The organism is Lentzea sp. NPDC055074, from assembly GCF_053608005.1.
This window is the reverse complement of sequence record NZ_JBSGUQ010000006.1, coordinates 1-55,304: the sequence shown is the minus strand read 5'-3', so window position 1 is coordinate 55,304 and position 55,304 is coordinate 1. Positions and strand designations below refer to the sequence as shown.

58 protein-coding genes and 2 tRNA genes (1 of these 60 running past the window's edge) are annotated in these 55,304 nt (G+C 68.9%); 22 read left to right on the top strand and 38 right to left on the bottom strand.

All coding sequences use genetic code 11. From position 1 onward, the window contains the following. On the top strand, window positions 1-1,357 hold the 3' portion of the coding sequence (locus tag ACWF7A_RS16040; RefSeq protein WP_452251208.1) for a dolichyl-phosphate-mannose--protein mannosyltransferase. Its footprint begins 182 nt before the window's first position; 1,357 of the gene's 1,539 nt are visible here — the last part of the coding sequence; its start codon lies beyond the left edge, outside the window; its stop codon occupies window positions 1,355-1,357. Here ACWF7A_RS16040 and ACWF7A_RS16035 read toward each other — a convergent pair. Further along, complete coding sequence (locus tag ACWF7A_RS16035) at window positions 1,344-1,994, bottom strand: hypothetical protein (protein WP_452251207.1); 651 nt, start codon at window positions 1,992-1,994, stop codon at window positions 1,344-1,346. The genes ACWF7A_RS16040 and ACWF7A_RS16035 overlap by 14 nt on opposite strands. Continuing rightward, the gene (locus tag ACWF7A_RS16030; protein ID WP_452251206.1) at window positions 1,984-2,505 is read right to left on the bottom strand and encodes an RNA polymerase sigma factor; all 522 of its coding nucleotides are present in this window, start codon (window positions 2,503-2,505) and stop codon (window positions 1,984-1,986) included. The genes ACWF7A_RS16035 and ACWF7A_RS16030 overlap by 11 nt, the downstream gene beginning before the upstream one ends. Before the next feature lie 64 nt (window positions 2,506-2,569). Between ACWF7A_RS16030 and ACWF7A_RS16025 the strand changes: the two genes are divergently transcribed. Continuing rightward, window positions 2,570-3,166, top strand: coding sequence for a hypothetical protein (locus ACWF7A_RS16025; RefSeq protein ID WP_452251205.1), 597 nt, complete (start codon window positions 2,570-2,572; stop codon window positions 3,164-3,166). Between the two features lie 142 nt (window positions 3,167-3,308). Here the strand turns inward: ACWF7A_RS16025 and ACWF7A_RS16020 are convergent, their stop codons facing one another. The 9 genes from ACWF7A_RS16020 to ACWF7A_RS15980 all read right to left on the bottom strand — a co-directional run bounded on the left by ACWF7A_RS16020 (window position 3,309) and on the right by ACWF7A_RS15980 (window position 12,235). Then, window positions 3,309-4,631, bottom strand: a complete 1,323-nt coding sequence (locus tag ACWF7A_RS16020; protein WP_452251204.1) for a hypothetical protein — start codon at window positions 4,629-4,631, stop codon at window positions 3,309-3,311. 203 nt (window positions 4,632-4,834) lie between these two features. Next, window positions 4,835-6,829, bottom strand: coding sequence for a protein kinase domain-containing protein (locus ACWF7A_RS16015; protein ID WP_452251203.1), 1,995 nt, complete (start codon window positions 6,827-6,829; stop codon window positions 4,835-4,837). 255 nt (window positions 6,830-7,084) lie between these two features. Next, on the bottom strand, window positions 7,085-7,639 hold the full coding sequence (locus ACWF7A_RS16010; RefSeq protein ID WP_452251202.1) for a hypothetical protein: 555 nt from the start codon (window positions 7,637-7,639) through the stop codon (window positions 7,085-7,087). Between the two features lie 82 nt (window positions 7,640-7,721). Beyond that, window positions 7,722-8,099 carry a cupin domain-containing protein gene (locus tag ACWF7A_RS16005; protein WP_452251201.1) on the bottom strand — a complete coding sequence of 126 codons (378 nt, stop codon included), beginning with the start codon at window positions 8,097-8,099 and terminating at the stop codon, window positions 7,722-7,724. Window positions 8,100-8,432: 333 nt separating this feature from the next. Next, window positions 8,433-8,505, bottom strand: a tRNA-Ala gene (locus tag ACWF7A_RS16000). A 69-nt stretch (window positions 8,506-8,574) separates the two neighbouring features. Further along, complete coding sequence (gene sepX / locus ACWF7A_RS15995; protein ID WP_452251200.1) at window positions 8,575-9,303, bottom strand: divisome protein SepX/GlpR; 729 nt, start codon at window positions 9,301-9,303, stop codon at window positions 8,575-8,577. Window positions 9,304-9,459: 156 nt separating this feature from the next. Further along, window positions 9,460-10,113, bottom strand: coding sequence for a GNAT family N-acetyltransferase (locus ACWF7A_RS15990; protein ID WP_452251199.1), 654 nt, complete (start codon window positions 10,111-10,113; stop codon window positions 9,460-9,462). Beyond that, window positions 10,110-11,333: a molybdotransferase-like divisome protein Glp gene (gene glp / locus ACWF7A_RS15985; protein ID WP_452251198.1), complete on the bottom strand. Its 1,224-nt coding sequence runs from the start codon at window positions 11,331-11,333 to the stop codon at window positions 10,110-10,112. Before glp ends, ACWF7A_RS15990 begins: the two co-directional genes overlap by 4 nt. A 17-nt stretch (window positions 11,334-11,350) precedes the next feature. Continuing rightward, complete coding sequence (locus ACWF7A_RS15980) at window positions 11,351-12,235, bottom strand: UTP--glucose-1-phosphate uridylyltransferase (RefSeq protein WP_452251197.1); 885 nt, start codon at window positions 12,233-12,235, stop codon at window positions 11,351-11,353. A gap of 38 nt (window positions 12,236-12,273) precedes the next feature. Here ACWF7A_RS15980 and ACWF7A_RS15975 point away from each other — a divergent pair, with 38 nt between their 5' ends. The 4 genes from ACWF7A_RS15975 (at window position 12,274) to mscL (ending at window position 14,333) form a co-directional block, all read left to right on the top strand. Then, the gene (locus tag ACWF7A_RS15975; RefSeq protein ID WP_452251196.1) at window positions 12,274-12,840 is read left to right on the top strand and encodes a 5-formyltetrahydrofolate cyclo-ligase; all 567 of its coding nucleotides are present in this window, start codon (window positions 12,274-12,276) and stop codon (window positions 12,838-12,840) included. Window positions 12,841-12,934: 94 nt separating this feature from the next. Next, complete coding sequence (locus tag ACWF7A_RS15970; protein ID WP_452251195.1) at window positions 12,935-13,264, top strand: FmdB family zinc ribbon protein; 330 nt, start codon at window positions 12,935-12,937, stop codon at window positions 13,262-13,264. Between the two features lie 71 nt (window positions 13,265-13,335). Further along, window positions 13,336-13,890: an SAF domain-containing protein gene (locus ACWF7A_RS15965; RefSeq protein WP_452251194.1), complete on the top strand. Its 555-nt coding sequence runs from the start codon at window positions 13,336-13,338 to the stop codon at window positions 13,888-13,890. Further along, a complete protein-coding gene (gene mscL / locus ACWF7A_RS15960) occupies window positions 13,890-14,333 on the top strand; it encodes a large-conductance mechanosensitive channel protein MscL (protein WP_452251193.1) in 444 nt (147 codons plus the stop codon). Before ACWF7A_RS15965 ends, mscL begins: the two co-directional genes overlap by 1 nt. Window positions 14,334-14,673: 340 nt before the next feature. Here mscL and ACWF7A_RS15955 read toward each other — a convergent pair whose 3' ends face one another. The 8 genes from ACWF7A_RS15955 to ACWF7A_RS15920 all read right to left on the bottom strand — a co-directional run bounded on the left by ACWF7A_RS15955 (window position 14,674) and on the right by ACWF7A_RS15920 (window position 22,564). Then, window positions 14,674-14,856, bottom strand: a complete 183-nt coding sequence (locus ACWF7A_RS15955; protein WP_452251192.1) for a hypothetical protein — start codon at window positions 14,854-14,856, stop codon at window positions 14,674-14,676. Next, window positions 14,843-15,343, bottom strand: a complete 501-nt coding sequence (locus ACWF7A_RS15950) for a MogA/MoaB family molybdenum cofactor biosynthesis protein (RefSeq protein WP_089909148.1) — start codon at window positions 15,341-15,343, stop codon at window positions 14,843-14,845. The genes ACWF7A_RS15955 and ACWF7A_RS15950 overlap by 14 nt, the downstream gene beginning before the upstream one ends. Before the next feature lie 5 nt (window positions 15,344-15,348). Next, window positions 15,349-16,209, bottom strand: coding sequence for a sensor histidine kinase (locus ACWF7A_RS15945; RefSeq protein WP_452251535.1), 861 nt, complete (start codon window positions 16,207-16,209; stop codon window positions 15,349-15,351). A 23-nt stretch (window positions 16,210-16,232) separates the two neighbouring features. After that, a complete protein-coding gene (locus tag ACWF7A_RS15940) occupies window positions 16,233-16,919 on the bottom strand; it encodes a response regulator transcription factor (RefSeq protein ID WP_452251191.1) in 687 nt (228 codons plus the stop codon). A 170-nt stretch (window positions 16,920-17,089) separates the two neighbouring features. Further along, window positions 17,090-18,646 (bottom strand): trypsin-like peptidase domain-containing protein, encoded by a 1,557-nt coding sequence (locus ACWF7A_RS15935; protein ID WP_452251190.1) that lies wholly within the window; start codon window positions 18,644-18,646, stop codon window positions 17,090-17,092. A 51-nt stretch (window positions 18,647-18,697) separates the two neighbouring features. Then, window positions 18,698-19,786, bottom strand: coding sequence for a galactose-1-phosphate uridylyltransferase (gene galT / locus ACWF7A_RS15930; protein WP_452251189.1), 1,089 nt, complete (start codon window positions 19,784-19,786; stop codon window positions 18,698-18,700). Beyond that, window positions 19,783-20,580, bottom strand: coding sequence for a DeoR/GlpR family DNA-binding transcription regulator (locus ACWF7A_RS15925; RefSeq protein ID WP_065914902.1), 798 nt, complete (start codon window positions 20,578-20,580; stop codon window positions 19,783-19,785). The genes galT and ACWF7A_RS15925 overlap by 4 nt, the downstream gene beginning before the upstream one ends. A gap of 1 nt (window position 20,581) precedes the next feature. Further along, window positions 20,582-22,564, bottom strand: coding sequence for a beta-galactosidase (locus tag ACWF7A_RS15920; protein ID WP_452251188.1), 1,983 nt, complete (start codon window positions 22,562-22,564; stop codon window positions 20,582-20,584). Between the two features lie 240 nt (window positions 22,565-22,804). Here ACWF7A_RS15920 and ACWF7A_RS15915 point away from each other — a divergent pair, with 240 nt between their 5' ends. From ACWF7A_RS15915 to ACWF7A_RS15905, 3 genes are read left to right on the top strand one after another with little or no spacing between them, the layout of a single operon-like run. Further along, window positions 22,805-24,112, top strand: a complete 1,308-nt coding sequence (locus tag ACWF7A_RS15915; RefSeq protein ID WP_452251187.1) for an ABC transporter substrate-binding protein — start codon at window positions 22,805-22,807, stop codon at window positions 24,110-24,112. Continuing rightward, window positions 24,109-25,062, top strand: coding sequence for a carbohydrate ABC transporter permease (locus ACWF7A_RS15910; protein WP_452251186.1), 954 nt, complete (start codon window positions 24,109-24,111; stop codon window positions 25,060-25,062). The genes ACWF7A_RS15915 and ACWF7A_RS15910 overlap by 4 nt, the downstream gene beginning before the upstream one ends. Beyond that, complete coding sequence (locus tag ACWF7A_RS15905; protein WP_452251185.1) at window positions 25,059-25,961, top strand: carbohydrate ABC transporter permease; 903 nt, start codon at window positions 25,059-25,061, stop codon at window positions 25,959-25,961. Before ACWF7A_RS15910 ends, ACWF7A_RS15905 begins: the two co-directional genes overlap by 4 nt. Before the next feature lie 62 nt (window positions 25,962-26,023). Here ACWF7A_RS15905 and lepB read toward each other — a convergent pair whose 3' ends face one another. From lepB to ACWF7A_RS15865, 8 genes are all read right to left on the bottom strand, one after another. Beyond that, entirely contained in the window at window positions 26,024-26,884 is an 861-nt protein-coding gene (gene lepB / locus ACWF7A_RS15900; RefSeq protein WP_452251184.1) for a signal peptidase I, read from the bottom strand. Window positions 26,885-26,894: 10 nt separating this feature from the next. After that, entirely contained in the window at window positions 26,895-28,280 is a 1,386-nt protein-coding gene (locus tag ACWF7A_RS15895; RefSeq protein ID WP_452251534.1) for a sensor histidine kinase, read from the bottom strand. Then, a complete protein-coding gene (locus tag ACWF7A_RS15890; protein ID WP_439663108.1) occupies window positions 28,280-28,975 on the bottom strand; it encodes a response regulator in 696 nt (231 codons plus the stop codon). Before ACWF7A_RS15890 ends, ACWF7A_RS15895 begins: the two co-directional genes overlap by 1 nt. Before the next feature lie 69 nt (window positions 28,976-29,044). Beyond that, on the bottom strand, window positions 29,045-29,656 hold the full coding sequence (locus ACWF7A_RS15885; RefSeq protein ID WP_452251183.1) for a trimeric intracellular cation channel family protein: 612 nt from the start codon (window positions 29,654-29,656) through the stop codon (window positions 29,045-29,047). A 9-nt stretch (window positions 29,657-29,665) separates the two neighbouring features. Then, window positions 29,666-30,649 (bottom strand): nucleotidyltransferase domain-containing protein, encoded by a 984-nt coding sequence (locus ACWF7A_RS15880; RefSeq protein ID WP_452251182.1) that lies wholly within the window; start codon window positions 30,647-30,649, stop codon window positions 29,666-29,668. A 52-nt stretch (window positions 30,650-30,701) separates the two neighbouring features. Next, window positions 30,702-31,859, bottom strand: a complete 1,158-nt coding sequence (locus ACWF7A_RS15875; protein WP_452251533.1) for a GNAT family N-acetyltransferase — start codon at window positions 31,857-31,859, stop codon at window positions 30,702-30,704. Between the two features lie 10 nt (window positions 31,860-31,869). After that, a complete protein-coding gene (locus ACWF7A_RS15870) occupies window positions 31,870-32,685 on the bottom strand; it encodes a 3-hydroxyacyl-CoA dehydrogenase family protein (RefSeq protein WP_452251181.1) in 816 nt (271 codons plus the stop codon). Continuing rightward, window positions 32,682-33,002, bottom strand: a complete 321-nt coding sequence (locus ACWF7A_RS15865) for an EthD family reductase (protein ID WP_452251180.1) — start codon at window positions 33,000-33,002, stop codon at window positions 32,682-32,684. Before ACWF7A_RS15865 ends, ACWF7A_RS15870 begins: the two co-directional genes overlap by 4 nt. A gap of 74 nt (window positions 33,003-33,076) precedes the next feature. On the opposite strand from ACWF7A_RS15865, the gene ACWF7A_RS15860 reads away from it, so the two are divergent. Beyond that, window positions 33,077-33,724, top strand: coding sequence for a histidine phosphatase family protein (locus ACWF7A_RS15860; RefSeq protein ID WP_452251179.1), 648 nt, complete (start codon window positions 33,077-33,079; stop codon window positions 33,722-33,724). On the opposite strand, the gene rpmF is transcribed toward ACWF7A_RS15860, so the two are convergent. Genes rpmF through ACWF7A_RS15845 form a run of 3 tightly spaced genes read right to left on the bottom strand, consistent with a single transcriptional unit; the run spans window position 33,721 to window position 35,014 of the window. Then, window positions 33,721-33,882: a 50S ribosomal protein L32 gene (gene rpmF / locus ACWF7A_RS15855; protein WP_071812574.1), complete on the bottom strand. Its 162-nt coding sequence runs from the start codon at window positions 33,880-33,882 to the stop codon at window positions 33,721-33,723. The two genes, ACWF7A_RS15860 and rpmF, sit on opposite strands and share 4 nt — an antisense overlap. Next, complete coding sequence (locus ACWF7A_RS15850; RefSeq protein ID WP_452251178.1) at window positions 33,882-34,133, bottom strand: type B 50S ribosomal protein L31; 252 nt, start codon at window positions 34,131-34,133, stop codon at window positions 33,882-33,884. Before ACWF7A_RS15850 ends, rpmF begins: the two co-directional genes overlap by 1 nt. After that, window positions 34,130-35,014 (bottom strand): GTP-binding protein, encoded by an 885-nt coding sequence (locus tag ACWF7A_RS15845; RefSeq protein WP_452251177.1) that lies wholly within the window; start codon window positions 35,012-35,014, stop codon window positions 34,130-34,132. Before ACWF7A_RS15845 ends, ACWF7A_RS15850 begins: the two co-directional genes overlap by 4 nt. 53 nt (window positions 35,015-35,067) lie before the next feature. Here ACWF7A_RS15845 and rpmB point away from each other — a divergent pair, with 53 nt between their 5' ends. From rpmB to rpsR, 4 genes are read left to right on the top strand one after another with little or no spacing between them, the layout of a single operon-like run. Continuing rightward, entirely contained in the window at window positions 35,068-35,298 is a 231-nt protein-coding gene (gene rpmB / locus ACWF7A_RS15840; protein WP_452251176.1) for a 50S ribosomal protein L28, read from the top strand. Further along, a complete protein-coding gene (gene rpmG / locus ACWF7A_RS15835) occupies window positions 35,298-35,465 on the top strand; it encodes a 50S ribosomal protein L33 (protein WP_355562243.1) in 168 nt (55 codons plus the stop codon). Before rpmB ends, rpmG begins: the two co-directional genes overlap by 1 nt. Further along, window positions 35,465-35,758: a 30S ribosomal protein S14 gene (rpsN, locus tag ACWF7A_RS15830; protein WP_452251175.1), complete on the top strand. Its 294-nt coding sequence runs from the start codon at window positions 35,465-35,467 to the stop codon at window positions 35,756-35,758. Before rpmG ends, rpsN begins: the two co-directional genes overlap by 1 nt. Then, window positions 35,758-35,988: a 30S ribosomal protein S18 gene (rpsR, locus tag ACWF7A_RS15825; protein WP_439663096.1), complete on the top strand. Its 231-nt coding sequence runs from the start codon at window positions 35,758-35,760 to the stop codon at window positions 35,986-35,988. Before rpsN ends, rpsR begins: the two co-directional genes overlap by 1 nt. On the opposite strand, the gene ACWF7A_RS15820 is transcribed toward rpsR, so the two are convergent. Continuing rightward, window positions 35,936-36,292 carry a hypothetical protein gene (locus tag ACWF7A_RS15820; protein WP_452251174.1) on the bottom strand — a complete coding sequence of 119 codons (357 nt, stop codon included), beginning with the start codon at window positions 36,290-36,292 and terminating at the stop codon, window positions 35,936-35,938. The genes rpsR and ACWF7A_RS15820 overlap by 53 nt on opposite strands. Before the next feature lie 84 nt (window positions 36,293-36,376). Between ACWF7A_RS15820 and bluB the strand changes: the two genes are divergently transcribed. Next, window positions 36,377-37,009: a 5,6-dimethylbenzimidazole synthase gene (gene bluB, locus ACWF7A_RS15815; protein ID WP_452251173.1), complete on the top strand. Its 633-nt coding sequence runs from the start codon at window positions 36,377-36,379 to the stop codon at window positions 37,007-37,009. An 86-nt stretch (window positions 37,010-37,095) separates the two neighbouring features. Further along, on the top strand, window positions 37,096-38,553 hold the full coding sequence (locus ACWF7A_RS15810) for a diguanylate cyclase (protein ID WP_452251172.1): 1,458 nt from the start codon (window positions 37,096-37,098) through the stop codon (window positions 38,551-38,553). Here the strand turns inward: ACWF7A_RS15810 and ACWF7A_RS15805 are convergent. Then, window positions 38,550-39,197 carry a response regulator gene (locus ACWF7A_RS15805; protein WP_030481367.1) on the bottom strand — a complete coding sequence of 216 codons (648 nt, stop codon included), beginning with the start codon at window positions 39,195-39,197 and terminating at the stop codon, window positions 38,550-38,552. The two genes, ACWF7A_RS15810 and ACWF7A_RS15805, sit on opposite strands and share 4 nt — an antisense overlap. 450 nt (window positions 39,198-39,647) lie before the next feature. On the opposite strand from ACWF7A_RS15805, the gene ACWF7A_RS15800 reads away from it, so the two are divergent. Beyond that, window positions 39,648-42,848: a penicillin acylase family protein gene (locus ACWF7A_RS15800; RefSeq protein ID WP_452251171.1), complete on the top strand. Its 3,201-nt coding sequence runs from the start codon at window positions 39,648-39,650 to the stop codon at window positions 42,846-42,848. A 55-nt stretch (window positions 42,849-42,903) separates the two neighbouring features. On the opposite strand, the gene ACWF7A_RS15795 is transcribed toward ACWF7A_RS15800, so the two are convergent. Together ACWF7A_RS15795 and ACWF7A_RS15790 are read right to left on the bottom strand one after the other, a co-directional pair. Beyond that, window positions 42,904-43,641, bottom strand: coding sequence for an FkbM family methyltransferase (locus ACWF7A_RS15795; protein WP_452251170.1), 738 nt, complete (start codon window positions 43,639-43,641; stop codon window positions 42,904-42,906). A 10-nt stretch (window positions 43,642-43,651) separates the two neighbouring features. Continuing rightward, on the bottom strand, window positions 43,652-44,488 hold the full coding sequence (locus ACWF7A_RS15790; RefSeq protein WP_452251169.1) for a hypothetical protein: 837 nt from the start codon (window positions 44,486-44,488) through the stop codon (window positions 43,652-43,654). Between the two features lie 173 nt (window positions 44,489-44,661). On the opposite strand from ACWF7A_RS15790, the gene ACWF7A_RS15785 reads away from it, so the two are divergent. Continuing rightward, window positions 44,662-44,737 (top strand) — tRNA-Arg (locus tag ACWF7A_RS15785). A gap of 278 nt (window positions 44,738-45,015) precedes the next feature. Here the strand turns inward: ACWF7A_RS15785 and ACWF7A_RS15780 are convergent. Then, the gene (locus tag ACWF7A_RS15780) at window positions 45,016-45,498 is read right to left on the bottom strand and encodes a hypothetical protein (RefSeq protein ID WP_452251168.1); all 483 of its coding nucleotides are present in this window, start codon (window positions 45,496-45,498) and stop codon (window positions 45,016-45,018) included. Further along, window positions 45,444-46,058 (bottom strand): hypothetical protein, encoded by a 615-nt coding sequence (locus ACWF7A_RS15775; protein ID WP_452251167.1) that lies wholly within the window; start codon window positions 46,056-46,058, stop codon window positions 45,444-45,446. The genes ACWF7A_RS15780 and ACWF7A_RS15775 overlap by 55 nt, the downstream gene beginning before the upstream one ends. Window positions 46,059-46,309: 251 nt before the next feature. Here ACWF7A_RS15775 and ACWF7A_RS15770 point away from each other — a divergent pair, with 251 nt between their 5' ends. Then, the gene (locus ACWF7A_RS15770; RefSeq protein WP_452251166.1) at window positions 46,310-46,522 is read left to right on the top strand and encodes a hypothetical protein; all 213 of its coding nucleotides are present in this window, start codon (window positions 46,310-46,312) and stop codon (window positions 46,520-46,522) included. 75 nt (window positions 46,523-46,597) lie between these two features. Here ACWF7A_RS15770 and ACWF7A_RS15765 read toward each other — a convergent pair whose 3' ends face one another. Continuing rightward, a complete protein-coding gene (locus tag ACWF7A_RS15765) occupies window positions 46,598-47,080 on the bottom strand; it encodes an N-acetyltransferase family protein (RefSeq protein WP_452251165.1) in 483 nt (160 codons plus the stop codon). 116 nt (window positions 47,081-47,196) lie between these two features. Between ACWF7A_RS15765 and ACWF7A_RS15760 the strand changes: the two genes are divergently transcribed. The 3 genes from ACWF7A_RS15760 to ACWF7A_RS15750 all read left to right on the top strand — a co-directional run bounded on the left by ACWF7A_RS15760 (window position 47,197) and on the right by ACWF7A_RS15750 (window position 52,715). Then, complete coding sequence (locus tag ACWF7A_RS15760; protein WP_452251164.1) at window positions 47,197-48,096, top strand: LCP family protein; 900 nt, start codon at window positions 47,197-47,199, stop codon at window positions 48,094-48,096. A gap of 260 nt (window positions 48,097-48,356) precedes the next feature. Then, the gene (locus ACWF7A_RS15755; RefSeq protein ID WP_452251163.1) at window positions 48,357-52,163 is read left to right on the top strand and encodes an nSTAND1 domain-containing NTPase; all 3,807 of its coding nucleotides are present in this window, start codon (window positions 48,357-48,359) and stop codon (window positions 52,161-52,163) included. Window positions 52,164-52,217: 54 nt separating this feature from the next. Then, window positions 52,218-52,715: a DUF2165 domain-containing protein gene (locus tag ACWF7A_RS15750; RefSeq protein WP_452251162.1), complete on the top strand. Its 498-nt coding sequence runs from the start codon at window positions 52,218-52,220 to the stop codon at window positions 52,713-52,715. Here ACWF7A_RS15750 and ACWF7A_RS15745 read toward each other — a convergent pair. Next, a complete protein-coding gene (locus tag ACWF7A_RS15745; protein ID WP_452251532.1) occupies window positions 52,690-54,255 on the bottom strand; it encodes a diguanylate cyclase domain-containing protein in 1,566 nt (521 codons plus the stop codon). The two genes, ACWF7A_RS15750 and ACWF7A_RS15745, sit on opposite strands and share 26 nt — an antisense overlap. Window positions 54,256-55,304: the final 1,049 nt, after the last annotated feature.

The following is a 55,304-nucleotide window of genomic DNA, read 5'->3' as shown; positions in this document are numbered from 1 at the left end:
GGGCACGCCGATCTTCGACGAGAAGCATTACGTGCCGCAGACGGCGCAGGTGCTGCGCAACGGCGGCTACGAGGACAACCCGGGCTACGAGCTGATCGTGCACCCGCCGCTCGCCAAACAGCTGATGGCGATCGGCCAGGAGCTCTTCGGCTACGACGGCCTCGGCTGGCGGTTCGCCTCGGCGCTCGCCGGCGCGATCACGATCCTGCTGATCATCCGCATCGCCCGCCGCCTGACCCGCTCCGACCTGCTGGGCGCGCTCGCCGGCATCCTGCTCATCGCGGACGGCGTCTCGCACGTCCAGTCGCGGATGGGCATGCTCGACATCTTCATCGCGCTGTTCGTGGTGGCCGCGTTCGGCTGTCTGGTCGTGGACCGCGAACAGATGCGGGCGCGGCTGGCCGTCGCCGTGCGCGAGGGCTTCATCAACAACTCGGCGTTCGGCCCGTCGATCGGCTTCCGCTGGTGGCGCGTCGGCGCGGGCGTGATGCTCGGTGCGGCGTGCGGCATCAAGTGGTCGGGCATCTGGTACATCGCGGCGTTCGGTCTGCTGACGGTGATCTGGAGCGCGCTGGCCCGCCGGGCCGCGGGCGTCGAGGAGCCGTGGCTGGGCGCGCTGGTGAAGGACGTCCTGCCGTCGCTGGGCGGCCTGGTCGCGATCCCCGTGCTCGTCTACGTCGCGACGTGGTTCCCGTGGATGGCGAGCGAGACCGGCATCGACCGGCACGTCGTCGGCACCAAGGTCCAGGACGTCGCGTGGATCCCCGACACCCTGCAGTCGCTCTGGTACAACGCGAAGAACGTCTACAAGTTCCACGTCGAGCTGGTCACCTCGGAGACCAACCGGCACCCGTGGGAGTCGAAGCCGTGGACGTGGCCGATGGGCCTGCGTCCGATGCTCTACTACTACGACAACTCCGTCACGGGCTGCGGCGCGGCGTCGTGCCTCGGCGCGATCATGCTCATCGGCACGCCCGCGATGTGGTGGCTCGCGTTCCCGGTCATCGGCTGGGCGATCTTCCGCACCATCGGCCGGATGGACTGGCGCTACGCCGGCGTCCTGGTCGGCTACGCCGCGGGCCTGCTGCCGTGGTTCCTGAACCTCGACCGGCAGATGTACTTCTTCTACGTCACGCCGATGGCGCCGTTCCTGGTGCTGCTGATCGTGCTGGCGCTGGGCGAGATCCTGGGCCGCCGCACGGCCGGTGCCGAACGCCGCGGCACCGGGCTCCTGGTCGTGGCGCTGTACGTGGGGATCGTGGTGGCGAACTTCGTGTGGCTGTGGCCGATCCTGAACGGCAACCCGATCACACCGGAGATGTGGCAGCAGCAGCTGTGGCTGCCTAGCTGGCGCTGATCTCCAGCGCACGTTCCCTGGTCAGGTCACCTTCGAGCCGGAAGGTGACCTGACCTTTCTGCCACAGCAGGGTCTGGGCCGCCTTCTGCGGTTCCTCGGTGTGCCACTGGCCGTCGCGGTCGATGTAGAAGAAGACGTGCGGGTACGGGATCCAGATCTTGTCGCCGACCTGCTCGACTCCGTCCTGGTGGACGAGTTTGCCGATCGTCGAGCTGATCGTGCCGTCGAACTGGTCGAGCCTCAGGTCGCCGTAGTGCAGCGTGACGAACCGTCCTTCGTGGACGGTGACCTTGTCCGGCGTGCCGAGCCTCGCCGGCAGGTGGATCTCGAACGGCATCTGCTTCCTGGCTTCGTCGAGCGAGACGTCGTTGCTGGGCAACGGAGGCGCGACCCGCGCCGGTGGTTCGGTGCGGAACTCGACACCCGCGAACTCCAGCAGCTGCTGGACGCCGGCCCGCACCGCCGGGGACACCGCGAACGCGATGGCGAACGCGGTGAGTGCCGCCACCAACGCCTTGAGCCAGCGTCTCCGGGGCGCGTTGATGCGGGTGAGCACCGCGGCCGTGACGTCCGGCGGTTCCGGCACGTGGATGCGGCGGCCGAGGTCTCGCAGCGCTTCCGCCTGGTCATCGATCATGGGCCACCTCCTCCAGCATCGGGCGCAGTTTCGCGAGGGCTCTGGACAGCCGTGACTTCACTGTTCCCTTGGCCAGGCCGAGGGTCTGCGCGGTCTCGGCCTCGCTCAGGTCCAGCAGGTACCGGCACGTGACGACCTGCCGGTCGTGCTCCGGCAGGCTCTGCACGGCCTTCAGGAGCTTCGCGCGGGAGTCGTCCACGAGCGTGCCGGGATCGTCGTGGTCGACGGTCTCCGTGACGGCAGCGAGCTTGAGCTCCATCAGGTTCCGCCGCCGTCGCCCGCGATGCAGGTTCTTCGTCTCGTTGGCCACGATCTTGAGCAGCCACGGCTTGAAGTCCAGGCCCTCCTTGAAGGTGCCGAGCTTCCGGTACGCCTTCACGAACGCCTCCTGCACCACGTCACCGGCGTCCGCACCGGCCCCGAGCAGGTACGCCGTCCGGTGCGCGAGCGCGGTGTACCGGGCGACCAGCTCGCCGTAGGCCGCCTGGTCACCTGCGATCGCCCGTGCCACCGCTTCGTCCGTGATGCCCTCTCTACACCGGGAACCACACTTCGGTTCCCGGTGTATTCGCGTCATGAGGATTCTCTTACTGATGTGCGCTTTCCTGCTGATCAGCGCGCCTTCCGCCGTCGCGGGCGGCTGGGCGGTGACGTACGTGGACCCGGTGCCGTCGATCCAGGCCGACACGACCCACACCGCCGGGTACTGGGTGCTGCAGCACGGCACCCACCCGTTCTCGGGCGATCTCGGCAAGACCGGCCTGCGCTTCCAGTCCGGCGCCGACTCGTTCGAGTTCCCCGGCGTCGCGCTGGGCGAACCCGCGCACTACGCCGTGACGTTCTCCCTGCCCGCCGGGACCTACGAGGTGTTCGGGGTGCAGGGGGCGTTCCAGGAGCACCCGCTGGGCACGCTGACCGTGCCGGGCACGTTGCTGGTGAAACCGGTGGACCCGCAGATGGCGCAGGGCGCCGGCAGCGTCTGGCCGTGGAAGACGATCGCGCCGCCGTTGAAGCCCGGGGTGTCGGCCTCACCCGCACCGGCCGCCGTCACGGTGCCGGACCCGCCTTCGGGAAAGCCCTTGCCCGTGTGGCTGGTCGGGCTGGTGGTGGTCGGCGCCGCCGGGGTGTTCCTGCTGCTGCGCAAGCGGTTGAGGCCTTCGGCCCGAAGGTGAGTGGTGAGGCGATCGGCGGAAACCGCCTCACCACTCTTCGCATGGCATCCCGTGAGATGCCGAGGCTTCCGGGTGGACCACGGCTTAGGTCGGTGAACGGTGGATCACCGTTACGGACCGGTCCAACGTTCACCCGGTTCGCCTAGGCGTCGACCGGTACCTCGTGCGGAACCGGTGCCGCGACTTCGGCGGGAATCTCCTGCTCGGGCACCGCCGCCGGGGCCACGAGCTCGGGCCCGTCCTGCGACGACGGCGCCGTCGACACCAGCGCCACCGGAACGTCCGCGGGCGGCACGAACGCGGCCTCGGCTCTGATCTTCGGCGGCGTGGCGGCCCACGGCTTGAGGTTCTGCACGATCTCCTCGTAGAACGACGACACCGCGTTCAGCACGGAGTCGATGAACGAGTTCCGGCCCGTGCCGCGCTTCGTCCCCATCTGGACCGAGATCTCGACCCGGAACCCGCGGATCTCCTTCTGCGGGTCGGCGATCAGCAACGCCGGGTTCGCCCGGACGGCACCCAGCAGCTCCGACGCGCCCGCTCCCCTGCCGTGCGCGACGAACGCCTCCAGCCGGACCGAGTCGGGCGCGTTCTTCAGCTGCCGGAGCAGCCAGTTGATCCGCGTCGCTGGACGGCCCTCCCTGGGGCCCTCCAGGTCCACACCGCAGATCACCCGGCCCGCCCGCAGGTCGGCGACGACGTGCAGCGTCCCGACCGTGTCGGGAATGCGGATCCCTCCGGACAGCCTGCCGTCGGCCACCAGCTGCGCGAGCTGGCGGGCGAGGCGGACCTGGGGCTCGGCGAGGTCCTTGCGGGACAACGCCGGTGTGACGTCGGTGCCCAGCCGGCGGCCGAGCTGCAGACCGGCGAAGCGGAGCAGTGCCTCGAACCGGAGCACCACGTCGGGTGCGATCTTGTCGGTCGTCCGCAGCGTGCGAGCCTCCACCGCGTCCCGCAGCGGCACCCACGACTGGCCCATGTCCTCGAACGCCATCGCTCCCGACCGCGGGTGTTCGAGGTACCTGATCAGCTCGCCGAGGACCCACGCCTGGTCGGGGTCGGCCACCCCGCGGTGCTCCTTCTGCATCACGGCCTCGCAGAGCACCTCGCTCCACGACCAGTGGTGGAGCGCCACCTTCCTGAGCTTCTTGCGATCGACCGGAGTCGGGTGCTGGCCGGGAAGCGGCGAGATCTCGTTCGAGATCGTGATGACGGCGTCGTACCCGAACCTGCACGCGACGTCGAGGTAGTTCTCCAGCTGTTCGGTCTGGAGCTCGTTGGACCCGGTCTTCACCTCGACGAGCGCGGTCCACGACCTCTGCCCGCGCGTCACCCGGATCAACCCGTCCGGGATGAGCTTGCGGCCGTCCAGGTCGAACGGCACCTCGATGTAGGTCTGCACGGCGGCGGCGGGCGCCCCCAGTGGCTGGGTCAGTGCCCGGCCGAACTCGCGCACCGCCGACATGACGGCCAGCAATGCCGATGTCGCCCGTCGCTCTTGTTCTTCAGCACCGTTGATGCCCGAAGTCGGAATCAGGCGTGCGGCATGCCAACTCTCTTCAGCGGTCATAGTTCCCTCGCATGGCGGCTTTGCGGTCAGGAATCAACGACGTCGTCGTTTCGCCCTTTATGACCGTTAGCCACCGTGTGAGGGTTCACCCGCTTCGCCTACATCGGCATGTGCCTCGTCGGCGGCGGAGTCGGCTTGCTGATCATCTTCGTCACAGGGCCTTCCTTGCTCATGCCCTGCTGGTCGAGGAACTGCGACAGCTGCCCCCGCACCTGAGCCAGCGACGGACGGCGACCCGGTTCCGGGTCCATCGCCGCGAGCAGCAGCCGGGCGTGCGCGCTGTTCTGCGGCAGCTTGGTGATCGGTTCGCCCTGGGCCGCGGCCATCAGCGAGGAGATCGGGTTCTCGCGGGAGCCGCGCGGCGGGTGGCCGGTCAGGGCGTACGACACCGTGGCGGCCAGCTGCCACGAGTCCGACGCCGGGGACGCCGTCTCTCCTCGTGCGGTCTCCGGCGCGAGGAAGTCCGGGGTACCGACCATCATGCCGGTGGCGGTGAGGGTGCTGTCGCCCTTGGAGCGGGCGATGCCGAAGTCGATCAGGTGCGCCGTGCCCTGGCCGTCGACGATCACGTTGGACGGCTTCACGTCGCGGTGCAGAACGCCCCGGTCGTGGGCCGCTGCCAGGGCGTCTGCCATGTTCAGCCACAGGCGGGCGGCGAGCTTGTCGTCGATCAGGCCGTTCTTCAGCACCGTCTCGGACAGCGACGCGCCCTCGATGTACTCCATCACCAGGGCGAGGCCGTCCGGGTCCTGGACGATGTCGAAGACCCGCACGCAGTTCGGGTGACGGACCGCGGCCAGCGCGCGGGCCTCGCGGAGCATGCGCGCCTCGGTCTCGTTGTCCGGGGCGTGCGCGAGCTTCACCGCGACCGTGCGGTCGAGCTGCTCGTCGACGGCCAGCCAGACCGTGCCGAAGCCGCCGGAACCGAGCTGGCGGACGCGGCGGAACCGGCCGTTGCCGGGGTTCCAGACCTTGCCCGACTTCTGCACCGGCGCGGGCGACTCGGCGTTGGCCGCGCCCGGACCGAACGGCAGCGGGCCCGGGGTGTCCGCGAGCACCGCCGGGTTCGACGGCTGCGGGGCCTGGGGCTGCGGCATTACCTCGGCGACGCGCGTCGGCGGGTACTGCCGGGGCGGCGGCTGGTTCTGCGGGTGGTTCGACGGCTGCGGTTGCGGCTGCGTCACCGGGCGCATCGGCCGGTTCATCGGCGCCGGCTGGTACTTCGGCACCTGTGCCGGCTGGTACGGCGGCGGGTTCTGGCCCGGGTTCTGCGGCGGCGGCCGGTGGGCAGAGGCGTCGATCGGCTTGGTCGGCGCCTTCTTCTGCGGTTGACCGGGCGGGAGCTGGTTGTTCTGGTTCTGCGGCGTGCGCGCCACCGGCTGCGGTGGCGGCGAGTTCTGCGAGTTCCGGTCCTGGGACCGGTCGCGGCCGGGGCGGTTCAGCATGGCGGTAGTCAACCCGAAAATCCGCACCACGAGTGAGCCGATTATCGCAATCGGCAGAAACCCGAGGAGCACATGGCCTACGAGGGTCACGGGGAATGCCGACGTCGTCACCAGCAGTACCAGGAACATCGGCCAGAACACCCGGCGCGGCCAGTTCGGCCCGAGCCGGAACGCCGAACCGGACTGCAGCATGACGAACAGCAGGCACAGCAGAGCGAGCGCGACGGTGATGCCGGCGGCGGCCAGGAACAACGGCTGCGCGGTCGGCCGCTGGATCACGGCGACGATCGACGGCGCCCCGTCGACCAGGTAGCTGCCCTGGGAGAACGAGCCGAAGCAGGTGGCCTCGTCGAGCGAGTCGGCGCCGGTGATGGTCCGCTGGCTCAGCCCCTGCACGGTCCCGCGCATGATGAGCCACGGCAGCACCAGGCAGCTGGCGACGCCGAGCACGGTGAAGATGGCACCGGTCACGGGCCCGTAGGAGTTGCCGACCACCCGGCGCACCGCGATGGACAGCAGCGCCCCGATCGTCGGGAACAACCCGAGCACCGCACCGAGCGCCGTGGTGGTCCACACCCAGTCACCGGGGCAGACACTCGCACCCACGAAGCCGTGCAGCCACGTGAGCAAGGACTCAGCGAGCCCCACGACTCACACCACCCCTTCCGAGATCACCCCCAGCCTAGGCGACCTGTCACCCCGCGATGCGTGATTGGTTTGCGGCCGACGCCACAGCAACCCTTTTCTTGATCACCGCGTCGTACCCCCTCCATCGCACGTTGGGCCTCTTGGCTCTTACACGTTGCGATGGACGGCTTCGTTGACAGAAGTCGTCCGTTCTGCGCGATTCGTTATCGAAGGCAGCACGAACGAACACCCGGCGAACGGGTGGAAGAAACGGCGTCAGCCGCCGTTGACCTGGTGATCCGAGAAAGTGCGAGAACTCCCCTGCCCCGCCGTCGCGCTGGATGTCCGCGAGGCCGGATCGGGCGCCACCGGCAGGTCACCGAGTCCCGCGACGAACTCGATGGTCCACAGGTGCCGCGCGGCCGGGTCTCGTTCCGTGAAGGAGTCGGACAGGCCGTACGTGACGACGCGGGTGTTCTGCTGGTCGTGCATCTCGACGGTGATGGCGGAGCCGAGCAGCCCCTTCTCACCGGGTGCGCAGACCAGTTCCAGCCGGGCTCGGACCCACTGCGGCTCGGTGGCCGGGTCCGCCTCCAGTTCCTGGGAGACCGCGGCGCAGGACGTGCCGTGGGCACGGGCGATCAGGGCGGCCCGGAAGACGACGAGCTCACCGGCCGTGCAGCCGGTGAGAACGCGTGCTTCTACAGCTGTCTCCGTGCTGGAGACGACAGGACGGGCGGCCGTGCACCGGGCGGTGGGGGCTTCGGTCGACGCCGCTGCACCGCTGGAGGTGACGGCCACGAGTAATAACGCGGCGACCACAGATCTCATGAGAGAAAACTATTTGTGGACGCCGCGTTGTTCACTCAACTTCACCCCATAGATGGGTGACCGCGATAGATGCGGAAAACCGTCAGTGGTCGTGATCGTGGTCGTGCTCCGGCGCGAACGGCTGGTAGACGTAGAACATCGTCACCGGTTCGTCGCCCGCGATCGTCTCGTGGTCGACACCGGGCGGCACGAACGCGTACGAACCCGCCGTCGCCTCGACCCCGCCGATGCTCACGGTGCCGTCGACGACCCACGTGTGCTGCGTCGCCGACGGGTGGTTGTGGCCGACGTCGCGCGCGCCCGGCGCCATCTGGATCAGGCCGACGATGGTGCCGCCGTCGGGCGACTTCCACAGCAGCTTGTTCTGCAGCCGTTCGTCGCCGTGCAGCGGGAACGACTTCAGCTGGGCTAGGGCTTCAGCGGACAGGACCGTGACCTTGTCCTGCGGCGCGTCGCTCATGGGTACAGCCTTTCGGGAGCCGAACGAGCTTACGGCCGTTATATAGACGAAAGTGCTGTTCGCATTACGACGGGCGACCCGGAATCGCTCAGCTCAGACGCACCCGGTCCTCCTGGTCCGGCACCGGGACCTGGAACGTCCTGTCGCCGAGTCCGACGACGTTCGGTTAGGCCGCGCTCGTGTACGGGCTGACAGGCCTCCGGCGCGCTCGCACGCCCCCACCAACAACGGACGAATGAGGCACGCGGGAAGAAGGCACCCTCGAAACAGGAAAGCACGCGGGACGCAAAAGAAGAGAGCCGGTGGTCAATGACCACCGGCTCTCTTCTTGCGTGGAGCTGAGGGGAATCGAACCCCTGACCTTCTCGATGCGAACGAGACGCGCTACCAACTGTGCTACAGCCCCTTGCTGCCTTACGTGGAGAACTATAGCAGTCCCGAGAGGGGGTGTTTCACCACCCCCACCCATGACCCACTACGCCCCGACAGCACCTCGGTACCGCAGCGACTCCAGTCCGTCCAACTCGACGAAGACCGGGTCCTCGTCGTCGGAGTCGACCGGGATGGTGCCCGGACGCACGTGGTGCTCGAAGCGCGGCAACGGCGGCAGCGCGGGCCTGTCCTCGACGACCTCGACCTGGGTGGTCGGGGCCTCCTCGGACACGGCGGCCGCCTGGCGCGGCAGGTCCGTGACGACGGGCGCCGCGACCTCCTGCTGCTGCGGGCCCGTCGCACGACGGCGGCGCACCTGCTGCAGACGGGCGAGCCGGCGTGCGCGGATCTCCTCCTCGATCCGCACCTGCCGGCGCAGGTACGTGAGGTAGCCGATGAGCACCAGGTCCAGCGCGGCGTGGCCGTACCAGAGCTTCGCGTAGAACACGCCGGCGACGATTCCCGACGCCACCGCGGCGACGAAGAGGAATGCCACCACTCTGCGGCGGAACGCGTACTTGGCCTGGGCGACCAGCGCGGCGGTCTCCGGGTCGTAGCCACCACGGCCACGCCGGAACGGGCGCTCGACGTACTCCTCCTCGTCGAAGTAGTCGTCGTCGATGTCGTGGATGTCGTCGTACTCGGCGTCCGGCATGGCGTCGTACTCCTCCCCCACGCTGCGCGCACTCTCCTGGCGCTTGCGGGCCATCATGGGGACGAGGACCACGAGCCAGGCGACGACCAGCGCAACGATGATCAGCGAACTCGGCATTCCCCGTTCACCTCCCCCGGCCCACGCGTGGTGCTGACAACCACGCTAGTCACAACAGTCACACCTGTGTCGGAGGCTCGCCGACTGCTGTACGTACGAAAGTGTGGTCTATCACCCACTTTTGGGGGAAGCGATTAGGACGAACGGAAGCAATCGTCAGGGAAGACGGGCCTCTCCGCGTGCGACCAAACGGCTCACTAGGCCATCCGGGACCTCTTCGGTCGTCAGCGCGAAGCAGAGGTGGTCGCGCCACTGCCCCGCAACATCCAGATAACGCTTGAAGAGGCCTTCCTCGCGGAAGCCGGACTTCGTCAGCACCCGAATCGAGGGGCCGTTCTCCGGCCGGACCGTGGCTTCGAGCCGGTGCAGTCCGGCGTCGCGGAAGGCGTGGTCGGTGAGCAGCGCCACCGCCGCGGTCGCGACACCTCCGCCCGCCCGATCAGCGGCCACCCAGTAGCCGATCCAGGCGGACAGCAGCGAGCCGCGCACGATGTTGCCGACGGTGATCTGACCTGCGACCTCGCCGTCCACGAGGATCATGAACGGCAGCGTGGTGCCGCGCCGGGCCATGCCGCGCAACGACGACCACTGCGCGGGCCAGGACATCGTCGCGTTGCGCTCGTCCCAGCCCTCCACCGCCGTGGGCTCCCACTGCTCCAGGTAGGCGCGGTCGCGGATGCGCAGCCTGGACCACTTACCGCCGTCGAAGAGCCTCGGCCCTCGCAGCTCGACGGTTCCCGCGCGCACCTGGAGAGGCCCCAGCCGGACCGGCCAGCCGGGGTGTCTGCCCAGATCGGCGAAAACGCTCATCCACGCTGCGCTAGGAAGCTGACCAGCACCTCTTCACCGACGGAGATCTCGGTGACGTCCTCGTCGACCATGATCAGGCAGTTGGCCTCGGCCAGGGACGCGAGCAGGTGCGACCCGGACGTGCCGAGCGGCTGCACCAGGTACTCGCCGTTGTCCGCGTCGCGCAGCAACTGGCCGCGCAGGAAGCCGCGACGGCCCTTGGTCGACTGCAGCGGCGACAGCAGGCGGGCGCTGACAGCGCGGCGGTACGGGTTCTTCTTGCCCAGCGCGGCCCTGATCAGGGGCCTGACCAGCACCTCGAACACCACGAGCGCGCTCATCGGGTTCGCCGGCAGCAGGAACGTCGGCACGGCGTCCGGGCCGAGCCGCCCGAAGCCCTGGGCGGAGCCGGGGTGCATGCCGACGCGGGTGACGTCCATGTCTCCCAGGTCCGCGATCGCGGCCCTGACCTCGTCACCGATCGTGCCGCCCACGCCACCGGCGATGACGACGATCTCGGACAGCAGCAGCCTGCCCTCGATCACCTCGCGCAGCCGGCGCGGGTCGGCCGACATGATGCCGACCCGGCTGACCTCCGCGCCCGCGTCTCGTGCGGCGGCGGAGAGCGCGTACGAGTTCACGTCGTAGACCTGGCCCTGGCCGGGCGTGCGGTCGACGTCGACGAGCTCCTCGCCGAGCGAGATGACGGACACGCGCGGACGGGGGTGCACGAGCACCTTGTTGCGTCCGACGGCGGCCAGCAGACCCACCTGAGCAGCACCGATGGACGCGCCGCGGCGCACCGCGACGTCCCCGGTCTGCACGTCCTCACCGGTGCGGCGGACGAACCCGGCGGACGGCACGCTGCGGTTGACCGTCACCTTGGCCTGGTGGCCGTCGGTGTAGCCGAGCGGCACGACGGCGTCGGCCAGGGTCGGCAGCGGAGCGCCGGTCGCGATCCGCACCGCCTGGCCGGGCTGCAGCCTGCGCGGCTGCCGGGAACCGGCCGGGATCTCACCGACGACCGGCAGCTGCACGGGACCCGCGTTCGCACCGGACACGTCGACGCTGCGCACCGCGTAGCCGTCCACGGCGGCCTGGTCGAAGCCGGGCAACGCGCGTTCCGCGACGACCTCCTCGGCGCAGAGCAGGCCCTGCGACTCGGAGATCGCCACCCGCACGGGTGCGGGCCGCACCGCGGCCGCGATCACCCGAGCGAGCTGCTCGTCCACTGACCTCATGTGATTGGTCCTCGCGCTCAGGAGTTGTCGAGGCGTTCCCGCAACCACTCACGCAGATCGGGTCCGTACTCAGGGGTCTCGAGTGCGAAGTCAACCGCAGCCCGCAGGAATCCGGCGGGATTGCCGAGATCGTGTCGCCCGCCGCGGTGGACCACGACGTGCACGGGGTGACCCTCGTTGATAAGCAGCGCAATGGCATCCGTGAGCTGCAGCTCGCCGCCCGCGCCCGGCGTGATGCGCTTGAGCGCGTCGAAGATCGCCCGGTCGAGGAGGTACCGGCCGGCCGCCGCGAACGTCGACGGCGCGTCCTCCGGCTTCGGCTTCTCGACCATGCCGACGACCTGCTTGACGTCGTCGCTGCCGGTGTCGCGGACGTCGAACACGCCGTACGCGGAGATCTGCTCGCGCGGGATGTCGAACGCCAGCAGGACGCTGCCGCCCTTCTCCTGGCGGACCTCGGCCATCTTCTTGAGGGCACCGGTGGGCAGGATGATGTCGTCGGGCAGCAGGACCGCGACGGCCTCGTCCTCGCCCGTCAGGTTGCCCTCGGCGCACCCGACGGCGTGGCCCAGCCCGAGCGCCTGGTCCTGGATCGCGGTCTCGGCCTTGATCAGCTTCGGCGCGCGCTGGATCTTCTCGACCAGGTCGGACTTGCCCTTGGCGGTCAGCGACTGCTCGAGCTCGGGGTTCTCGTCGAAGTAGCTCGCGACCGACGCCTTGGTCGGCGACGTCACGATGACCAGCTTCGTCGCGCCGGCCTCGGCCGCCTCGCGCGCCACGTACTCGATGGCGGGGGTGTCGACGAGGGGCAGCAGTTCCTTCGGCACGGCTTTGGTCGTGGGGAGGAAACGGGTGCCCAGACCGGCCGCGGGCACGATAGCGGTGTGGAAGGCGCTGCTCATGGGCTGCGATGCTAACGACATACCGAGGGATACCCACCATGACGTCCGATCTTCGTGACCTGAAGGCCACGCTGCGTTCACGGTTGCTGGCCTCCCGGCGTGCCCTGACCGCCGAAATCCGCGAGACCGAGGCCGCCGCGCTGGCCGCGCACATCGCCGCGCTGGACGTTTCGCCTGACCAGACGATGTGTGCGTTCATCCCGGTCGGATCGGAGCCCGGCGACGCCTCGTGGCTCGACGGGCTGCGGTGCCGGGTGCTGCTACCGATCGTGACCGGCGACTCGCCGCTGGACTGGGCGGTGTACTCCGGGCCGTCGTCGCTGGCGCCCGCCGGGTTCAAGCTGCTCGAACCGACCGGTCCCCGGCTCGGTGCCTCGGCGGTCGCTGGAGCCTCGCTGGTGCTGGTGCCCGCGCTCGCCGTGTCGGTGTCCGGGGTGCGGATCGGGAAGGGGCAGGGGCACTACGACCGGTCGTTGCCGCTGGTCAAGGCCCCGTTGGTCGGTGTCGTGCGGGACTGCGAGGTGCTCGCCGAGGTGCCTGGCGAGGCTCACGACGTGCGGATGAACGGCGTGTTGACGCCCTCCGTCGGGCTGCGCTGGCTGTGACATTGACCTGGGGTGTTTGCGCTCCGGGAAGGTCCTGGGCGAAAATCGTGTTGGCACTCACAAAGGTCGAGTGCCAGAGCTAGGAGCAGACCCAGTGCCTACGTACCAGTACGCCTGCACCGCGTGTGAGCACCGGTTCGAGGCTGTGCAGTCGTTCAGCGACTCCTCCCTCACCGAGTGCCCCGAGTGCTCGGGCAAGCTGCGCAAGCTCTTCGGCGCCGTCGGCGTCGTGTTCAAGGGCAGCGGTTTCTACCGCACGGACAGCCGTTCGGGCTCGTCCGCGAGCGCGTCGTCCTCCACGACAGCGTCCTCTTCGGACGCCAAGTCGACCTCGTCCTCCTCGACGTCGTCGTCCTCGTCCTCGGACAAGAAGTCGTCTTCGGACTCGAAGTCCTCGAGCGCTCCGGCGGCCGCCGCGTCCTGAAGATCGCGAGTTGTCCACAACTTGCGACCAGCCCCGTTCGTCATGCCTCCGACCGTCCTACGGTCGGAGGCATGACGCTTTCCACGACCGTCCTCGACCGAGTCCGCACGCTGTCGCGCCGCCGTCCTTCCGTTGCGTGGCGCCGTTTTCTCGCCCTGGGTCTGGCGTTGGCGGCCCTGTCGACGTTCTTCTGGCCCGACGTGGGCCATCCCGCGGTGGTCGCCTCGCGGGATCTGCCCGCCGGGGCGTCGTTGTCGGCCTCCGACCTCCGGCTGGTCTCGTTGGCCTCACCCGTACCGGGGACCTTTGCCGATTCCGGGGCGGTGGTCGGCCGCGCGTTGTCGTCGCCGGCGCGGGCGGGGGTCCCGCTGACGGACTTCGACCTCTCGGCGGCGGGCGAAGATCAGGCCGCGGTGGCCGTGCGGGTGGCTGACCAGGGCCTTGCCGCCGTGGTGCGGCTGGGCCACCGGGTCGACGTGGTGTCCGCCTCCGGCGAGGTGCTGGCGGAGAACGCGGCGGTGCGGGAGACGCACGGCCAGGTCGTCGTCCTCACGTTGCCGAGACTTAATGCAACTCGCGTGGCCGCGATGTCACTGGATCACGCGTTAGCAGTTACTCTCCGCTGATGCTGAAGGGATTCAAAGACTTTCTGATGCGCGGAAACGTCGTCGACCTGGCTGTCGCCGTGGTCATCGGCACTGCTTTCACCGCGATCGTCACCGCGTTCACCACGAGCCTCATCAAGCCGCTCATCGCCTCGCTCGGCAGTACCGAGACGAAGGGCCTCGGCTTCTACATCCGCTCCGGCAAGGAGGACACGTACCTCGACTTCAGCAACGTCATCAACGCCGCGATCAACTTCGTGATCGTGGCCGCTGTCGTCTACTTCGTCCTGGTGCTGCCGATCCAGAAGATCCAGGAGCGCCGCAAGAGGGGCGAGGAGGCCGGCCCGTCCGAGCCGACGAACGTCGAGCTGCTGATCGAGATCCGCGACCTCCTCGCGACGCAGCAGCAGACCACGCCGGCGCAGCAGACCATCGCACCGGACCGCCGCGGTCCCGCGATCTGACCTACCCGTCCCCGCCGAGACGAAGCGCGCACACGCCGCTCCACAGCGGTCCGCGCGCTTTGTCCTGGCACCACAGTCCACGCCCTTGTGGACGCACCTGGGATCGCTTGTCCGGGGATGGGGACGCGGGGCTCGGAGCCAGGCCTCTAGCGCAGCGCTCAGCGACAGCCAGAGGCGCTAGCGCAGCCGGCTCTCCTGCGACAGCCAGGCCCCTGGCGCGGCCGAGGCCCATCGGCATCAATTCCCAGGCCCCGAGGCCCACCAGCAGGCTCCACGAGCCGGGCGGCACCACAGCCGTCTCAGCCAGCCTCGTCATCCCAGCCGGGGTCACGCAGCAGCGTCAGCCACCGTGATGCGGCGGCCGGTTCTCGCGGTACCAGGCCTCACGGTCCTCCGCGCCGCCCGGACCCCCGCGCTCGTCCGACGTCGTCTCCGGGAGCACGTCGCCGAACACCTCCGCCAACCGGCGACGACGCGCAACGGCGTCGTCGTCGGCCGGCTTCGGTGACTCACTCTTCGTCAAGACCGCTCAGCTGCTCGATCACGTAGGGCACCAACGCGGACAGCGTCGCCATGCCGTCGCGGACCGCGGAGCGCGACCCGGCGAGGTTGACGACCAGCGTGCTGCCCGAGACGCCGGCGAGACCGCGCGAGATGCCCGCGTCGACCGCGCCCGCGGCGAGACCCGAGGCGCGGAGTGCCTCGGCGATGCCGTGGATGGGGCGGTCGAGCACGCCCTGCGTGGCGTCGGGGGTGACGTCGCGCGGGGACACACCTGTGCCGCCCACGGTGACCACGAGGTCGACGCCACCGATGACGGCCGTGTTGAGAGCGGCCCGGATGTCGACCACCTCACCCTCGACCGCGACGGTGCCGTCGACGATGAAGCCCACTTCTTCCAGAAGTTCGGTGACGAGGGGACCGGAGTTGTCGTCCTGCTCGCCGTGCGCCACCCGGTCGTCCACGATCACGACCAAAGCGCGGCCAAGGCGCTGCGCGCTGCGTTCCATACCGATCACCGTAGCGGGAGTCGGACTTCGAAGCGGCAGCCAGGACCGTGGTTCTGGACGCTGATGCTCCCGTGGTGGGCGTCGGCGAGGCCTCGTGCGATGGAAAGGCCCAGTCCGGCGCCGGACGGATTGCGCGCGGACGAGCCGCGGAAGCCCACGTCGAAGACTTGTGGCAGCACGTCGTCGGGTATTCCGCCGCACGCGTCGTCCACCCGCACCACTGCTTCGGGTCCGTCCACATCGACCTGGACGGCGATCGTGCCGCCCTCCGGCGTGTGGCGGATGGCGTTCGACACGAGGTTGCGCACGACACGCATCAGTTCCGGATCGGAGCCGCGGACGACCGGCCACGAGCGGGCGTCCGCACGCAGCTCGACGCCCTTGCGCGCGGCGACCGGGCGGGAGGCGGCGACGACGTCGCTGACCACGTCGGCCAGTGCCACGTCGTGCATCGGCAGGTTCAGCGCGCCCGCGGTGATCCGCGAGAGCTGGAACAGGTCGTCGACCAGCTTCGCCAGGTGGTCGGCCTCGTGGGCGATCTGCTTGGCGTAGACGGCGACCTCGCCCGGTTCCGAGACGACGCCGTCCTCCAGCGCCTCGGTCATGGCGCGGATCCCGGCCAACGGCGTCCGCAGGTCGTGGGAGATCCACGCGACCAGCTGCCGCCGGGACGCCTCGGCCTCGCGCTCCCACATCGTCCGCCGCGCGATGGCGCGGCCGAGCATGATCGAGAACGGCACGGTCACCGCGCCGACCAGCGCGCACGCCGCGAGAGCCGCGTTGAGCATCGGCGTGAACATGAACTGGCTGACCACGAGCACCCCGGCGATGGTCGCCACCACCGGCACGATGACCATGACGGTCATCGCGGTGGTCAGCGACACGCGGCTCAGCCTGTCGAACACGGGTCGTACCTGTAGCCGACGCCCCACACCGTGCTCAGCCGCCGGGGCTTCGCGGGGTCCTCCTCGATCTTCTCCCGCAACCGTCGCACGTGGACGGTCACGGTCGACTGGTCGCCGAACTGCCAGCCCCACACCCGCTCCAGCAGTTCCGCGCGACCGAACGCCTTGCCCGCGTTGCCGATGAAGAACGCCAGCAGGTCGAACTCGCGGGTGGTCAGCTGCAACGGCTTCCCGTCGAGGGTCGCGGTGTGCGCGGCCACGTCGAGCACCAGGTTCCCGTCCCGGACCACCCGCGGCTCGTAGGCCCGATGGGCCCGCCGCAGCACCGACGAGACGCGCAATGCCAGCTCACGCGGGCTGAAGGGCTTCGTCACGTAGTCGTCCGCGCCGATCTGCAGCCCGGCGATGCGGTCTTCCTCCTCGCCGAGCGCCGTCAGCATGACGACGGGCGTGCCGGCCCGCTCCCGGATCCTCCGGCACACCTCGAGCCCGTCGATGCCGGGCAGCATCAGGTCGAGCACCACTATGTCCGGCTCCTGCGCGGCCATGAGCCGCAGCGCCTGCTCCCCGTCACCGGCGAGCTCGACCTCGTACCCGGCGTGTTCGAGGTAGCGGCGCACCACGTCGCGCACCGTCGTGTCGTCGTCGACGACCAGCACCCGTTCCACCACGTCACCACGCTAGGCCACGAACGCCTGCCGGGCCCGCATCCGTCACACGGACGTAAGAAGAGGCCCGCTCCTGTGTGCGGGGCAGGTGCTCACAGGAAGCGGGCCTCTCCGGGGTCGTCACGACCGGTTTCCGGCGGGCGGCGGATGCCGGAAACCGGTCGTCCCCCGACCTATCCCACCTCGACGCCGTCGAGGGTGGCTTCCACCGTCCTGTTGTCGGACAGCGTGATCGTGACCTTGTCGCCGGGTGCCTTGGACCGGACGGCGGCCACCAGCGTGTCCGACTCGTCGATGCGGCGGTCAGCGAACTTCGTGATCACGTCACCGGCCTTGAGCCCGGCCTTCTCGGCCGCGCCACCGGAGGTGATCTCGGAGATCCTGGCGCCCTGCTCGGTCGACTCGACCTTCACGCCGAGCACGGTCTGCTTGGGCTTGCCGGACTTCACGATCTCGTCGATCGTGCGGCGCGCCTGGTCCATCGGGATCGCGAAGCCGATGCCGACGGAACCGGCCTGGCCCTGTCCCTGGCTCGGGCTGTAGATCGCCGAGTTGATGCCGACGACCTGGCCCTGCATGTTCACGAGCGGTCCGCCCGAGTTGCCGGGGTTGATCGCGGCGTCGGTCTGGATGGCGTTCAGCACGGTCGCCTGCGAGTTCGACCCGCGGTCACCGCCGGCCGAGACCGGGCGGTTCACCGAGCTGACGATGCCGGAGGTGACGGTGCCGGACAGCTCGAAGGGCGAGCCGATCGCGACGACGGCCTGGCCGGTCTTCATGTCACCGGAGTTGCCGAGCTGCACGACCGGCAGTCCGGAGACGCCGTCGGCCTGGATGACGGCGATGTCGGAGCTCGGGTCGCGGCCGAGGATCTTGGCGGACGCCGTCCTGCCGTCGTGGAAGACGACCTTGATGTCGCCACCGGACGCGGCACCCTCGATGACGTGGTTGTTCGTCACGATCTGGCCGTTGCCGGAGATGATGAAGCCCGAGCCCTCACCGGCGCCGGACCGCGTCGTGACCTGGATCTGGACGACGGACGGCAGCAGCTTGTTCGCCACGTCCTCGACCGAGCCCGCGGGGGCGTTGGAGGTCTGCGAGGCCGGGCGGGGCGAGTCGAGCGAGCTGACGGACGACGACTCGTTCGCGAAGTTGTAGCCCAGGTAGCCGCCGAGGCCACCGGAGAGGCCGCCCACGAGCAGCACGAGTGCCGCGACACCCGCCACGACCTTCCCCCGGCCCTTGGGGCGCGGCGGGCCGGGCTGGGGCTGGTAGCCGGGCGGGAGGTAGTACTGACCCGTCTGAGGGCCCTGAGCAGGCGCGGCGAACGGGTTGGTCCCGGCGTGCTGCTGCGCGAACGGGCCCGAGTGCGGTCCGGCGGGCTGGTCCGCGCCGAACTGCGCGGTCGTGGCGCCTGGGCCGAGCGGGTGAGGTTGGCCGGACCCTGAGGGGGGAAGCTGCTGGCCGGGTCCGGACCCGCCGAGCTGCGTCTGGCCCGCGTCAGGTGAGGGCACCTGCGGCTGGGCCGAAGTGAAGGAGGCGGGCACGTCGCCCAGGCCGGCGGGGGCGCTGTGTGCCCCAGCCTGGCCGGATCCCCCCTGCAAAGGATCCGGCTGGCCGGGTTCCGGCAGCGACGGGCCCTGCACCCGTGCGCCGGAGTCTGTCTGACCGGCGTCCGGCGCGGAGGTGGGCTCTTCCGGCTGCTTCGCTGGCTTGTCGCTCTCGGTCATGGGGCAAGTCTGTCGGGTCGTCCTGAGAGAACCCTTAACTGAGCCTGGGAGCTACTTGTGTGTTCCCCGGAGGCGTTCGGCGATCTGTTCCGGGGTCACGTCGTTGATCCACACGGCCTCACCGGACTCGGAGCCCGCGAGGTACTTGAGCTTGTCCTTCGTCCTGAGCACCGAGAAGACCTGCAGGTGCAGCCACATCTCCTCGCGGCCGACGTTGACCGGCGCCTGGTGCCAGGCCGCGATGTAGGGCAACGGCCGGTCGTAGAGCGCGTCGAGGCGGTGCAGCACCTTCAGGTAGAGCGACGCGAAGTCGTCACGCTCCACTGAGGACAGTGCGGCGATGTCGGGCACCTGGCGCCGTGGCGCCAGCACGACCTCGACGGGCCAGCGGGCGGCGGCCGGCACGAACGCGACCCAGTGCGGGGACTCATCGATCACGCGCGCGCCCGCGCGTAGCTCGGCCTCCAGCACGTCGCCGAACAACGGACGCCCGTGCTCCGCGTGGTACGCCAGAGCCGCGTTGAGCATGCGTTCGGTACGAGGTGTGACGAACGGGTACGCGTAGATCTGGCCGTGCGGGTGCGAGAGCGTCACCCCGATCTCTTCGCCGCGGTTCTCGAACGGGAAGACCTGCTCGACCCCTGGCAACGTTGACAAGAAGGCGACACGGTCCGCCCACGCGTCCACGACGGTGCGCACGCGCGACTCGGAGAGCTCGCCGAACGACTTGTTGTGGTCCGAGGTGAAGCACACGACCTCGCACCGCCCACGCCCCGGTGCACGCGCGAACAGCTCCTCACCATCCACAGTGGACGGCACGTCCGGCACGTTCTGCGCCAGCGACGGGAACCTGTTCTCGAACACCACGACGTCGTAGTCGGCCTCGGGGACCTCCGTGGGCCGGCCCGGCGTCGACGGGCACAGCGGGCAGAGGTCCGCCGGCGGCTTGTACGTGCGTGTCTGGCGGTGAGCCGCCATGGCGACCCACTCGCGGGTCAACGGGTCCAGCCGGACTTCGGACATCGGCTGGGTCTCCGGGAGGTCCCGGGTGTCCACCGCGACTCTCGGCGGTGCCTCAGCACTGTCGTCGAAGTAGATGATCTCCCGGCCGTCCGCCAGCTTTCCCGCGGTACGCCTCACGCCAACTCCTCGCCACTTCCCGGAACATGAGCCAACACCAACTCGCCGACCTGCTCGCTGAGGATCGCCCGCGCGTCGTCCGGCAAACCCTCGTCCGTCACCAGGACGTGCGCCTCGTCGAGGTCGGCGATCGTGGAAATGCCCACGGTGCCCCACTTCTCGTGGTCCGCGACCACGACGACGCGGCCGGCGGCGTCGACGAGCGCGCGGTCCGTCTCGCTCTCGTTGAGGTTCGGGGTGGTGAAGCCGGAGCGCTCGGCCATGCCGTGCACGCCCAGGAACACCACGTCGAGGTGCAGCGATCGCAACGCCTGCACAGCCACGGGGCCGACCAGCGCGTCGGACGGCGTGCGCACGCCACCGGTCAGCACGACCGTGCGGTCCGTGCGCCCGCTCTGCTGCAGCACGTCGGCGACGCGGATCGAGTTCGTGACGACGGTCAGGTCCGGGATGTCGTCGAGGAACCGGGCCAGCGTCCACGTCGTGGTGCCGGCGGACAGGCCGATGGCGGTGCCGGGACGGACGAGGCCCGCGGCGGCCGCCGCGATCGCCTCCTTCTCGGGGAGCTGCCGCACCGACTTGGCCTCGAACCCGGGCTCGTCGGTCGAGCGCCCGACGACGGACGTCGCACCGCCGTAGACCTTCTCCACCAGGCCACGCGCGGCGAGCACGTCGAGATCGCGGCGCACGGTCATGTCCGAGACGCCGAGCCGCACGACGAGGTCGCTGACGCGCACCGCACCCGTACGACGGACCTCTTCGATGATCACGGCTTGCCGTTGACGTGCCAGCACCTCACACCTCTTCCCTGAGGACGACGACGTCCCCGGCTCGCACGGTGAGGCGTCCGGAGACCTGCGTGCCGGACAACACGTCGACACCGGACGCTTCGATCTCCGCGTCGGCGCCGGTGTGGTTGACGGCGAAGAGGAACGATACGTCGCCCCTGCGCCGCACGAGCTCAATCGGCGAAGGCGACACCGCAACGCCCGCACTGGAAAGCGCGTTTTCCACCGTTCGGCCGAGGCCGCCCTCATCAAGATCACACGCCACGTACCACGCGACACCGTTGCCGAACGCGTTGCGTGTCACCGCCGCCACACCCGGCAACGGGCCGTCGGCATAGGAGACAACGGTGTCAGCGGTGCGCGTGTGCAGGTGCTCCGTCCACAACGAGGCGGTGGACCCGTCGCTCAACGAGACCGTCTCGTTCTCCCGCAGCGGGTGGAACTCCTCGGACCACACGCCCAGCACATCGCGGAACGCGCCGGGGTATCCGCCCAGACGCACCCGCGTGTGCTGGTCGGCCACGCCGGACAGGTACGTGACGACGACATGGCCGCCGCCTGCCACGTAGTCCGCGATGACGGCCGCGTGCGCGTCGGACACCGCGTAGAACGCCGGAACGACGACCAGCGAGTACGCCGAGAGGTTCGTGCCCGGCGCCACGAAGTCGACCGTGACACCGGCGTTCCACAGCGCCTTGTAATAGCCGAGAACGTGCTGCCAGTAGTCGAAGTCCTGCGTCGGGTGGGCGTCCTGGCGCAGCGCCCAGCCGGACTGGAAGTCGAACAGGACGGCGACGGAGGCGTCCACAGTGGAGCCCACGACGTCCGCGAGCTTCGCGTACTCGGCGCCGACCTCGCAGACCTCGCGGTACACCTTCGTGTCCGGGCCGGCGTGCGGGACCATCGCCGAGTGGTAGCGCTCGCTGCCGCCGCGCGACTGCCGCCACTGGAAGAACAGCGTGCCGTCCGCGCCGCGGGCGATGTTCTGGAACGAGTTCCGCCGCTGCTCCCCCGGCAGCTTGGCGATGTTGCGCCGCTGCCAGTTCACCGCGGACGTCGACGCTTCCATCAGCAGCCACGGCTTGCCGCCGGCGAGGCCGCGCACGAGGTCCGCGGACATCGCGAGCTCGACGTGCCGGTCGGGCGACTGGGCGAGCGTGTAGTGGTCGTTCGAGACGAAGTCGACCTCGCGGGCCCACTTCCAGTAGTCCAGGTCGCCGAACGTCCAGTTGACCATGAAGTTCGTGGTGACCGGCACCTCGGGCGTGATCATGCGCAGCACGTCCCGCTCGGCCTTGTACAGCTCGAGGATCGCGTCGTCGGAGAACCTGTCGTAGTCCAGCACGTGCGCCGGGTTCTGGAACGTCGGCGTCACGCGCGGGGGCAGGACCTGCGCGAAGTCGGTGTAGCCCTGGCTCCAGAACGCCGTCGACCACGCGTCGTTGAGCTGGTCGAGCGTGTAGCGGCTCGCGAGCCACTCGCGGAACGAGGCCGCGCACGTGTCGCAGTAGCAGCGCTTGACGTGGCACGCGTACTCGTTGCCGACGTGCCAGGCGGCCAGCGCCGGATGGTCGCGGTAGTGCGAGGCCATCTCGGCGGCCAGCGCGGTCGCCCGGTCGCGGTAGATGGGCGACGACGGGCAGTACGCCTGCCGTGAGCCGTGGGAGAGCCGCACGCCGTCCGCGCGGACGGGCAGCATCTCGGGGTACTCGGTGGTGAGCCACGGCGGGGGCGCGGCGGTCGCGGTCGCGAGGTCGACGCGGATGCCGCCGGCGTGCAGCAGGTCCATCACGCGGTCGAGCCAGTCGAACCGGTACTCGCCCTTGCTGACCTCGATCTTCGCCCAGCTGAAGATGCCCAGGCTGACCATGGTCACCCCGGCCCGGCGCATGAGCTCGACGTCCTCGGCCCAGACGTGTTCCGGCCACTGCTCGGGGTTGTAGTCAGCCCCCCAGCCGAGCCCTGGCAGGTCCGTTGGCCATGTCGTCACGGGCGCAAGCGTGGCGGACGAGAACCCCCAACGTCAACACAAGCAAACACAACTCCGCGTTCGGGTCTGTTCGGCGGTTGACCGGGAAAAGGACCGGGAACTGCTCTGACACCGGCTGTGCTGCGGTTTAACAGCTCCGTAACGGGACTTGACAGGATGTGTGCCTGGGACCACATTATGCGCAACTTTGTTGGAGTCCTGTTCGGTTCACACGAGCGAGCGTCACCTGTAGGAGCGATGATGGTTCTGCACACGCCTGGTTCCACTCCGTTACCGCACCTCGGTCGGCGCGCGATGCTGCGGATCATGCTGGCCGGTGCGGGCGTCGCCGCGACCGGTGGTCTCGCGGCGTGCGGCGGCGGTTCGAGCACGGGTGGTGACTCCAAAGTGGTCACCTTCGGCAACAACCTGTCCGACCAGGTGCCGAAGGACGCGATCACGGCCGCGCTCAAGGGCTTCGAGGGTGCGTCCGGCGGCCTGTCCGTCACGATCAACACCAAGCAGCACGAGCAGTACCAGGAACAGATCAACAACTACCTGCAGGGCAAGCCGGACGACGTGCTCGCGTGGTTCGCCGGCTACCGCATGCGGTTCTTCGCGGACCAGGGCCTCACCGGCGACCTGAGCGACCTGTGGGGCAAGGTCGGCGGCAACTACTCCGACGCGCTCAAGCAGGCGTCGACGGGTTCGGACGGCAAGCAGTACTTCGTGCCGTTCACGCAGTACCCGTGGGGCATGTTCTACCGCAAGAGCGTGTGGCAGGAGCGCGGTTACGCGATCCCGAAGACGCTCGACGAGCTCGTCGCGCTCTCCACGAAGATGCAGACCGACGGCCTGGTCCCGATCGCCTTCGCCCAGAAGCAGGGCTGGCCGGCCATGGGCACGTTCGACCAGCTGAACTTCCGCATCAACGGCTACCAGTTCCACGTGGACCTGCTGGCGGGCAAGGAAGACTGGCAGGACAAGCGCGTCAAGGACGTGTTCGACACCTGGAAGCGGCTGCTGCCGTTCCACCAGGAGAACGCGCTCGGCCGCGAGTGGCAGGAAGCCGCGCAGTCGTTGCAGCAGAAGAAGTCCGGCATGTACCTGCTGGGCTCGTTCCTCGGCCAGCAGTTCCCGGACGCGGAGAAGGACGACCTCGACTTCTTCCCGTTCCCGGAGATCAACCCGCAGCACGGCACCGACACGGTCGAGGCGCCGATCGACGGCTACATGATGGCGAAGAAGCCCGGTAACTCCGAGGGCGCGCTCAAGCTGCTCGAGTACCTGTCGACGGCCGAGCCGCAGCTCACCTACCTGAAGTCCGACTCGTCCGTGGTCGCGACGAACCAGAAGGCCGACACCTCGGGTTACAACTCGCTGCAGAAGAAGGCGGCCGAGGTCATCAAGGGCGCCAAGCACATCACGCAGTTCCTCGACCGCGACACCGACCCGGCCTTCGCGAGCGAGGCGGCCACCAACGGTCTCATCGCGTTCATCAAGGACCCGAACAGCGTCGACTCCGTGCTCAAGGGCATGGCCGACCAGGCGAAGAACATCTTCAAGTGACCGCACTGCAGGAGAAGCCGAAGGCGGTGGCCCCCGACGGGCCGCCGCCTCGTCGGCGTGGAAAGCGTGCCACGGCCCTCGCCGGCACGGACAAGCTCGTGCTGGCGCTCATGCTCGGCATCCCCACGTTCGTGCACCTGCTGTTCGTGTGGATCCCGACGCTGGGCTCGGTCGCGTTGTCGTTCAGCAGGTGGAACGGCATCGGCGGCTTCGAGGACATCGAGTGGATCGGTGTCGGGAACTACACCGAGATCTTCACCGAGTACCCGCGGTTCTGGCCGGCGGTGCAGCACAACCTGATCTGGCTGGCCTTCCTGCTCGTCGTGCCGACGGCGGCGGGCCTGCTGCTCGCCGTGCTGCTCGACCGCGAGCTCCGGTTCAGCCGGATCTACCAGAGCGCGCTGTACATGCCGATGGTGCTGTCGCTCGCGCTGGTCGGGTTCATCTGGCAGCTGATCTACACGCCCGACGGCGGACTGCTGAACTCAGTGCTGGGCCTCGACAAACCCGTCGACTGGATCGGCGACTCGGACATCAACCTCTACGCGGTGCTCGTCGCGGCGGCGTGGCGGCACACCGGCTACATCATGCTGCTGTACTTGGCCGGGTTGAAGTCCGTCGATCCCGCGTTGAAGGAAGCCGCGTCACTGGACGGCGCCTCCGCCTCGCAGACGTTCTTCCGCGTCACCTTCCCGGTGATGAAGCCGGTGAACATCGTCGTGGCCGTGGTGACGGTGATCGAGGCGCTGCGCGCGTTCGACATCGTGTACGTCATCAACAAGGGACGCAACGGTCTGGAGCTGTTGTCGGTGCTGGTGACCGACAACATCATCGGTGAGGCCTCGCGGATCGGCCGGGGTTCCGCGGTCGCGGTGATCCTGCTGACGATCTCGCTCGGCGTCATCATCCCGTACCTGTACCAGGTGTTCAGCAAGGAGAACCGGACGTGACGGCCACGCTGGAACGGCCTTCGGTGCCGGAGAAGAAGACCAGGCCGGTCACCCCGGCGCGGATCGCCCTGCACGCCTTCCTGATCCTCACGTGCCTGATGACGCTGACGCCTCTGCTGTGGGCGGTCTACGCGTCCCTGCGGACGTACGAGGACACGTCGGTCAACGGCTACTTCTCCGTCGCGAAGTCGCTGACGTTCGAGAACTTCGCGAAGGCGTGGGAGATCGGCGACCTGCCGCACTTCTACTGGAACACGTTCCTGATCACCGTGCCGGCGTTGCTCGTCACGCTGCTGCTGAGCTCGATGGTGGCGTTCGCGGTGTCGCGGTTCAGCTTCAAGTTCAACATCGCGCTGCTGATGCTGTTCACCGCCGGCAACCTGTTGCCGCAGCAGGTGATCGTGACGCCGCTGTGGAGGCTGTACCGGCTGATCGAGCTGCCGGCGTGGATGTCGGAGAGCGAGTCGCTGATCGACTCCCCGCTCGGCGTCATCCTGATCCACATCGCGTTCCAGATGGGCTTCTGCACGTTCGTGCTGTCGAACTACATGAAGACCATCCCCTACGAGCTGACCGAGGCCGCACGGGTCGACGGTGCCTCGGTGTTCCGGCAGTACTGGCAGCTCACCCTGCCGCTGTGCCGGCCGGTGCTCGCCGCGCTGGCGACGCTCGAGTTCACCTGGATCTACAACGACTTCCTGTGGGCGTTGGTGCTGATCCAGGACGGCGACAAGATGCCGGTGACCTCGGCCCTGCAGAACCTGAAGGGCACGTTCTTCACCGACAACAACCTGATCGCAGCGGGCTCTCTCCTGGTCGCGCTGCCCACCCTGGTCGTGTTCTTCGTGTTGCAGCGGCAGTTCGTGGGCGGACTGACGCTGGGATCCACTAAGGGCTGAGGACCGACGCGAAAGGGGCGGGGACCACGTGGTCCCCGCCCCTTTCGCGTTGCCCGGAAGTACTACTTCCCGCCGGTCTGCGGGTTGAAGTCCGAGATCGAACCCCAGCGCCCCACGGGGATCACGATCACGCGGGCCTTGCCCACCACGTTGTCGATCGGGATCGCGCCGTCGGCCGGTGTCGGGTCGCCGTGCTTGCGCGAGTCCGACGAGTTGTTGCGGTTGTCGCCCATCACCCACAGCTTGCCCGCGGGGACGGTGACCTTCTCGAACGAGTCCTGCTGGCGCGGGCCGCCGCCGAAGTTCAGGTACGGCTCGTCGAGCGGCTTGCCGTCGACCATCACGCGGCCCTGGTCGTCACAGCACTCGACGGTCTGGCCGCCGACGGCGATGACGCGCTTGATGAAGTCCGTGCCGCTGGGCTCGGAGAGGTTCACCATCGACCCCAGGTCCTGCAGGGTGCCGACCACGAAGTTCGGGGGCTCCTTGCCGCCGGTCCAGTTCGGCGGGCCGCGGAAGACGATGACGTCGCCGGGGCGCGGGTCGTTGAACAGGTACGTGATCTTCTCGACCAGCACCTTGTCGTTCACGCAGCCCGTGCAGCCGTGCAGCGTCGTCTCCATCGAGGCGGACGGGATGACGAACACGCGCGCGACGAACGTCTGGATGACGACGGTCAGCAGCAGCGCGACGCTGAAGATGACCAGCAGCTCTTTCCAGAACGGCTGCTTCTTCTTCGCCTTCTTCTTGGAGAACCTCGGCGCGCCGTCCTCGTCGTAGGAGGAACGACCCTCGTACTTGGAAGAGGACGAAGACCGCGAACCGGACGTCGAGAAGCGCGTCGTGGGTTCTGCGGGGCCGTCGCCCGAGGAAGGGGTCGTCTCCCAGGTCGACGAAGAATCGTCGTTCACGCGATGACTCACACGCTCCACCTTACGGACGTCCGGGTAGGCGCAACGTGAACAGGGCTCCACCCTCGGGGGCTCTGCCCGCCGTGGCCGTGCCGCCGTGCCGTTGCGCCACCTGCTTGACGATGGCGAGCCCCAGGCCCGAACCCGGCAGGGTCCGCGCCTCGGTCGAACGGTAGAACCGCTCGAAAACGTGAGGTAGATCGGCGTCCGCGATGCCGGGACCCGCGTCGGCCACCTCGACCACGGCGCTGCCGTCGCCCATCTGACGGAGGTTCAGCCGCACCGACGAACCCGAGGGACTGAACTTCACCGCGTTGTCGAGGAGGTTCAGCACCGCGCGTTCGAGAGCGCTCGAATCACCCAGAAGTGTCCACGGCTGCAGCTGCACGTCGAACGTCACGGCGTTCGAGGCGCGGCGGCGGGCGCGGTCCAGCGACCGTTCCACCACCTCGTTCAGGTCGACCGGCTCGTGGATGACCTGCGGCGCGTCCTCGCGGGCGAGCTCGACCAGGTCACCGATCAACGTGGTCAGCTCGTCGATCTGGGCGCGCACGTCGGCCTGGATCTCCGTCTTGTCCTCCTGCGACAGGTTCGGGGAGTCCGGGCGTTCCGAGGCGAGCAGCAGCTCCAGGTTCGTGCGCATGGACGTCAGCGGCGTGCGCAGCTCGTGGCCCGCGTCGGCGACCAGGCGGCGTTGTCGTTCCTGCGACTCGGCGACGGCGCCGAGCATCGCGTTGAAGCTGTGCGTCAGCCGTGCCAGCTCGTCGTCGCCCGCCACCGGGATCGGCGTCAGGTCACCCGTGTTCGCGACGCGTTCGGTGGCCTCCGTCAACCGTTGCACCGGCCGCAGGCTCGTGCGGGCGACGGCCGTGCCCGCGATGGCCGCGAGCAGCACGCCGGCACCGCCGATGAGCAGCAGCACCACGCTGAGCTTCGCGAGCGTGGTCCGCTGCGGCACCATCGACTGGGCGATGATGATCGCCTGGCCGGGCTGGTACGGGACGGCGATGACCCTGGTCTCGGTCTTGTGGTCGGTCCAGATGAACTCGGGGCGGTCGCCGTCCGCGACGTCCCAGGCCTCCTGCGCACTCGGCGGTGGCGTGGAGTCCTTCGGGTAGATGATCTTCCCGGAGTCCGACAGCAGCACGCCCATCTTCACGTCGCCCGCCGCGAGGAACGCCGCCGGGTAGTTGGCGACCTCGTCCGGCGTGGTGACCTTCGTGCCGTTCGCGACGGTGGCGGCCCGCTGGCGCAGGCCGTCGTCGAGGGCGTCGTACGTGCTCTTGCGCACGACCACGTACGCCCCGAGGGACACCAGCGCTACGGCTCCGGCGACGCAGAACGCGGCGAGCCAGGTGACCCGAGCCCGAAGTGACGCCCGTTGCAGGCGTCCCTGGGGTTCAGCGATCACGGAGGGGTCTCCCGCAGGACGTAGCCCACCCCGCGCACCGTGTGGATCAGCCTCGGCTCGCCCTCCAGCTCCGTCTTGCGGCGCAGGTACCCCACGTAGACCTCGAGAGCGTTGCCCGAGGTCGGGAAGTCGTATCCCCACACGTCCTCCAGGATGCGGCTGCGGGTGAGCACCTGGCGCGGGTGCGCCAGCAGGAGCTCGAGCAGCGCGAACTCGGTGCGGGTGAGACTGATCGGCCGTTCGCCGCGGCGGACGTCGCGGGTGGACGGGTCGAGCTCCAGGTCGGCGAACTTCAGCACGGCGGCGGACTGCTGGGCCGCGTCGTCGTCGTGGGCGGCCCGGCGCAGCAGCGCGCGCAGGCGGGCCAGCAGCTCCTCGAGCGCGAACGGCTTGGGCAGGTAGTCGTCGGCACCGGCGTCCAGACCGGACACCCGGTCGCTCACGGCGTCACGCGCGGTGAGCACCAGGATCGGCAGGTCGTCACCGGTGCTGCGCAGCCTGCGGCACACCTCGAGGCCGTCGAGGCGGGGCATCATCACGTCGAGCACCATCGCGTCCGGCCTGGCGGCGGTCACCGACTCCAGGGCCTGCATGCCGTCTCCGGCAGTCTCGACCTGGTAGCCGTTGAACTGGAGCGAGCGGCGGAGTGACTCCCTGACCGCCCGGTCGTCGTCGACAACGAGGATGCGCATGGGGGCAGTCTTGCCGAGGGATCTGAGAGCCGCCTGAGAAGGGCCCTAACTGCGGGTGTGAGTTCGGCGTTAGCCTTCCAGGCCCCTCGCGACGGGTGCGTTCCACTTCCGCCAGAGCGCGATCAGCCTGATGGTGATGATTATTGACGCACCGGTCAGCGCGACCAGGCCTTTCGGAAATCCGGCCCACTCGCCCACCGCGACGACCACCGCTCCGCAGAGCGCTGCCACGGCGTAGATCTCTCTCCTCAGGACCAGAGGAATCTCACGGAGCAGCAGATCGCGGAGTGCGCCACCGCCGATGCCCGTCGTCATGCCGATGAGGCACGCCGCGTACGGGGTCGCTCCGAGTGACAACGCCGTCGACGTGCCGGACGTGACGAACAGGCCGAGCCCCACCGCGTCCAGCAGCAGAACGCTGCGGCGGAGCTTCGCGACCTGCGGGTGGAACCAGAACACGATCAGGCCCGTTCCGCCGGCGACGAGCAGGTAGGGCCAGTTCCGCAGGCTCGTTGGCGGGTGCACGCCGAGCAGCACGTCACGGACGATGCCGCCGCCGAGCGCCGTGGTGAGGGCCAAAATGATCACGCCGAACACGTCGAGGCGCGCGCGGACGGCGGCCACCGCTCCGGAGGCGGCGAAGACCGCGATACCGATCAGCTCCAGGACGACGAGCAGCACCCGCGGAGGTTAGCGAGGGGGCGCTGTCCTGCGGTAACCGGCGTCCAGCCGCCCTCCCGCGGACACCAGCACGGCCTCCACGACGGCGATGAACCGCTCGGCGCCCTCGCCCCTCACGAACGCGCGGTAGGAGTCGACGAGCTCGTCCTCCTTGGCGTCGCGCAACCGGCGCAGCAGCCACTTCCCGTGCCCGAGCCAGCGGTTCTGCACGACCAGCGCGAGCTCTCCCGCGCACGTCAGCAGCCGGGCCGCGATGAACAGGCGCTCGTCCTCGTCCCGTGCGCCGATGAGGTCTTCGAGCAGGTCCGTGGTGCCGTAGCGACGGTCTTCCAGTTCGGTGACGGTCGCGAGCGGAGGGCCCGCGTCCAGCAGAGCGCGCGCCTCGGCACGCATGTGCTGACCGGTGCCGTCGGCGTCGAGCATCAGGAACCCCTCGGCGCACATGTGCAGCAACGGGGGCCGCCTGCCCTCGGTGTCACGGGCGACGAAGTCCCGGAACGACTCGACCGTGTGGCAGAACAGCTCGACCGGCCAGCCGCGGTGCCGCAGCGTCTCGCGGAACGCGCCCGGCAGGTCGTCGACGATCACGACCATGTCCAGGTCGGAGTTCGCGGTGTAGTTGCCCGCCGCCACGCTGCCGCCGAGGAACGCGGCCCTCGCGAGCGGGTACTGGACGTCGAGCAGGTCCCGTGCCACCTGCACCGGGTCCTTGTCCCAGTCCAGCGGGTGGCCGGTGACGTAGTAGTCCTCGTCGGGGTCGAGCGGGCCGAGCACCCGCTCGACGTGCGGCCGGATCTCGGGCCGCACCTCGTTCAGGTCGACGAGCCACGGGTTGTCCTCGACGTCGAAGAACGGCCTGATCGCCAGGAACTGCGCTCGCGAGATCTCCCGCACGCTGACCGGCGACCCGCTGCGTCGCTTCGCATAGCCCTTCAGGCGCCAACCCATGTTGTCGCCGTAGGCATGCCTGACCTCGTCCTGGTCCCCCGACATCCGTCCATTGTGACCGAGATGCGGGTGGGGACCCCGTAATGAAAGCCGTTCGTCAGAAGAAGTCCGCGAGCCGCGGGACGCCGGACGAGGCCGTGAGCTGGTCGAGCACCGCCGCGGCGGCCGGGTCTCCCTCCAGCAAACCCGCGCGCCGCAACGCATGCGTGGTCTGCGCGCCGGAGAACCACGGTCCGAGCGCCCGCGCGTGCAGCCGCACCGCGCCCGTGCCACCAGGTTCGACGCGCACCGAACCGTCTTCGACGACGAGCCGCTGCGGGCCCGCGTGCCAGGGCGCGTGCTCGTCGACGACCTCCAGGTCGACCGCGGTGTCGGCGAGCCGCGGCCACCCCCGTGCGGCGACGGCGGCGGGCAGGTCGACCACGCGTTGCATCCAGGTCGAGGTCCAGACGGAGTAGCGCAACGGCGTACCGCCCAGGAGGTTCACCGTCGCCGGGTCGGTGATCCGCAGGTCGACCGCTTCGAGCAGACCGGCCCACGACGCCAGCGACGCGAGCAGGGTCAGCTGGGCCTCGACGTCGACGGCGATGAGGTCCTGCACCTTGAGGCGGCCGAGGTCACCACCGGACTCGCGGGTGGCGGTGAGGTATCCGCGCAGGCCGTTCGGGCCGGGCAGCACCGTCACCAGGTCCAGTTCGAGGACCTTGTCGAGCTCCATCCTCGGTGGGCGGCGGTCGGCCATGCCGTCGATCGTCCGCGCCACCTCCAGATAGCACTCGTGCAGCGCGGGGAGGTCGCTCTTCTCCGCGGGACGCGAAGGGATCTGCTCGCTGGGCTTCGGCACCGTGAGCAGCCGGTCCATCGGCAGCTCGACCCACTCGAGGACCCCGGCCTTCTCCCAGCCGCGGCGCCGGTACAGCGTCGGCACGGTCGGGTAGAGCGCGGAGATCGGCTGACCGTGCTCCCGCATGGTGCTCAGCGCCGCGTCGAGCAGGGCGTTTGCGATCCCCCGGCCGCGGTAGGCCCCGTCGACGGCGACACCGCCGATCCCGCCCATGGGGACCGCGGCGCCACCGTAGAACTGGGCGTACGAGCCGATGCCGAGCACACCCGCGACCCGGCCGTCGATCTCGGCGAGGAGTCCGTGCGAGCCCGGCCTCAGCAGCGGACCCGGCGGCGGCTCCCCGTTGAACGCGACCTTGCGCAACCGGAACACGGCGTCGCGGTCGTCCTCGGTGAACTCGCGGATGTGCACGGACAACTATCTACCAGGTGAAGAAGCCCTGACCCGACTTCTTCCCCAGCTCGCCGCGGGCGACCTTGTCCCGCAACAGCGCCGGGGGCTCGAACCGCGGCCCCAGCTCGGCCGCCAGGTTCTCCGCGATGGCCAGCCGGACGTCGAGCCCGACGAGGTCCGTGAGCTCCAGCGGGCCCATCGGCCAGCGGTAACCGAGCTTCATGCCGGTGTCGATGTCCGCGGCGGAGGCGACGTTCTCCTCGACCATGCGGATCGCCTCCATGCCGACGGCGACGCCCAGCCGTGAGGTCGCGAAGCCCGGTGAGTCGCGCACCTCGATGACGGTCTTGCCCATCTGCTCGGCCCAGGTCCGCACCTTGGCCACGTTCGCGGGGTCGACGCCCTCGTGGTGGACGAGCTCGACGAGCTGCTGCACCGGGACGGGGTTGAAGAAGTGCATGCCCAGCACGCGTTCGCCGGGCAGTCCGGCGGCGATCTCGGAGATCGACAGCGACGACGTGTTGGACGCCAGCACCGCGTCCGGGCACTTCGCCGCCGCGGCGCCGAGCACCTTCTGTTTCAGCGGCACGTTCTCCGGCACGGCCTCGACGACCAGCGCGGCGTCGGCGGGCAGCTCCCCCGTCGTCAGCCTCGCGAACGCCGCCTCGGCGTCGTCGAGCTTGCCCTTCTCCTGCGCCCTGCCGAGCGAGCGCCGGACGGCCGCCCTGCCCAGTTCGGCGCGCTCGGCGTCGGCCTCCGACAACGTGACGTCGTGGCCGTTCGCGAGCAGGAGGTGCGCGATGCCCGCGCCCATCGTGCCGCCGCCGATGACGACGGCCCTCACTTCTCGACCACCCCGGCGCTGAACATCGCGACGAGCTCCATGCCGCCGATCTCGGCGAGGTTGGCGCCCGACGTGGCCCACTCCGGCGACTGCAGGGCGGCCTTGAACGACTCCTCGGACTCGAAGTACATCTCCGCCATCAGGTGCAGCTCGGTCTCACCGAGGAACCCCGCCAGGAAGACCCGGTCCACCGAGGCGACCTCGGCGCGGACCAGGCCGGGAACCGAGCTCACGATCGGCAGGTGCGACTCGAAGTACTTCTGGTCGAAGCCCTCGGGGTCCGCGGGCTTCTTGTAGAGCGCGACGTACTTGATCATGTGACACCGTCCTCCTCGACTCGCCGAGCACTGTAACGCCCGGTGCGCTCACGGGGCTGAGGCACGATGGTGGGGTGCGGATCATCCTGCTGCGCCACGGACAGAGCCTCGGCAACGTCGACGAGCTCGCCTACTGCCACATCCCCGACCACGCCCTCCCGCTCACCCCCACCGGGGAGGACCAGGCGCGCGCCGCGGGTCCCGTGATCAAGGACCTGATCGGCGACGGGCCGGTCGCGGCCTACGTCTCGCCGTACACGAGGACGAAGCGGACGTTCGAGCTGCTGGGGATCGACGCCGAGCGGATCGTCACCGAGCCGAGGGTGCGCGAGCAGGACTGGGGCAACCTCCAGGACCCGGTGCAGCAGGAGGTGCTCAAGCACCAGCGGCACGCGTTCGGCCACTTCTTCTTCCGGCTGCCCAACGGGGAGTCGGGCGCGGACGTGGACGACCGGGTCGCGGCGTTCCTCGACGGCCTGACGGTGCGGATGCACAAGGACGAGGACCACCCGAAGACGGTGCTGGTCGTGTCGCACGGCCTGACGATCAGACTGCTGTGCCGCAGGTTCTTCGACTGGAGCGTCGAGCTGTTCGAGTCACTGTCCAATCCGGACACCTGCGAGAACCGCGTGATCGACCACGACGGCTCGGGGTGGAGGCTGGACCGTCCCTTCGACCAGTGGCGCGACTCACCGGACGGAACGGTCCAGCAGACCCTTTAGAGCAACCCGCGCTTGTAGGCCGCGACGAGCCTGCGCGGCACGAGCAGTTCCTTGCCGTCCAACGTCCGCACGCGCACCAGGTCCGGAGCCGTGGCCTTCCACTGCGACCGCCGGTGCCGCGTGTTGGACCGGGACGTCTTGCGCTTGGGAACGGCCATCAGCGCTCTCGCTTTCCGTAGCGGCGGTTGAACTTCTCGACCCGGCCGGCGGTGTCCATGACCCGCTGGGTGCCCGTCCAGAACGGGTGCGAGTCGGCGGTGACGTCGACGGTCAGCAGCGGGTAGGAGTTGCCGTCCTCCCACTCGATCGTCCTGCTCGACGTCGCCGTCGAGCGGGTCAGGAACGTCTTTCCGGTGGACGCGTCCTGGAAGACGACCGGGTGGTAGTCGGGGTGGATTCCGGGTTTCATGTGGCCAGCTTTCGGATCGAGTCCACGAAGGACAGTTCGTCGTCGGTGAGCAGCGCGCCCGCGAACGCGTCGGTGATGGCGTCCGGTTCGCCGAGGGTGATCGCCACGATCTGGGTGGTCCTGCCACCACGAGGCCCGCCCTCGCCGACGTGCATGCCGCAGCCCGCGGACTCCAGGTGCAGCGCGGCGTCCGGCTCGTCGGCGACCCAGAGCCGGCCGCGCGACCGCACGACCGTTCCGTCCAGCAACGAGTCGAGCGCGTCGTTGAGGCGTGCCGGGTGGAACGGCCGGTCCGCCGTGAAAACCGCTGTCGAGACACCGCATTCGGGCTTCAGGGGCATCAGCCGCGGTCGCACACCGCGCTGGACGACCACCGTCTCGGGCGTGCAGCGGTGCGCGCCGGGAGCGAGGCGGTCGAGCACGGCCAGCGTGCGTTCGTCCGCGTCTCCTTGCAGCACCAGCACATCCGCGGCCTCTGCCTGCGCGACGACGACCTGCGCGACGGTGCGTCGGTCGGTGGTCATCGAGGCGTCGCTCAACGCGTCGTCCAGCCACGACGCCGCGTCGAGGACGGTGATCACGCATTCGACGTCGAAGCCGAGGTCGCGGCGCACCGCGTCCGGCTCCAGCAGCGGGTCCAGGTGCAGCACGACGGTGTGGCCGGCCAGCTCGGCGAGCACCGAACGCAGGTCCTCCCGCACGGTGCAGGACGCACAGCCGTGGTCCAGGTCGACCTCGGTCACGACGCCGTCGACCCACCGCCGCACGCACGTGTCCGCAACGACGTGCCGCACCAGCACCGAACCGGGCCGGTCCCGCCACACCCGCACAGCGACGTCGTGGTCGGCCAGCCCCGCCACCATAACGACAACGGTTTCCATGTGAGGTACCGTAGATGAAAACGAAAGTCGTTTCAATCTGCATGGAGGTACCAGTGCGCTGCCAGCTGACCGGCCGTGAGCCGGGCTTCGGCAACCGCGTCTCCCACTCGCAACGCAAGACGCGGCGACGGTGGAACCCGAACGTCCAGGCCAAGCGGTACTTCGTGCCGTCGCTGAACAGGTTCGTGACGCTGACGCTGTCCGCGAAGGGCATCAAGACCATCGACAAGATCGGCGTCGAGGCCGCGGTGGCGCGACTGCGCCGGCAGGGGGTGAAGGTCTGATGGCCAAGAGCACGGACGTCCGGCCGATCATCAAGATGAGGTCGACCGCCGGAACCGGTTACACCTACGTGACCCGCAAGAACCGGCGCAACGACCCGGACCGCCTGGTGCTGCGCAAGTACGACCCGGTCGCGCGCAGGCACGTCGACTTCAAGGAGGAGCGCTGATGGCGAAGAAGTCGAAGATCGCCGCGGACCAGCGCCGCCGCGTGGTCGTGGCCCGGTACGCGGAACGGCGTGCCGAGCTCAAGGAGATGCTGCGGCACCCGGAGACGCGCGCGGAAGCGTTGCGGGGTCTGCAGAAGCTGCCGCGCGACGCGTCGCCGACCCGGTTGCGCAACCGGGACGCCGTGGACGGACGGCCGCGCGCCTTCAACCGGAAGTTCGGCCTGTCCCGCGTCCGGCTGCGGGAGATGGCGCACCGCGGTGAGCTGCCCGGCGTCTCGAAGGCGAGCTGGTGATGCGCGAGAAGAGGCCGCTCAAGCGCAGGGTGAACCTGCTCGCGAAGGAGGGCGTGACCGTCGTCGACTGGAAGGACGTCACGCTGCTGCGCAAGTTCCTCTCGGACCGGGGCAAGATCCGGTCCCGGCGCGTGACCGGCCTGACGCCGCAGCAGCAGCGTCAGGTCGCCACCGCCATCAAGAACGCGCGGGAGATGGCCCTGCTGCCGTACCCGTCACAAACGAGATGATCCGCAGCGCCGCGCTGGCCAGCAGTGCCAGCGCGGCCAGCTGCACCAGCAACGCGAGCACCCAGGTCGTGTGTTCATCGACCGTCAGGTCGCCACGAACACCCACCAAGAAGGTCGCGTAGAGGCCCCAGCACTGCAGTGCGGCGAGGCCCGCGCCGACGACCGTCGTCTTCAGCGAGACGAGCACGACGACGGCGGCGAGCAGGATCAGAGCGAGCAGCGGCCAGGCCCCGGTGAACGTGGTCACGCCGACTCCGCCGCCGAATCCGAGCGCCGAGCCGTAACCACCCTTCATTCTTCGCATCCGATCGGTCTATCGCCTCAGGTGAGATCAGCGCCACCTCTCCGGCGTGAAGTTGGTGCTTTCGAGTGAGGCACGATCGGTCGAATGAGCCTGTACGACGTGGTCCACCGCCGCAGGGACACCCGCGCCGAGTTCTCCGGCGAAGCGATTCCGGACGAAGTGCTGCGCCGCGTGCTGACGGCCGCGCACGCCGCGCCCAGCGTCGGCCTGTCCCAGCCTTGGGACTTCGTGCTCGTGCGCGACGAGTCGACCCGCCGCGCGTTCCGCGACCACGTCCAGGCCGAACGCAGCGTCTTCGCGGCCCAGCTCGACCAGGAGCGCGCGGAGACGTTCTCCCGCATCAAGGTCGAGGGCGTCATGGAGTCCACGCTGGGCATCGTGGTCACCTACGACCCCGACCGGGGCTCGCCGGCGGTGCTCGGCCGGCACGCGATCGCGGATGCGGGCTTGTACTCCGTGTGTCTGGCAATCCAGAATCTGTGGCTCGCGGCTACGGAAGAGGGCCTCGGTGTTGGCTGGGTGAGCTTCTACCGAGAGGATGTGCTGCGCCGTCTTCTGGACATCCCCACCAGGGTCCGTCCGGTTGCGTGGTTGTGCGTCGGTCCGGTTCGATCACTGCCCGAAACGCCCGATCTGGAACGTCACGGTTGGCGCAACCGACTACCCCTCGATGACGTCCTGCACCACGATCGGTACAGGGCGCGACCAACCCGGTAGCCTGTGCGGGCCGCTCGGCGAGTCGGAACGGAGTCGATGAACGAGTGGAGCAGCGCGATCCGCTTGCAGCGGGCCAGATTCCGCGGTTGGACCTCGAGGTCCGCGCGTTGTACAACGCTGGCCGGGTGCCCGAGGCGAACAGCCTCTTCGACGAGGTCGTCACGAAGACGTCCCCCGGCGCGGACCGGTGGGTCCGGTCCGCGGTGCTGGTCAACCGGGCTGTGATGGCGTGGCGCCTCGGTCGCATCCCGCTGGCCCTGGAACTGGCCGCGGAGGGCTGGACGGACCTCGACGCCGACCGTTCCGACAGCCCGGCCGTGGCCCACACGATGGGCTCCCTCGGTTATCTGATGGAGGGCATCGGCAACCGGCGCGCCGCCCTGGACATGCTGCGGCTGTCCGTCCAGGTGGCACGGCGCGCGGGCAACACCGACGTGCTGGCCCAGTGCCTGCAACGTCTCGGTGGGTCGCTCAACTTCCGCGCCTGCTCCGGACCTCCCGCGGCGGCACCGGCGATCTTCGAGGAAGCCCTGGCGTACCTGGACGAGGGCCTGGGCATCGTCAAGGACGAGATGCACCACCGCGCCCTCCTCGGTGCGTGTGGACGGTCCCAGGCGGGCGTCGGCCAGCTGGACAAGGCCGAGGAGATGGGCGAGGAGACCTTGCGCCTGTCCACGGACGCCGACGACCTCTGGGGCATCTCGGTCGGCAACTGGGTTCTCGCCGTGGTGCGCCGGGAGCAGGACGATTTCGACGAGGCGCGCACACTCGCGTCCCGTGCGGTGACGAACGCCGAACGCATCAACGACACGTCACTGCTGCTGCGGTTCTCCACGGAGCTGGCGGACATCTGCCACGCCCTGGGTGACGCGCAGGGCGAGGCCGAGGCGTTGCGCCGGTCGATGGCCGCGTCCCGCACGGCCAGGGAGACGTTGCAGGAAGGCCTGGGCCAGGCGCTGGAGCAGCGCCGGGTGGCCGTGCAGGCCCAGCGGCTCGCGGTGGCGGCGCAGGAGGCCGCGGCGCGCGACCCGTTGACGGGCCTGGCGAACCGCCTCGGGCTGGAACGCGCGGCGGCGGGGTTGCTGGAGTCCACGGCGGCCCGCGGACGGGTGCCGTGGCTGGTGCTGGTCGACGTCGACTGGTTCAAGAACGTCAACGACGACGCCGGTCACGCGACGGGCGACGCGGCGTTGCGCGAGATCGCGGCGTTGCTGCGGCGTGAGTGCCGGGCGGACGACCTGGTGGCGCGCTGGGCCGGTGACGAGTTCGTGGTGCTGCTCGGGGACACCGGCCCGAACATGGACGTCGGCCCGAACGTGGCCGAGCGGATCCGCGCGGCCGTCGACGGGCACGACTGGACGATGGTGCTCGGCGCGGTCCGCCGCCCGACGGTCAGCATCGGTGTCGCGGCGGGACCGGCCAAGCTGGACCAGCTGTTCGCGGCCGCCGACATGGCGCTCTACCGCGCCAAGCGGCACGGCCGCAACAGGGTCGAGGTCGAGCCCTCGGTGGACGAGGTCGTGTCCGGGAACCAGGGCCTCTAGGCGATCAGGCCGCCGCGGTAGGCCACCAGGGCGGCCTGCACGCGGTTGACCGCGCCGATCTTGCCGAGCACGGACGAGACGTACCCCTTCACCGTCGCCTCCGACAGGTGCAGGGTGCCGCCGATCTCCGCGTTGGACATGCCCTGGCCGATCAGCACGAGCACCTCGCGCTCGCGTTCGGACAGGCTCTGGAGAAGCCTGCGTGCCGGCTCCGCCATTCGTTCCCCGTCGGCCACCGCCGCGAGAACCCTCGCCGCGACGCCGGGGTCGAGAACAGCACCCCCGCGCGCGAGGTCGCGCACGGCTTTGACGAGCTGCTCCGGTTCGGTGTCCTTGAGAAGGAAGCCGGCCGCGCCGAGACGCAGTGCTTCCGAAACGTATTCGTCGACGTCGAACGTGGTCAGGATGCAGACCCTCGGTGGGTCCGGCAGGGTCCGCAGCCGCCGCAGGGCCACGAGTCCGTCCGAGGTGCGCATCCGGATGTCGAGCAGGACCACGTGCGGACGGTGCTGGCGTGCCAGGTCGGCTACCAGGTGCCCGTCATCGGCCTCAGCAACAACTTCGATGTCTCCGACGCTGCTCAGGATCATGCGAAGGCCGGAGCGGACGAGGTCCTCGTCGTCGGCCAGCAAAACCTTGATCACGACGCCTCCCGCATTGGCGTTCCGTGCTCCCTCATGCCCGTGATCTTGGCGTACACAGGCCGAAGGTCACGTTAATTCTCAGTTATCTCATCATGTGGTTACCGATTTTCGAGATCACCGACCACGTTCACAGTTACCGGAATTGACCGATGACTTCGCTGCGTAGGCATACCACCAGGCATTGAGAGGGACTACAGGAACACTGAGTGACGAAACACGGATATCCCACTCAGTGGAATTCCATACCAGAAACACGGATACGGCCTCGGTAATCCGATTCAGAAGTCCTGGAGATCGTCATTTCTGCCCATACGGCTCGTTGATCGGTGTCGGTATCGATACAGGTCTCTGTTCTGAACCCGGAAAACGCGAAGGTCTTTCGCAATAGCCTTACCGGAAAGTAACGTGCGTCACAACAGCCCTGCCCTGCACGGAGAGGAGCTTCGCGCGATGCGGAGAGCCAATCCGGTGACGTCCCTGCTGGCGACCGCCGCCGTCACCGCCTCCCTTCTGATCGTCCCGGCCGCCCAGGCCGAGGCACCCCCACGCGCGGCCGCGTTCGCGGCCGACGACTACTGCCTCGGGCAGTGCGGCGACATCGTGCCGCCCGGCAACAACGGCAACGCGACGCTGGCCGAGATCCTCACGCACAAGGCGTTCGGCACCAGGCCCGCGCACTCGGCAGACCAGCTCGGCAAGTACGACGCACTGGTCAGCGGTTACAGCGGCCTGACGAACAACCAGCTGACGGACTTCTTCAACGACGCGTCGTTCGGCGTGCCGTCCGACCAGGTCGAGAGCACGATCAAGCCTCGCGCGGACGTCACGATCGTGCGCGACAAGAAGATCGGCATGCCGCACATCACCGGGACCACGCGCTCCGGCACGATGTTCGGCGCCGGCTTCGCGGCCGCGCAGGACCGCCTGTGGCTGATGGACATCTTCCGCCACCTCGGCCGCGGCCAGCTGACCGGTTTCGCCGGCGGCGCGCCCGGCAACCGCGTGCTGGAGCAGAGCTTCTTCAACCAGATCCCGTACACCGAGGCGGACCTGCAGAAGCAGATCGAGTCCGCGGCCGCGAACGGCGGTGAGCGCGGGCGGCAGGCGATGGCCGACGTCAACGACTACACCGCCGGCATCAACGCTTATGTGGCGCAGTCGGTCGCGGCGCGGAACTTCCCCGGCGAGTACGTGCTGACCGGGCACGCCGACGCGATCACGAACTGGAACGACATCCAGCCGTTCAAGCCGACCGACATGGTGGCGATCGCGTCCGTCGTCGGTGGCCTGTTCGGTGCCGGCGGTGGCGGCGAGGTGCAGTCGGCGCTGGTGAAGCTGGCCGCGCAGAACAAGTACGGCGCCGCTGTCGGCGAGCAGGTGTGGAACGCGTTCCGGGCGCAGAACGACCCCGAGGCCGTGCTCACCCTCCACGACGGACAGTCCTTCCCGTACTCCGCCTCGCCCGCCTCACCTCAGGGCGTGGCGTTGCCGGACAGCGGTTCGATCACGCCGGAGCGCATGGTCTACGACGAGGTGGGTGGCACAGGTGCCGCCGTCGCCGTTCCCGCTCCCGCGGACGTGGAGAAGGCCCGCGGGATCTTCTCCGACGGCGTCCTGCCCGCCGACCTGCTGAACAAGAAGCACGGCATGTCGAACGCCCTGGCCGTGTCGGGTGCGCACACCGACACCGGCAACCCGATCGCCGTGTGGGGCCCGCAGACCGGGTACTTCGCGCCGCAGCTGCTCCTGCTCCAGGAGCTCAACGGGCCCGGCATCCGTTCGCGCGGCGTCTCGTTCGCCGGCGTCTCGATGTACGTGCAGCTCGGCCGCGGAGTCGACTACTCGTGGAGCGCCACCTCGTCGGCGCAGGACATCATCGACACCTACGCCGTCGAACTGTGCAATCCGGACGGTTCCCCCGCGACCAAGGCCTCGTCGTCGTACCTGTTCCACGGCGCCTGCCTGCCGATGGAACGCCTGGAGCGCAAGAACGCCTGGAAGCCCACCGTCGCGGACGGCACGCCCGCCGGTTCGTACACGCTGGTGATGTACCGGACCAAGTACGGTCTCGTGACGAGCCGTGCAACTGTGGGCGGCAAGGTCGTGGCGTACACCACGCTGCGGTCGACGTACATGCACGAGGTCGACTCGATCATCGGCTTCCAGGAGCTCAACGACCCGGCCGCGATCCGTTCGGCGACCGACTTCCAGCGCGCGGCCAACAAGATCGGGTACGCGTTCAACTGGTTCTACGTGGACTCCCGCGACACCGCGTACTTCAACTCGGGCCTGAACCCGGTCCGCAGGTCCACTGTGGATCCGAACCTGCCGACCTGGGGCCGGGCCGAGTACGAGTGGGTCGGGTGGAACGGCGACGACAACACGTCCGCCGTGATGCCGTTCGCCGGGCACCCGAACTCGATCAACCAGGACTACTACGTGTCCTGGAACAACAAGCAGGCCAAGGACTTCACGTTCGGCGGGTTCGGCCACAGCGCCGTGCACCGCGGCGACCTGCTCGACGTCCGGGTGCGTGCGCTCATCGCGTCCGGCCAGAAGGTCACCCGTGCCGCCCTGACCCGCGCGATGGCGGAGGCCGCCGTGGCCGACCTGCGTGCCGAGCAGGTGCTGCCCGAACTGCTGCGGGTGGTGGAGTCCGCTCCCGTCGACCCCGCGCTGGCCCCGGTCGTGCAGAAGCTGAAGGACTGGCAGCGCTCCGGCTCGTTGCGCAAGGAGACCGCGAAGGGCAGCAAGACCTACAACCACGCCGAAGCCATCCGGATTCTGGATGCCTGGTGGCCCCTCCTGGTCGAGGCGCAGTTCAAGCCCTCACTGGGCGACGGCCTCTACAACGCCGTGGTGGCAGCCCAGCAGATCGACGAGGCCCCGTCCGACACGCACGGCGCCGCGCCGCACAAGGGTTCGTCGTTCCAGTACGGCTGGTGGGGCTACGTGGACAAGGACCTGCGCAAGGTCCTGGGCGACCCGGTCCAGGGCGCGTTCCCGCAGACCTACTGCGGCGGCGGCACCCTGACGGGCTGCCGGACGGCTCTGGTGGGCTCGCTGCAGGCCGCTGTCGCGAAGCCGGCGAACGTCGTCTACCCGGGCGACGCCGACTGCGCCGCAGGCGACCAGTGGTGCGCCGACACGATCATCCACCGCGCCATGGGCGGCATCACCCAGGACAAGATCCACTGGCAGAACCGCCCGACGTACCAGCAGGTCGTGCAGTTCCCGTCCCGCCGGGGCCAGAACATCACCAACCTGGCGGCCGGCCGCACCACCACCGCGTCGTCGCACGAGACGGGCTGGAACACCCTCCCGCCGTCGAACGCGGTGGACGGCAACCCCACGTCCCGCTGGGCCAGCGACTGGAACGACAACCAATGGATCCAGGTGGACCTTGGCTCAGCGCAACGAATCGGTCGCGCCGTGTTGCGATGGGAGTCGGCGTTCGGCAGAAGCTACCGCATCGAGATTTCCAATGACGGCACGAACTGGCGGAACGTTTTCTCCACAAGTGCTGGCGATGGCGGCGATGATGTCGTAGCGTTCACACCACAGGACGCGAGATACCTCCGTTTGACCGGTACCCAACGGGCCGGGCAGTACGGATACTCCCTGTACGAGCTTGAGGTCTACGTTTCGTAGGCCTTCGAGATGAGGACGCCGATCCACCCCCAGGGGTCGGCGTCCTCTACTTATTTCAGGCCCTGAACAGGTAGTTCCTGACCTCGTCCCCGATCGTGGCGGTCGGCACCCACTCGCTGCCGTGCCACGTGCTCATCCGGTATCCGCGCTCCGTCAGGAATTCCGCGACGTCCTTGGCGTGGTAGCCGAACCGCTCGACGTGCCGTTCCTCGATCTCGAGCAGGAACGAGGGCTTGAGCCGTTCGATCGTCCCGACAGCCCCCTCCAGCACCTTGAGCTCGGCACCCTCGACGTCCGCCTTGACGAAGTCGAGCTTCGCGATCCCCTGCTCTTCGACGAAGTGGTCCAGCGTGTCCGTCTTGACCAGTACGTCCAGATGCTGGTCGAACTCGTCGTTGGACCCGAGCCCGTTGGCCCCCACCGTGAGGAACGACCGCCCGGTCACCGGACTCCCGTGCCGCACCGGCACGGACATGACGTCCCGCCCCTGCTTCTCGGCGCCAAGAGCCACCGAGTGCCTCCTGATGTTGGCGCCCTCCCGCGGCCGCAACACGTACGACAGGGCAGGATGCGCGAACACCAACGGCTCGACGCTGTGGACGGTCCCTTGTGGACCGACCAGCCTCGACAAGGTCACCGTGTAGAGCCCCAGCGCGGCCCCGACGTCGATGCAGACGTCTCCAGGCTTGACGACCTTGCGGAGCCCGATCAGCTCCGCCTCGGCATAGGGCGTGAGCCGCGCAAGGGCACGCAACCCGGCGACAACCGCGGCACTGCGAAGTTGGGTCAACACCCCGCTGAGCCTAGACGTGCCCGTTGTTGTGCCGTTCGCCCGCAGGCAACCCGATCTGGTCGGCGAACTCAGCGGCCACCCGAGACCCGCCGTACACGCTCAGGGCCTTCACCAGGTGCAACCGCAGGTCCTTCCGATGGGAGTCCTCGAGCTCGGGCATGGCCCGCTCGACACTGCTGACCAACGACTCGGCCCAATGCGCGGCAGGCTCCCGTTGAGCGAGCTTCACCAGCTCGGCGAGCTGATCGGCGAGCTTGACCGCCTCGGCGACCTGATACCCGTTGCGCTGCAACCACCAGATCGTCGCCGTGCCGACGTCGGTCAACACCTCGTCCCGCAGATACCGGATCTCGGCCCGTTCAACGTCCCGCTCGGCCAACTTGAACGTGGAGTTCCGCAGCAGCTCGATGTGCTTCCGCGCCATCTCGAGGTCCTCGTCGTTGACCGAGATCTTCACCTGCTCGGCCCGCGCCCAGACATGCGTGCCGGGAACCTGCCGTTCGGTGGCGAGGTCATCCCCCAACTGCACCTGCAAAGCGGCGTGGTGCACCAGCATCGCCTTGGCACTGATCTCCTTGGCCCGCTGCAGAACGTGATGGATGGCAGCACTACGAGGCGAGTTGTGCCGGAGCCCCGTGGCCAGGTCAAGCCGCCAGACCACCGTGAACTTGAGCTGGAAGTCCAGCCCGTACACCGCACTGGCCAACGGCGTCTCGAACTCCTGCTGATGGCTGCTGGCCGGCGGTACGAAGGTGATGTCGTCGGCGCGCCTGGGCACCCTCCGGCGCCACCAGGCCTTGAGGGAACCGAGAGGGCCAGGACGGAAGTCGGGCCAGGGTCTGCTCACACGCCTTCCCTACCTGACGTTTGTGCCCGGCAGAAGGTGGCCTGCCTCACTTCCCTCCAACGGCCGCAGGGTCTGTTGCCTGGGCCTCACGGTGCGTGAGCGGTGGGCTCGTCCGCGGTAGGCGGGGGCGCTGGTCAACTCGGTGGCGCCGTCCCGCTAGACTGGTGTCGCCAGCCCTAGTAGCTCAGGGGATAGAGCATCGGTTTCCTAAACCGTGTGTCGCAGGTTCGAATCCTGCCTGGGGCACCACCTTTCGCCGGGTGAAACTAAGGGCTCTGACCAGTGCAAACAGGTCGGAGCCCTTGGTCTTTGGCCGGGACTGAAGTCGATCTCATCGACCGTTCATGGGCTAGCGTGGTGCGAACGGCATCCGCCCAACGGGGCACCACGGCGTCCCCTGGTAGTTCAGTTCGAAGTCCCGGTGGTCATCGGGATCGACCGACACGTCCAGGCCCTTGATCAGGAGCCGGACGCGGACCGCAGGGTCCTCGCTGACCGGGTACAGCCCTGTCCCGAGCAAACGTCTGTCAGAGGCCTGCACGGACGTGGCTGATGTACGGCTCGTAAGCCGACAGGTCCCTGTCCGGCTCGTACGTGCTGAGGTAGTAGTAGTCGGCCACGATGTTGGCCTGCTGCTCGGTGTTGAAGTCGGCGAACGTCTTGCCGCGCAGACCTTCCGCGCCGCCGTAGTCGTAGAGGCCCTTCACGAAGAAGCCTGCCATCGCGGTCGGCAGGAGGCTCAGGACGCTGCGGCCGTGCTGGTACTGGTAGGCGTGGGTCAGTTCGTGGACCAGCCAGCGTTCGTAGCGGGCCTGGTGCTGTGGCGTGGTCAGAACCCCGCGAGGGAACGTGACGAGCCGGGGAAGGGTTCTGGCCACACCGAAGCTGCCCAGCAGGCCGCCTTCGGCGAGGGTCAGCGCGCTGATGTCCAGAGCGTCGCCGAAGACCGTGCGGGCTATCGAGACCTCGACCGACTCCAGGTTGCGGCGGAAGACGGGCCGGAACACCATCGCGACTCCCCTTGGTCGAGGTCGAACGCTGATGGTAGGTCGCTACCGCGCGGGAAGCAGGTGGTGGCGCCGGTACTCGGGTCGTGGCGGGCCGAACTCCAGGCCGTTCTCGTCCAGGGCGTTGTGGACGGTGACGTAGTCGGGACCGAGCCGAAGCCCAGTGCCAGCGCCCCGTGAGCCATGTCCTCGCCGGTCCACTCGAGCAGGTCCGCGGTCTGGAGGGTCTGGCCGTGCAACGCCGCCAGGGCGGGGATCGCGTCGTTGCGCCACGACAGGTCGAAGGCGTCGGACCAGAAGACCGCACGATCGGACCTCACCGTGTTCCAGGTCAGGGAGAGGTCGTCGAACTTCTGGTGGTTGATCTCCACCTGCGCGCCGTCGAAGTCGAGGGCCACGGGACAGTCCGCGAACCACTCGTCGTCCTCGGCGTCCCAGACCAGCCAGGCGTTGGTCAGCCGCCGGCCCACGAGGGCGCGCAGACGGTCGCCGTGCGAGGCCATCACGGACGCGGCACCGTTCTGCCAGGCCGGCTCGTAGCCCTTGATGCCGTAGTCGAACATGCGTGGATTGTGCCTAGACAAGAAGAAACGGGCTATCCGACGGCCCTACCTGCGGGGCGACACGAAGGCCGGGGAGTACGGGAAGAAAACTCCAGGCCGAGGTACGGGCGCTGTCGAGCGATCTGACCGCAGAAACCAGGCATCAAGGGGTCGAGTCGCAGGAGCCGACAAGCGTCGAGACGGCGCCAACCGCAAGCACCAGGACAGCGTTCTCGTTCACGGCCTTCGGGGGCCAAGGGGTCGGGCACAACGTGTTGGCCCCCAACAGCCTCATCTCCGACCTGTGGCCGCAGTTCCACCTCGCGAGGGGTGGCATGAGCTACGCCAACGACGGTGAGGGTGGCCGGCCGGAGACGGCCAAGTACAGCGCCTCCAGGTGGAACAGCCTGCTCGTGCAGAACGAGTTCCTCGCGCAGACCACGCCGTTGATGCTCACGCTCGGCAACCGCGAGATGGAGAAGTGACACTCCCCCAACGGTTACGGCAGCATCAAGCAGAACGTGGGCTGATCAGCCTCGATGGCGACGACATCTGCCAGGTCACCCTGCGGCGCCGCTGAACCGGTAGCGGATCTCCTTCAGCTCGGCCCCGCCGATGGTCTCGGTCTTCACGACGCCATCGGCGCGGAACCCGAGCCGCTCGTAGAACCGCCGCGCCCGCGGGTTCTCGTCGAACACCCACAGCACCACGTCCTGCTCGTCACCCAGCGCGGCGCGCGCCAGTTCGTAGCCCAGCGGAGTCCCCCAAGCCGAGGGCAGCACGTAGATCGCGAACAATTCGAACACCGCATCGGGCTCACGGGACGGGCCGACCGCGCAGAACCCGGCCACCTCGCCGTCGACCAGCCCCACCCACACCCCGCCGTGCGGGATGCCCCGTTCCCACATCTCCGCGCGCTGACGCACGGAGAGCCCGTCGAGCACGGAGTCCGGTACGAGGCCGCGGTAGGCCGCCCGCCACGTCTCGACGTGCACGTGGGCCACGGCCTGAGCATCGGACACAACCGCTGGTCTGACTGTCATGACTCCCCCAAGAGTTCTAGACCACGCCCCCGATCATCCCAGCTGGGGGCGCGCTGTGACACAACCATGACAAACCACCGACGTGACCTGGACAAACGCCGGGCAACGTGGAACCCATGAACGTCCACTTGAAACGATGGCTCGCGGTCTCGGGGGCAGCCGTGGTCATCGCGACGGGCGTCGTGGCCGGGGGCTCCTACTGGCGGCTCGAAAGCAATCTCAAGACCGTCGACCTCTCCAGGGAGATCACCCACCCCAGGCCTCAGTCGACGCCTGGCCGCCCCCTCAACATCCTCCTCATCGGCAAGGACGACGGCCGGTCGGACACGGCCATGGTCGTGCAGCTGAACGCGCAGGGCGACCAGGCGCGGGTGGTCAGCATCCCGCGCGACACGATGGTGCCGAGGCCTCGCTGCGGCACCAGCCCGCCGGCGGCGATCGCCATGTTCAACAGCGCCTTCTCCACGGGCGGCGCCGCGTGCACCGTGGCGACGGTCGAGCAGATGAGCGGCATCCGGATCGACCACTTCGTGCAGATCGACTTCAACGGGTTCCGCGACGTCATCGACCGGCTCGGTGGCATCGACGTCACCATGCCCGAGGCGATCGACGACGAGAAGAGCGGGCTGCACGTGCCGGCCGGGCCCTCGAAGCTCAACGGGACGCAGGCGCTCGCATTCGTCAGGACCCGCTACAGCATCGGCGACGGAAGCGACCTGAACCGCATCAAGAACCAGCAGCTCTTCATGCGAGCGCTGAGCGAGAAACTGGCGAACGAGAACTGGCTCGCGAGCCCGGCGAAAACACTCGAGCTCGCCGACGTCCTCACGAAGTCCATCGTCACGGACACCGGAATCGGCTCGATTCCGAAACTGGCGGATCTCGCGGGAAAACTCACCGCGTTGAAACCGGACGCCATCACGTACGTGACGCTGCCGACCGAGACCTACCCGCCCGACCCGAACCGGGTCCAGCCGAAGCAACCGGAGGCGGACGCCCTCTGGCAGACCGCGTGAGCTAGCAGGCGGCCCCCTGCCACTCGCTCGGAATCGGACCCGTGGGCCACGGCTGAGGAGACCCCCAATACCCCTCAGCCGTGGACGCTCTGCCCCAGTCAGCCACTGCCACTTCGACGGTCTCCCGGTCTCGTGAAGGACGTGGGGTCGAGGTTGTCAGACCACCTCGTTATGGTGGGTCTCTGACTGCCTGTCCGGTGCGTTCGCCGCAGCTCAGACGGGCGGTCCTCGTTTTCCGGTCCGGACGAGGAGGAGGCCGCTTGGGACCCCGTGGCGTCTTCGCGGAGCGCTTCGCGCTGCTCTACGCGGAGGCAGGTGACCCTCCGCTGAAGCGGGTCACCGAATCGGTCGTGCGTGCCCGCCGGACGGACGAACGGGGCAGACCGGTCCGGGTGCCCGCCCAGCGGGTCAGCGACTGGCGGCGCGGGCGCAACGTCCCTGCCCGGTTCAGCGGCCTGAGCGCGGTCCTCGAGGTCCTCGTCGGCGAGGCCCGCAAGCGCAGACCGCAGCCGGCGATCGACGGCCTGTACGAGCTCGACGCGTGGCACGCCCTCTGGGAAGAGGCACTCGCGAGCCCGGTCGCGGATGCGGACACACCCCCTCAGGAAGACGGTTCCGTCTGCCCGTACATGGGCCTGAGCGCATTCGGCCCACAGGACGCGAATTGGTTCTTCGGTCGTGAAAGGGCGACGAACGCACTTCTCGACCGGCTCGACGACAACGGCATCACAATGCTCGTGGGCGCGTCCGGCGCCGGTAAGTCGAGTTTGATGAAAGCGGGCGTGCTGCCCCGGCTGAGCAAAGAGGCCGTGGTCATCTCCCCCGGCACCGATCCGCTGAAGGAGCTCGCGCTCCAGGTGCCGGAGCTGGCCCACACCCTGGAGGCTGCCGACGCGGACGCCCTCACCGACTTCGCGGACGAGGTGCGGGTCGCGGTCGGCGACCGGGTGGTGATCGTCGACCAGTTCGAGGAGGCGTTCACGCTCGGCGGCGACGAGAACCGGCTGCGGATCTTCGTCCAGGCCCTGCACGCGGCGGCCCGCAAGACGGCGGTCGTGCTCGGCGTGCGGGCCGACTTCTACGCCCGCTGCCTCGAGTTCCCCGAGCTCGCCGAGGCCCTGCAGACCAGGCAGATGGTGCTCGGCGCGATGTCGGCGGCCGAGGTGCGCGACGCGGTGACGAGTCCCGCCAAGGCGGCCGGCCTGCAGCTGGAGGCCGGTCTGGTCGACCTCATGCTGCGCGACCTGGGTACGCACAACCGCCGCGGCAAGGACGCGTACGACGCGGGCGCGCTCCCCCTGCTCAGCCACGCGCTGCTCGTCACGTGGCAGCGCCGGCAGGCGGGGCGGCTCACGATCGCCGGCTACCGGGCGGCCGGCGGCATCCAGGGCGCCGTCGCCGCCACGGCCGAACGCGCCTGGTCCGACCTCGACGAGCCGGCCAGGGCCGCGGCGAAGCAGCTGCTCCTGCGCCTGGTCAGGGTCGGCGACGACACGCAGGACACCCGCCGCCGTTCCAGCCGCCACAGCCTGCTGGAGGCCGCTGCGATCCTCCCGGCCACGGAACGCGCGCTCGAGGTCCTCACGCACGCGCGCCTGATCACGATGGACGCCGACTCGGTCGAGATCACGCACGAGGCGTTGCTGCAGGCCTGGCCCCGGCTGCGCAGCTGGGTCGACGAGGACCGGGCGGGCAACCTCACCCGGCAGCGGCTGGAGGAGGACGCGGCAGCGTGGTCCGCGCACGGGCACGACTCGTCATTGCTCTACCGCGGTGCACGGCTGGAGGGCGTGCGGCAGCAGCAGGACGTCACCACGATCGCCAAGGAGTTCGTGCGCACGTCCGAACGCCAGCACCGCAAGAGCGTCTGGCTGCGCAGGTCGGCCGTAGCGCTCGTGGCGGTGTTCGCGCTGATCGCGGCGGGTGCGGCCGTGATAGCGGTGAACCAGCGCAATGACGCCCAGTTCCGCCAGGTCGTCGCGGAGGCCGACCGGCTGACCGGCAGTGATCCGTCGCTGTCGGCCCAGTTCCTGATGGTCGCGCACCGCATGCGCCCCACCGATCAGGGCGTGGTCGCGAAGCTGCTCGCGACCCAGCAGGTCCCGCTGGCCGTGCCGCTCGTCGGGCACACCGGCGCCGTCTACCTGACGACGTTCAGCCCGGACGGCACGCTGCTCGCCACCGCCAGCTACGACCGCACCGCACGCCTGTGGGACGTCCGCGACCGCAGCCGTCCCCGGGAGATCGCGGTCATCTCCGAGCACCGGAACTGGCTCAGCTCGGCGGTGTTCTCGCCGGACGGCAAGGTCCTCGCGACCACCGGCCAGGACGCGACGATCCGGCTCTGGGACCTGACGAACCCCAGTTCCCCCAAGGCTCTCGAGACGATCGACACCGCCAACGGCCCGTCGTACCTGCTGGAGTTCAGCCCGGACGGCACGCTGCTCGCGGCGGCGAACGAGGACCGGTCGGCGCGGCTGTGGGACGTCCGCGACCCGGCGAACCCCAAGCCGTCCGGCGAACCGCTGCGCGGCCACTCCGCCGCGGTCCGCTCGCTCGCGTTCAGCCCGGACGGCAGGACGCTGGCCACCACGGGCGACGACCAGACGATCCTGCTGTGGGACGTGGCTGGCAGGACCAGGGTCGGCAAGCCGATGACGGGCCACACCCTCGGCATCCACAGCGTGGCGTTCAGCGGCGACGGAAAGCTGCTCGCGAGCGGCGCGGACGACAAGATGGTGCGGCTGTGGGACCCGGCCACACAGGCCCCGGTGGGCCAGCCGCTCGTCGGGCACACCGGCCCGGTGTGGTCCGTGAAGTTCAGCCCGGACGGCCGTGCGCTCGCCTCCGGCGCGTCCGATGCCACCGCGAGGTTGTGGAGCCTCACCGACCCCGCCTCACCGACCGCGCTCGGCAGGCCGCTCGCCGCACGGGGCGCCGGGGTGTTCGCGGTCGGTTTCAGCCCGGACGGCGACTCGCTCGTGACCGGGTCCCTGGAGAACGCGGTGAACCTGTGGTCGTTGCCTCAGGCGATGCTCCTCGGCCACTCCTCCCAGGTGACGACACCGTCGTTCAGTCCCGACGGCAAGATCGTCGCGACCGGCTCCGGCGACAAGACCGTGCGGCTGTGGGACGTCTCGAACCCGCAGCACCCCCGGCAGATCGGGCAACCGCTGCTCGGGCACGAACGGACGGTCAGCAGGCCGAGGTTCCGCCCGGACGGCAAGGTGCTCGCGACGGCGGCCGGCGACAAAACGGTGCGGCTGTGGGACGTGACGGATCCCGAGCACCCGAGAACGCTCGGCGAACCGCTGGTGCTGGCGAACAGGTTCGCGGCCTGGGCGGTGTTCCGTCCCGACGGCGAGGTGCTGCTGACCAGCAACACCGATGAGTCCGTGCGGCTGTGGGACGTGCGTGACCCGGCCAAGCCCGTGCCGATCGGCGCCCCGATGACGGGCCACGACGCGTACGTCAACGACGCGGAGTTCAGCCCGGACGGCCGCACGGTCGCCACGGCGAGCAGCGACAAGACCGTGCGGCTCTGGGACGTGAGCGATCCGGAGCGGCCGCGGCAGCTGGGCGAGCCGATCAAGGACCCGCAGGTCGTGGGTCAGGCGATCTTCACGGCGGACGGGAAGACGCTGATCACCTCGGGGCAGAACAAGGTGATCAGGTTCTACGACGTGCGCGACCGCGAGCACCCGGTGCTGATCAGCGAGCTGTCCGGGCACACGGGCACGATCAGCGCGATCTCGGTCAGTGCCGACGGGAATACGCTGGTGAGCAGCAGCGCGGACAGGACGTTCCGGCTGTGGAACGTCGAGGACCCTGCCAAGCCGTCCTACCTGGGGCAGCAGATCGCGGGCGACTGGGCGGCGGAACCGCTGGCCCAGTTCGCACCTCACGGCAGCGTGCTGGCGACCGGCAACGCGGACGGCATCGTGCGGCTGTGGGACCTCGACGTGCAGCACGAGATCAGCCGGATCTGCACGGCCACCCGAGGCGTCCTGACGCCGGCGCTGTGGCAGGAACGTCTGTCTCAGATGGACTTCCGGGATCCGTGCTGATCCTCACCGGGCAACTGCCTCACCGGCAGCACAGGATCGGTTACTGTCCGCTCCATGCGTCTTCTTGCTCGGGTCGGCAGTCTGCGCGCGGTCGTCGCGGTGACCGTCGGGTTCATCGCCCTCAACATGATTCTCGTGGTGCTCGGCAACATCACGGACTACGGCACGAACGAGGCGTTCGTGCAGCACGTCCTCGCGATGGACACCACGTTCGGCCAGGAACTGAAGTGGCGGGCGATCACGAGCCCGGCCGTCGTCACGATCGTCTACGTCGCGATCATCCTGTGGGAGGCGGTGTCCGCGGTCCTGCTGACCGCCGGCACCATCGCCTACCTGCGCGACAAGGAGGACAGCGCGCGCAAGTTCGCGTCCGCGGGCCTGCTGATGATCGTCGCGCTGTTCCTCGGCGGGTTCATCACCATCGGCGGCGAGTGGTTCGCGATGTGGCAGTCGAAGGACTGGAACGGCATCGGCGCCGCCCTGCGCATGGTGACCATCGCGGGCTTCGCGCTGATCCTCGTGCACCTCACCCCGCGTCGGGCCACTCCGTAGTCGGCTCCACGCAGAACACCGGCCCGACACCGGCGTCGGCTCCCAGCTCACCCCACCAGTCGCGCTGCTCGGCGTCCTCGATGGCGTCGACCACCACGATCCCACCGGCCTCGTGCACGAACCCGACGAGGTCGCTGAGCACGTGCGACACCAGTTCGTCCGGCTTCTGGCAGCGCCCCTTCACCCGCACGGCCGCCACCCCGAGCGAGCGCACGAGCTCGATCTCCGCGGTGGACCCCTGGAAGTCGCGCGCGCCGATGTGAATCCCCATGTCCGACAACAGGTCCAGGTTGTCGGCGGCCTCGCTGTCCTCGGACGCGAGCACGTGCACCGGGAACCCGAGCAGCAACCGCGAGGCCTGCAACCCGGTGTCCGCGAGCACGCGCCGCACGTCCCGAACCAGGTCCGGGCTGTTGGCCATGCTCTCGGTCAGGCAGACGGCGAGCATCTCCTCGTACCGGCAGGCGGTCTCGGCGGCCGTCCGCAACATCCACTCGCCGAGCGGCAACATCAACCCGGTGTGCTCGGCCATCGACGCGCACTTCTCGTGCGGGATCAGCCCGGCGTCCCGGTGCCGCCAGTTCAGCTCGGCCTCGACGCAGATCCGCGCCGTCCCGTCGAGCTTCATGACGGGGTTGAACACGACCTCGATCTCGCCGCTCTCCCAGGCCCCGGGCATCACGGCGGCGAGCGCGAAGTCCTCCTGCTCCCGTTTGTCCAGCGTGGCGTCGTGCAGCCCCCACTGCCGCCGCCCGATGCGCTTGGCGCGCCGCAACGTCATGTCCGAGGCGCGCAACACCTCGGCGGGCCGATCGCCGCAATGCAGCCGCGGCAACACCCCGATCGAGGCGGACACGGCGACCCCGTGCTCACCGAAGTAGACGGGCTCGGCGAGCTCGTGCTCGATGGTCCGGATCGTCGTGTCGACGTCCGGCGTGTCGACCCCGTTCTCCACCAGCACGGCGAACTCGTCACCCTCGAGCCGGGCGACCATCGCCTTCTCCCCGGAGAACACAGAACTGAGGCGCTCGGCGACGAGCTTCAACACCTTGTCGCCGATCTCCCGCCCGAGCCCGTCCGTGACGACCGCGAAGGCGTCCAGGTCGAGGTGGTACAGCGTCACCCCGTGCTCGATGTCGCTGTGCAGCAACGATTCCAGCCGAGTGGTGAGGTACTGCCGGTTCGGCAACCCGGTCAACGCGTCGTGCAACGACTGGTACTGCAACCGCCCACCGAGCAACGTGAGCTGGCTGTCGTCGTCGATCATCACGACGAAGTGCCGCGGGTTGTCCTCGGCGTCCTTCTGCACGGTCGCGGCCATCAACACCCGGAAGTGCTCACCATCCCGGTCGATGAGCCGGGGCCGCTCCTCGACCCGCCGCATCCGCCCGTACTTCAAGCTGGCCAACGCATCGTTGACGAGCGGCAGATCGGCCGGAGCGATCAAATCGGTCAACGTCATCCCAGCAACATCTTCACGCCGCAAGATGGTGCACAACGCCTCGTTGGCCCGCTCCAACTCCCCGTCGAGGCTGACCATCGCAATACCGGTGGAAGAATGCGTGAAAATGTCCTCGAAGCGCTCTTCGCTGGCCTGCAAATCAAGCTGCACAGCGCGATTGGCCCGCAACAGAGCCTGACTGACACTCTCCTGCTGCTCCAACACAAAGGCCTGAATAGCAGCGGTGTAAGCAGCAGAAACGGCCCCGATCACCAACGCGGCCCGCCGGGCGTCGGCCCCCTCCTGCACGACGAACCGGGCAAGAACGTCGACGGACTCCCGCAAACTCTCGGCACCAACGCAGTGGATCTCCACGAGCCGAGCCCCCACCACCGAGGCGACCTCGGGCTCCTCCACCAGCGCCTCAGCGACGACGTTGAGCAGCTCGTGCAACTCTTCGGTCAACTTGGCAGCTGAAAGCGGTATGTACGCGGTCCGACTGACCTTGATCGCCCAGTCGCGCGCCAGCGCGTCACGTCCCACCGGACGTGACGATCTCGCGTCGTCCTGGCTCGGCAATCCGTTCCACCTGACCTGCTCGGCGAGCAACGGTGCGGAAGCCTACCGCCAGCAATCCACACCGTCCCATTGCGCGGGGCTGTTCCCCCCAACGGGGTAATAGCGATCTCTGAGTGTTACAGCCTTTACTCGCTCATTCGGACCAATTTTCTCACGATCCAGACCAACCCCGACCCCAGATCGGGGGACACGCGGCCAACGGCCCCTTGGCGCCGTCGAACGGCAGGCTGACGCAGGCGTCCCCTCGGGCTGAGGATCCCCCGCGACCCAACATAGCGAGGGGGTCTGACACTCAAGCCACACCGAGGCAACCGCCGATCAAGCCACACCGCAAGCAACCGTCCGACCAAGCGATACCGCAGGCAACCGTCCGACCAAGCGACGCCGAAGGCGGGCCTCCGAGCACAAGCTCATTGACAGTCCCAGCAACCGCGACGCCGAAGGTGAGCCGTCCTGAGCACAAGGGCTGGGCGGTGGGGTCCCATCACGAGTCGCGCCACAGCTCTTGCTGCACCCGAAGAGGGGGTGGGAGGCGCGAACCAATAAGAGCGGGAGGAGAGACAAGACAC

What these genes read in the sequence shown, in the direction of transcription:
- bluB (WP_452251173.1), top strand. Translation starts at nt 36,377, where the DNA reads ATGAGCCTGTACGACGTGGTCCACCGCCGCAGGGACACCCGCGCCGAG.
- sepX (WP_452251200.1), bottom strand. Translation starts at nt 9,303, where the DNA reads ATGCCGAGTTCGCTGATCATCGTTGCGCTGGTCGTCGCCTGGCTCGTG.
- ACWF7A_RS15745 (WP_452251532.1), bottom strand. Translation starts at nt 54,255, where the DNA reads ATGGTCAGCCTCGACGGGGAGTTGGAGCGGGCCAACGAGGCGTTGTGC.
- ACWF7A_RS16005 (WP_452251201.1), bottom strand. Translation starts at nt 8,099, where the DNA reads ATGAGCGACGCGCCGCAGGACAAGGTCACGGTCCTGTCCGCTGAAGCC.
- ACWF7A_RS15950 (WP_089909148.1), bottom strand. Translation starts at nt 15,343, where the DNA reads ATGGAACGCAGCGCGCAGCGCCTTGGCCGCGCTTTGGTCGTGATCGTG.
- ACWF7A_RS15945 (WP_452251535.1), bottom strand. Translation starts at nt 16,209, where the DNA reads ATGACCGTCATGGTCATCGTGCCGGTGGTGGCGACCATCGCCGGGGTG.
- ACWF7A_RS15935 (WP_452251190.1), bottom strand. Translation starts at nt 18,646, where the DNA reads ATGACCGAGAGCGACAAGCCAGCGAAGCAGCCGGAAGAGCCCACCTCC.
- ACWF7A_RS15990 (WP_452251199.1), bottom strand. Translation starts at nt 10,113, where the DNA reads ATGAGCGTTTTCGCCGATCTGGGCAGACACCCCGGCTGGCCGGTCCGG.
- rpsN (WP_452251175.1), top strand. Translation starts at nt 35,465, where the DNA reads ATGGCGAAGAAGTCGAAGATCGCCGCGGACCAGCGCCGCCGCGTGGTC.
- glp (WP_452251198.1), bottom strand. Translation starts at nt 11,333, where the DNA reads ATGAGGTCAGTGGACGAGCAGCTCGCTCGGGTGATCGCGGCCGCGGTG.
- ACWF7A_RS15760 (WP_452251164.1), top strand. Translation starts at nt 47,197, where the DNA reads ATGAACGTCCACTTGAAACGATGGCTCGCGGTCTCGGGGGCAGCCGTG.
- ACWF7A_RS16035 (WP_452251207.1), bottom strand. Translation starts at nt 1,994, where the DNA reads ATGATCGATGACCAGGCGGAAGCGCTGCGAGACCTCGGCCGCCGCATC.
- ACWF7A_RS15780 (WP_452251168.1), bottom strand. Translation starts at nt 45,498, where the DNA reads ATGGTGTTCCGGCCCGTCTTCCGCCGCAACCTGGAGTCGGTCGAGGTC.
- ACWF7A_RS15775 (WP_452251167.1), bottom strand. Translation starts at nt 46,058, where the DNA reads ATGTTCGACTACGGCATCAAGGGCTACGAGCCGGCCTGGCAGAACGGT.
- ACWF7A_RS15750 (WP_452251162.1), top strand. Translation starts at nt 52,218, where the DNA reads ATGCGTCTTCTTGCTCGGGTCGGCAGTCTGCGCGCGGTCGTCGCGGTG.
- ACWF7A_RS16010 (WP_452251202.1), bottom strand. Translation starts at nt 7,639, where the DNA reads ATGAGATCTGTGGTCGCCGCGTTATTACTCGTGGCCGTCACCTCCAGC.
- ACWF7A_RS15965 (WP_452251194.1), top strand. Translation starts at nt 13,336, where the DNA reads ATGACGCTTTCCACGACCGTCCTCGACCGAGTCCGCACGCTGTCGCGC.
- ACWF7A_RS15975 (WP_452251196.1), top strand. Translation starts at nt 12,274, where the DNA reads ATGACGTCCGATCTTCGTGACCTGAAGGCCACGCTGCGTTCACGGTTG.
- ACWF7A_RS15915 (WP_452251187.1), top strand. Translation starts at nt 22,805, where the DNA reads ATGGTTCTGCACACGCCTGGTTCCACTCCGTTACCGCACCTCGGTCGG.
- ACWF7A_RS15820 (WP_452251174.1), bottom strand. Translation starts at nt 36,292, where the DNA reads ATGCGAAGAATGAAGGGTGGTTACGGCTCGGCGCTCGGATTCGGCGGC.
- rpsR (WP_439663096.1), top strand. Translation starts at nt 35,758, where the DNA reads ATGCGCGAGAAGAGGCCGCTCAAGCGCAGGGTGAACCTGCTCGCGAAG.
- ACWF7A_RS16025 (WP_452251205.1), top strand. Translation starts at nt 2,570, where the DNA reads ATGAGGATTCTCTTACTGATGTGCGCTTTCCTGCTGATCAGCGCGCCT.
- rpmF (WP_071812574.1), bottom strand. Translation starts at nt 33,882, where the DNA reads ATGGCCGTTCCCAAGCGCAAGACGTCCCGGTCCAACACGCGGCACCGG.
- ACWF7A_RS15850 (WP_452251178.1), bottom strand. Translation starts at nt 34,133, where the DNA reads ATGAAACCCGGAATCCACCCCGACTACCACCCGGTCGTCTTCCAGGAC.
- ACWF7A_RS15765 (WP_452251165.1), bottom strand. Translation starts at nt 47,080, where the DNA reads ATGACAGTCAGACCAGCGGTTGTGTCCGATGCTCAGGCCGTGGCCCAC.
- ACWF7A_RS15845 (WP_452251177.1), bottom strand. Translation starts at nt 35,014, where the DNA reads ATGGAAACCGTTGTCGTTATGGTGGCGGGGCTGGCCGACCACGACGTC.
- ACWF7A_RS16020 (WP_452251204.1), bottom strand. Translation starts at nt 4,631, where the DNA reads ATGTCGGCGGTGCGCGAGTTCGGCCGGGCACTGACCCAGCCACTGGGG.
- ACWF7A_RS15880 (WP_452251182.1), bottom strand. Translation starts at nt 30,649, where the DNA reads ATGTCGGGGGACCAGGACGAGGTCAGGCATGCCTACGGCGACAACATG.
- rpmG (WP_355562243.1), top strand. Translation starts at nt 35,298, where the DNA reads ATGGCCAAGAGCACGGACGTCCGGCCGATCATCAAGATGAGGTCGACC.
- ACWF7A_RS15980 (WP_452251197.1), bottom strand. Translation starts at nt 12,235, where the DNA reads ATGAGCAGCGCCTTCCACACCGCTATCGTGCCCGCGGCCGGTCTGGGC.
- ACWF7A_RS15865 (WP_452251180.1), bottom strand. Translation starts at nt 33,002, where the DNA reads ATGATCAAGTACGTCGCGCTCTACAAGAAGCCCGCGGACCCCGAGGGC.
- ACWF7A_RS15800 (WP_452251171.1), top strand. Translation starts at nt 39,648, where the DNA reads ATGCGGAGAGCCAATCCGGTGACGTCCCTGCTGGCGACCGCCGCCGTC.
- ACWF7A_RS15890 (WP_439663108.1), bottom strand. Translation starts at nt 28,975, where the DNA reads ATGCGCATCCTCGTTGTCGACGACGACCGGGCGGTCAGGGAGTCACTC.
- mscL (WP_452251193.1), top strand. Translation starts at nt 13,890, where the DNA reads ATGCTGAAGGGATTCAAAGACTTTCTGATGCGCGGAAACGTCGTCGAC.